Source organism: Bacteroides sp. 51, assembly GCF_010500965.1.
Taxonomy (GTDB): Bacteria; Bacteroidota; Bacteroidia; order Bacteroidales; family Bacteroidaceae; genus Bacteroides.
Genome location: NZ_QVMI01000002.1, coordinates 55,507 through 113,177, shown reverse-complemented (window position 1 = coordinate 113,177; position 57,671 = coordinate 55,507). Strand labels below are relative to the sequence as shown.

49 protein-coding genes and 1 pseudogene (2 of these 50 only partly in view) are annotated in these 57,671 nt (G+C 40.1%); 14 read left to right on the top strand and 36 right to left on the bottom strand.

The window, feature by feature from the left end:
* The 23 genes and pseudogenes from D0T87_RS02465 to D0T87_RS02350 all read right to left on the bottom strand — a co-directional run.
* On the bottom strand, positions 1-39 hold the 5' portion of the coding sequence (locus D0T87_RS02465) for a hypothetical protein (RefSeq protein WP_163172842.1). 1,191 nt of this gene lie to the left of the window's left edge; only the first 39 of its 1,230 coding nucleotides appear in the window; it begins with the start codon at positions 37-39; the stop codon falls past the left edge of the window.
* Between the two features lie 368 nt (positions 40-407).
* Positions 408-671: a hypothetical protein gene (locus D0T87_RS02460; RefSeq protein ID WP_163172511.1), complete on the bottom strand. Its 264-nt coding sequence runs from the start codon at positions 669-671 to the stop codon at positions 408-410.
* A gap of 79 nt (positions 672-750) precedes the next feature.
* Positions 751-993: a hypothetical protein gene (locus D0T87_RS02455; RefSeq protein WP_163172510.1), complete on the bottom strand. Its 243-nt coding sequence runs from the start codon at positions 991-993 to the stop codon at positions 751-753.
* A gap of 11 nt (positions 994-1,004) precedes the next feature.
* Complete coding sequence (locus D0T87_RS02450; RefSeq protein WP_163172508.1) at positions 1,005-3,584, bottom strand: hypothetical protein; 2,580 nt, start codon at positions 3,582-3,584, stop codon at positions 1,005-1,007.
* Positions 3,585-3,592: 8 nt separating this feature from the next.
* Positions 3,593-4,153 carry a hypothetical protein gene (locus D0T87_RS02445; protein ID WP_163172506.1) on the bottom strand — a complete coding sequence of 187 codons (561 nt, stop codon included), beginning with the start codon at positions 4,151-4,153 and terminating at the stop codon, positions 3,593-3,595.
* The gene (locus D0T87_RS02440) at positions 4,123-5,037 is read right to left on the bottom strand and encodes a hypothetical protein (protein WP_163172504.1); all 915 of its coding nucleotides are present in this window, start codon (positions 5,035-5,037) and stop codon (positions 4,123-4,125) included. The genes D0T87_RS02445 and D0T87_RS02440 overlap by 31 nt, the downstream gene beginning before the upstream one ends.
* Positions 5,038-5,083: 46 nt before the next feature.
* Positions 5,084-6,019: a hypothetical protein gene (locus D0T87_RS02435; protein WP_163172502.1), complete on the bottom strand. Its 936-nt coding sequence runs from the start codon at positions 6,017-6,019 to the stop codon at positions 5,084-5,086.
* A complete protein-coding gene (locus tag D0T87_RS02430; RefSeq protein ID WP_163172500.1) occupies positions 6,012-6,701 on the bottom strand; it encodes a hypothetical protein in 690 nt (229 codons plus the stop codon). Before D0T87_RS02430 ends, D0T87_RS02435 begins: the two co-directional genes overlap by 8 nt.
* A gap of 6 nt (positions 6,702-6,707) precedes the next feature.
* Positions 6,708-7,028, bottom strand: a complete 321-nt coding sequence (locus D0T87_RS02425) for an RNA-binding protein (RefSeq protein WP_163172498.1) — start codon at positions 7,026-7,028, stop codon at positions 6,708-6,710.
* Positions 7,029-7,054: 26 nt separating this feature from the next.
* Entirely contained in the window at positions 7,055-7,237 is a 183-nt protein-coding gene (locus D0T87_RS02420) for a hypothetical protein (RefSeq protein WP_163172496.1), read from the bottom strand.
* 37 nt (positions 7,238-7,274) lie between these two features.
* Positions 7,275-7,556: a hypothetical protein gene (locus tag D0T87_RS02415; RefSeq protein ID WP_163172494.1), complete on the bottom strand. Its 282-nt coding sequence runs from the start codon at positions 7,554-7,556 to the stop codon at positions 7,275-7,277.
* A 55-nt stretch (positions 7,557-7,611) separates the two neighbouring features.
* Positions 7,612-15,492 carry a hypothetical protein gene (locus tag D0T87_RS02410; RefSeq protein ID WP_163172492.1) on the bottom strand — a complete coding sequence of 2,627 codons (7,881 nt, stop codon included), beginning with the start codon at positions 15,490-15,492 and terminating at the stop codon, positions 7,612-7,614.
* Between the two features lie 12 nt (positions 15,493-15,504).
* A complete protein-coding gene (locus tag D0T87_RS02405) occupies positions 15,505-17,184 on the bottom strand; it encodes a hypothetical protein (protein WP_163172491.1) in 1,680 nt (559 codons plus the stop codon).
* Positions 17,181-18,083 carry a hypothetical protein gene (locus tag D0T87_RS02400; RefSeq protein ID WP_203558588.1) on the bottom strand — a complete coding sequence of 301 codons (903 nt, stop codon included), beginning with the start codon at positions 18,081-18,083 and terminating at the stop codon, positions 17,181-17,183. Before D0T87_RS02400 ends, D0T87_RS02405 begins: the two co-directional genes overlap by 4 nt.
* Positions 18,067-19,416, bottom strand: a complete 1,350-nt coding sequence (locus D0T87_RS02395) for a hypothetical protein (RefSeq protein WP_163172489.1) — start codon at positions 19,414-19,416, stop codon at positions 18,067-18,069. The genes D0T87_RS02400 and D0T87_RS02395 overlap by 17 nt, the downstream gene beginning before the upstream one ends.
* Positions 19,407-20,396, bottom strand: a complete 990-nt coding sequence (locus D0T87_RS02390) for a DUF6046 domain-containing protein (protein WP_239063428.1) — start codon at positions 20,394-20,396, stop codon at positions 19,407-19,409. Before D0T87_RS02390 ends, D0T87_RS02395 begins: the two co-directional genes overlap by 10 nt.
* A gap of 125 nt (positions 20,397-20,521) precedes the next feature.
* On the bottom strand, positions 20,522-24,343 hold the full coding sequence (locus D0T87_RS02385) for a phage tail tape measure protein (protein WP_163172487.1): 3,822 nt from the start codon (positions 24,341-24,343) through the stop codon (positions 20,522-20,524).
* A 298-nt stretch (positions 24,344-24,641) separates the two neighbouring features.
* Positions 24,642-24,998, bottom strand: a complete 357-nt coding sequence (locus tag D0T87_RS02375; RefSeq protein ID WP_163172485.1) for a hypothetical protein — start codon at positions 24,996-24,998, stop codon at positions 24,642-24,644.
* 130 nt (positions 24,999-25,128) lie between these two features.
* On the bottom strand, positions 25,129-27,054 hold the full coding sequence (locus D0T87_RS02370) for a DUF262 domain-containing protein (RefSeq protein ID WP_163172483.1): 1,926 nt from the start codon (positions 27,052-27,054) through the stop codon (positions 25,129-25,131).
* Between the two features lie 2 nt (positions 27,055-27,056).
* Complete coding sequence (locus D0T87_RS02365; protein ID WP_163172482.1) at positions 27,057-28,451, bottom strand: DUF262 domain-containing protein; 1,395 nt, start codon at positions 28,449-28,451, stop codon at positions 27,057-27,059.
* Between the two features lie 56 nt (positions 28,452-28,507).
* Positions 28,508-29,929, bottom strand: a complete 1,422-nt coding sequence (locus D0T87_RS02360; RefSeq protein WP_203558587.1) for a toll/interleukin-1 receptor domain-containing protein — start codon at positions 29,927-29,929, stop codon at positions 28,508-28,510.
* A 57-nt stretch (positions 29,930-29,986) separates the two neighbouring features.
* Positions 29,987-30,124: pseudogene (locus tag D0T87_RS25020) on the bottom strand (caspase family protein); the annotation flags it as partial.
* A gap of 35 nt (positions 30,125-30,159) precedes the next feature.
* Positions 30,160-30,663, bottom strand: a complete 504-nt coding sequence (locus tag D0T87_RS02350; protein WP_163172480.1) for a hypothetical protein — start codon at positions 30,661-30,663, stop codon at positions 30,160-30,162.
* Positions 30,664-31,262: 599 nt separating this feature from the next.
* Here D0T87_RS02350 and D0T87_RS02345 point away from each other — a divergent pair.
* The 4 genes from D0T87_RS02345 to D0T87_RS02330 all read left to right on the top strand — a co-directional run bounded on the left by D0T87_RS02345 (position 31,263) and on the right by D0T87_RS02330 (position 35,872).
* On the top strand, positions 31,263-32,399 hold the full coding sequence (locus D0T87_RS02345) for an MBL fold metallo-hydrolase (RefSeq protein ID WP_163172478.1): 1,137 nt from the start codon (positions 31,263-31,265) through the stop codon (positions 32,397-32,399).
* 214 nt (positions 32,400-32,613) lie between these two features.
* A complete protein-coding gene (locus D0T87_RS02340) occupies positions 32,614-33,873 on the top strand; it encodes a tyrosine-type recombinase/integrase (RefSeq protein ID WP_163172476.1) in 1,260 nt (419 codons plus the stop codon).
* Positions 33,866-34,852 (top strand): tyrosine-type recombinase/integrase, encoded by a 987-nt coding sequence (locus tag D0T87_RS02335; RefSeq protein ID WP_163172474.1) that lies wholly within the window; start codon positions 33,866-33,868, stop codon positions 34,850-34,852. Before D0T87_RS02340 ends, D0T87_RS02335 begins: the two co-directional genes overlap by 8 nt.
* Positions 34,853-34,855: 3 nt before the next feature.
* Complete coding sequence (locus D0T87_RS02330; RefSeq protein ID WP_163172473.1) at positions 34,856-35,872, top strand: tyrosine-type recombinase/integrase; 1,017 nt, start codon at positions 34,856-34,858, stop codon at positions 35,870-35,872.
* 180 nt (positions 35,873-36,052) lie between these two features.
* Here D0T87_RS02330 and D0T87_RS02325 read toward each other — a convergent pair whose 3' ends face one another.
* The 11 genes from D0T87_RS02325 to D0T87_RS02275 form a co-directional block, all read right to left on the bottom strand.
* Positions 36,053-36,850 (bottom strand): cation transporter, encoded by a 798-nt coding sequence (locus D0T87_RS02325; protein WP_163172471.1) that lies wholly within the window; start codon positions 36,848-36,850, stop codon positions 36,053-36,055.
* Complete coding sequence (locus D0T87_RS02320) at positions 36,851-39,028, bottom strand: TonB-dependent receptor (RefSeq protein ID WP_163172469.1); 2,178 nt, start codon at positions 39,026-39,028, stop codon at positions 36,851-36,853.
* A gap of 747 nt (positions 39,029-39,775) precedes the next feature.
* On the bottom strand, positions 39,776-40,231 hold the full coding sequence (locus tag D0T87_RS02315; protein WP_163172467.1) for a hypothetical protein: 456 nt from the start codon (positions 40,229-40,231) through the stop codon (positions 39,776-39,778).
* A gap of 8 nt (positions 40,232-40,239) precedes the next feature.
* Positions 40,240-41,583 carry a DUF2586 family protein gene (locus D0T87_RS02310; RefSeq protein ID WP_163172466.1) on the bottom strand — a complete coding sequence of 448 codons (1,344 nt, stop codon included), beginning with the start codon at positions 41,581-41,583 and terminating at the stop codon, positions 40,240-40,242.
* A gap of 3 nt (positions 41,584-41,586) precedes the next feature.
* Positions 41,587-41,856 (bottom strand): hypothetical protein, encoded by a 270-nt coding sequence (locus D0T87_RS02305; RefSeq protein ID WP_163172464.1) that lies wholly within the window; start codon positions 41,854-41,856, stop codon positions 41,587-41,589.
* A 70-nt stretch (positions 41,857-41,926) separates the two neighbouring features.
* Positions 41,927-42,976, bottom strand: coding sequence for a hypothetical protein (locus tag D0T87_RS02300; RefSeq protein WP_163172462.1), 1,050 nt, complete (start codon positions 42,974-42,976; stop codon positions 41,927-41,929).
* Between the two features lie 121 nt (positions 42,977-43,097).
* Positions 43,098-44,363 (bottom strand): ATP-dependent Clp protease proteolytic subunit, encoded by a 1,266-nt coding sequence (locus D0T87_RS02295; RefSeq protein ID WP_163172460.1) that lies wholly within the window; start codon positions 44,361-44,363, stop codon positions 43,098-43,100.
* A 44-nt stretch (positions 44,364-44,407) separates the two neighbouring features.
* Positions 44,408-45,160, bottom strand: a complete 753-nt coding sequence (locus D0T87_RS02290; protein WP_163172458.1) for a hypothetical protein — start codon at positions 45,158-45,160, stop codon at positions 44,408-44,410.
* Positions 45,153-45,728 (bottom strand): hypothetical protein, encoded by a 576-nt coding sequence (locus tag D0T87_RS02285; RefSeq protein ID WP_163172456.1) that lies wholly within the window; start codon positions 45,726-45,728, stop codon positions 45,153-45,155. The genes D0T87_RS02290 and D0T87_RS02285 overlap by 8 nt, the downstream gene beginning before the upstream one ends.
* Positions 45,709-46,443 (bottom strand): hypothetical protein, encoded by a 735-nt coding sequence (locus D0T87_RS02280; protein ID WP_239063425.1) that lies wholly within the window; start codon positions 46,441-46,443, stop codon positions 45,709-45,711. The genes D0T87_RS02285 and D0T87_RS02280 overlap by 20 nt, the downstream gene beginning before the upstream one ends.
* A gap of 125 nt (positions 46,444-46,568) precedes the next feature.
* Positions 46,569-47,888: a DUF935 family protein gene (locus D0T87_RS02275; RefSeq protein ID WP_163172454.1), complete on the bottom strand. Its 1,320-nt coding sequence runs from the start codon at positions 47,886-47,888 to the stop codon at positions 46,569-46,571.
* A 283-nt stretch (positions 47,889-48,171) separates the two neighbouring features.
* On the opposite strand from D0T87_RS02275, the gene D0T87_RS02270 reads away from it, so the two are divergent.
* The 6 genes from D0T87_RS02270 (at position 48,172) to D0T87_RS02245 (ending at position 51,548) form a co-directional block, all read left to right on the top strand.
* Positions 48,172-48,633 (top strand): hypothetical protein, encoded by a 462-nt coding sequence (locus tag D0T87_RS02270; protein ID WP_163172452.1) that lies wholly within the window; start codon positions 48,172-48,174, stop codon positions 48,631-48,633.
* Positions 48,614-48,943, top strand: coding sequence for a hypothetical protein (locus tag D0T87_RS02265; RefSeq protein ID WP_163172450.1), 330 nt, complete (start codon positions 48,614-48,616; stop codon positions 48,941-48,943). The genes D0T87_RS02270 and D0T87_RS02265 overlap by 20 nt, the downstream gene beginning before the upstream one ends.
* Complete coding sequence (locus D0T87_RS02260) at positions 48,940-50,118, top strand: KilA-N domain-containing protein (RefSeq protein ID WP_163172448.1); 1,179 nt, start codon at positions 48,940-48,942, stop codon at positions 50,116-50,118. Before D0T87_RS02265 ends, D0T87_RS02260 begins: the two co-directional genes overlap by 4 nt.
* 15 nt (positions 50,119-50,133) lie before the next feature.
* Positions 50,134-50,754 (top strand): hypothetical protein, encoded by a 621-nt coding sequence (locus tag D0T87_RS02255; protein WP_239063424.1) that lies wholly within the window; start codon positions 50,134-50,136, stop codon positions 50,752-50,754.
* Positions 50,755-50,886: 132 nt separating this feature from the next.
* Positions 50,887-51,072 carry a hypothetical protein gene (locus D0T87_RS02250; RefSeq protein WP_163172446.1) on the top strand — a complete coding sequence of 62 codons (186 nt, stop codon included), beginning with the start codon at positions 50,887-50,889 and terminating at the stop codon, positions 51,070-51,072.
* 77 nt (positions 51,073-51,149) lie between these two features.
* Positions 51,150-51,548, top strand: coding sequence for a hypothetical protein (locus D0T87_RS02245; RefSeq protein WP_203558586.1), 399 nt, complete (start codon positions 51,150-51,152; stop codon positions 51,546-51,548).
* Between the two features lie 397 nt (positions 51,549-51,945).
* Here D0T87_RS02245 and D0T87_RS02240 read toward each other — a convergent pair whose 3' ends face one another.
* Positions 51,946-53,238, bottom strand: coding sequence for a hypothetical protein (locus D0T87_RS02240; RefSeq protein WP_163172442.1), 1,293 nt, complete (start codon positions 53,236-53,238; stop codon positions 51,946-51,948).
* Positions 53,239-54,745: 1,507 nt separating this feature from the next.
* Here D0T87_RS02240 and D0T87_RS02235 point away from each other — a divergent pair.
* Together D0T87_RS02235 and D0T87_RS02230 are read left to right on the top strand one after the other, a co-directional pair.
* Entirely contained in the window at positions 54,746-55,288 is a 543-nt protein-coding gene (locus tag D0T87_RS02235; protein WP_163172440.1) for a hypothetical protein, read from the top strand.
* Between the two features lie 352 nt (positions 55,289-55,640).
* A complete protein-coding gene (locus D0T87_RS02230) occupies positions 55,641-56,573 on the top strand; it encodes a Fic family protein (RefSeq protein ID WP_163172438.1) in 933 nt (310 codons plus the stop codon).
* A 19-nt stretch (positions 56,574-56,592) separates the two neighbouring features.
* Here D0T87_RS02230 and D0T87_RS02225 read toward each other — a convergent pair whose 3' ends face one another.
* Positions 56,593-57,237, bottom strand: coding sequence for a DUF3223 domain-containing protein (locus D0T87_RS02225; RefSeq protein WP_163172436.1), 645 nt, complete (start codon positions 57,235-57,237; stop codon positions 56,593-56,595).
* A 103-nt stretch (positions 57,238-57,340) separates the two neighbouring features.
* Between D0T87_RS02225 and D0T87_RS02220 the strand changes: the two genes are divergently transcribed.
* Together D0T87_RS02220 and D0T87_RS02215 are read left to right on the top strand one after the other, a co-directional pair.
* Positions 57,341-57,568, top strand: coding sequence for a DUF3310 domain-containing protein (locus tag D0T87_RS02220; RefSeq protein WP_163172434.1), 228 nt, complete (start codon positions 57,341-57,343; stop codon positions 57,566-57,568).
* Between the two features lie 12 nt (positions 57,569-57,580).
* Positions 57,581-57,671, top strand: partial view of a hypothetical protein gene (locus tag D0T87_RS02215; RefSeq protein ID WP_163172431.1) — the start only. Its footprint extends 638 nt past the window's final position; only the first 91 of its 729 coding nucleotides appear in the window; its start codon is at positions 57,581-57,583; its stop codon lies off the right edge, out of view.

Sequence of the window (57,671 nt, the reverse complement as noted above, 5' to 3'; positions counted from 1 at the left end):
CTGGATTCCCAAAAAGAGAGACTCGACAGACTTATTCATAAAATCTGTAGTGTCAAATTGTTCTTCTTGCATAAATAAAAAAGCGATAATTAGTAATTCCGAAGAATCTGATCGGATAAAATAAGGGTTCGGTTACACCTTAAATTTATTCAACTTCATGGAATCTTTGATGATCAGGTGGGAAGGATAGAAACTATCATCCGGTGAAGACATCAGTACATGTTCCTGCTGAGAGCAAAGAACTCAAGACTTACTTATCGTTCTGATTAAGTACAGCAAAATTAAAATGGGATTCCTGCTTTACCAAACTTTTGAGAATTAGATTGCTATAAAACAATTCAACTCACTAATAATCAATATGAATTGAGATGGTTTTAAAATAATTCTTTAGAAACCGGACAGTCTTATCAGAATCCATATTTCCGCATAGACTCAATCATTTCCCAGTTATCTGATATATATTTCATTAGTTTTTTTTCGCGGATTTCCCGGTAATACATTTCCCTCTCTGGAGTAAGCCTTTTGGGACGTTTACAGTAAAGTCCCAAGCGTTCATACTCATCCAGGTATTTAAAGAATTTCTTCTTCCTGAGAGTAGGATCAGCAGAGCAATGACAAACCTGTCGTATCAAAAGTGGTGAAGGTTCTTTAAAAACAGCATTCCGAGTCATCAGCATAATAATATGATAAACAACTGGAGCCTCGTATTTAAGAAGGAAACCTAACCGGGTCTCTTCAAAAAGGTAACGTTTAAATGTCCCCCGGGGTCTTCCGTCTTCTTTTCTTTGCTTTTTCCGGGTAGAGGGAGGAGCTTTGGTTATCCTCTTGTTCCGGTATCGCTTCGCTTTGGGCATCTTCTACTTGATTATTGATTTCTGTGATTTCTTCTTTTGAAAAAATTTGTTCTTCCCGCATGGCCGGGTAAACAGGACGTATACCCTCAGACATCCTCTTGCGGCTATCCAGGTCTTTTTGAATATTAATTTTCTTCATTGGGTGTATATTTAAGTCATATAGGTAAAATGAATCTCAGTTAGTACATTATACCAGCCGCTTTCGTACAGCAGTATTTTGCGGGAGTTGGCTTGAATGATAAAGGATGAACCACGGTTGTGCTTGTGGTCATCATTATAATCTGTATAGGATTGTCTAAGCCCATACTTGGGCGGACTGATGGAATTGGGTATAATGGCTACAACACCCCCCTTGTTTGAGCCGTCCCGCTTGCCGGTATTAATAATCCCCTGAATGCAAACGATATTCCCAATCTGACGGATAAACAACTGCCGGGCGTCGGTATTGGAGCCACTCTCTGACATCTGAATCCAACCGGTATCTTTAAGTAAGGGTTGATATTCTTCAGCATAAGCCGCTCCAAGAAGCCTGCATAGCTGTTTCTTTTCTTCGTTTTTGGAGATAAGCAGGTCGGTTAATCTGGCATCTTTACGAAGGTAGGTATCTACAACCTCCTCTTTACTGAGTAAGCTGAGTTTCTCTCGCAACATTTGCTGGGCCTGTGCCGTAGTATGTCCTTGCTTTACCAGGTAAGTGATGTAGTCTTGAAAAAGAGAATCGACGGCCGCGAATTTTGCTTTGGTTTCTTCTGTGGAGTAAACATCAATATTCTTGGTAATAGCCTTTTTCTGATCTTGTGTATAGCCATCCAATAAAAGGTTTGCTTTTTTACTGAGTTCTTTTGCTACCGAGCTGACCAGAGCATACCCTTCCACCTGGGATACAGATTTGCCATCAGCATCCATACCGGAAAAAACTCCGGTCTTGATAGCTTCCAGTTTTTGTTTATGGTCTGTGGTAAACACCACGCCAGTATACCCGGAGTCAGTTGAAAGTTTACCGGCCATCAGCTTATCTACTTCTTCAATGGAATAAACGGCTATATTTTTTCTTGCCGCTACTTTATCTGTCAGGTCGGACAGATTCATTTTCTTAGCCAACCGGAGCTCAGCAGATCCTTTTTTCTCAGCATCAATATTCCTGCGGACAATTTCTTGTTTTTCTTCTTTCAGGGCTGCAATCTCTTCGGTACTCATGCTGGAAGCCTGTTCAGCGGTAAGGGCAATTAACTCCTGTAGGTTACCACTGACTTTCAGAAAGGTATTATCTGTTTCAGCACGGGAATAGACGCTCAGATTAATGCGTGCCGTAGCTACGCTTTCCACATCCTTCAGGTTCTGTGCCTTATCCAGTTTCTTGCCAAGCTGTTCAGTGGCGTCTTTTGATGTGACAAAACCATTTCCCTGGCTACCTATATTTTCGGCCACAAATCCATCCAATTTTTCTTTATGAGCTTTCGTGAAATTCTCTTCCGAAAGCTGCCGTCCGCTTACACCGTCGACTTTTTTCTTAAGCTCATCCAGGAAAGTCTTCTGGTCAACATATGTCGTGGCAATGTTAATACCTCCTATATGTAACTCGCCGATGATATTGACATGCCCTTTGGAAGAGATAACTACATTTCCCAAGTGATTTGCCAGTGTGAAGTCAAAGCTGTTTTCTTCATTAAAACCGGCATAAGCAATGGTTTCCTTAGCTACATCTGTCCAACGAATCGTATTGAGTAGTTTTTTCGCAGTCCTCGAATACGAAGTATTACAAAGTTCTACCCCACCTCCCGGATTGTTCACGGTCAGAGTCCCATTTACCCATACGCCAGCAGTCTTTCCAAAAACCTGAAAAATGGGTGTCTGTTTTCCATTATAGACATGGAAGTTACGAAATCTGGAAGAACTGTTGTTATAACCGGTTCTATTGATATTGACAGCTCCCTCATCTGAATCAACTTCCGTATTGTAGATATCTTCAGCAGAAATAGATAAGCTACCTATCCGCGAAGAAGTAGCGGAAGAATAGGTATATTCAAATCCGGATTCACTAACCCGGGCAATCTCTTTGCTCTGTTTGTAGAAGGAGAACGAGCCATCAGTATTTAAAACAATCTCATTCACAAGCAAGCCATTCAGATAAGCACCGACAGAAGCCTTTCCATCAGCTTTTACAATATTCTTCAGGTAGTACCCTTTGGCTTCGTTTACCACGGAAAAGGCTGTTTTGGAGAGAATCTCACTTTCTCCAGTGACCTTTCCGGCAAAGACTAAGTCCTTTTTTATGGTTTGTCTGGCAAAAGGAGTGTCCAGCAATACGGCATATCTACCGATAAACTTATCCAGGAAACGAGGGGTGTAGCTTGCGGTTACTTCAATAAACTGAGGTACTTTACCCGTTATTGCATCGGGTATCTCGGGAACAAACTGGCCACCACTACACAGGTAGTTGCAGCGACCCTTCTTGTTGACTTCATTGGCATAGACAACCGTATCGTTTTTATTGGACTCGTAGATGTAGTAAGGAAAGGTTGCGTCTTTACAACCACCGTAGTGCCTGACCTTACCATTGATCCAGACAAACCCCGAAGTGATCTCTGCCCCGAAAATCTCACAACCGGATATCACAAAGTTACTGCATCCCTCAAAAATAGAGGTCATACTCAGGGAGAGCTCTTGCAGGTTTAGGATATCATCGCTATAGGTATAGCGCCCTCCGGTTTCCGCTATATATTCTTTCATTTTTCTTCTTAAGTTTTCTTTATAGGTTCGACTTCCTGGCTGTTTATCTTAATCAGATAGGTTTTTCCTGCCAGTTTATAGGTATTGACCACATAAGAGAGCATATATACAAATTCCCGTTCATTGATCGTTATTTCGGGTACACAAACCCAGAAACTGACTTTATTGATGGTTTTTTCTTCTGAATGTATATAAAGCTCCCGGGGCTGCTCCAAGGGGTCTACTACCTGTATTAGTTCATTTTCATACCAAAGCGTAAATGGCTTGGAGTACTGAGCACCTTCATGATAGATGTCCACTCCCAGGCTGGCGCTTTCATGGATATAGATATTTTCCCTCTGATCGAGGAAGTATTTCTTAAAACGATGGTTAAGAAACCATTCGAAGTAAATCACCTGGCTGGTCATCCGGGCTTCAACCTGCTTCTCACGGGCAAACTCTACAAACTTTTGGTTCAAGGTAAAGAGCGGATAAACCAGACTCTGCAGATACAGGATGTATTTCCTACCTGAGAGAAAATGAGGAACCAACATATTCACTAATCGGTCTGTAGGCAGTTTGTATCGCATCCGTTGTCAATAATTAATTTAATAGCTTGTTTAAAACCGGGCAGGCTCTGTTCCTGATCTTTGCCGGTGGATTGCTTGATATATCCGGAGTGAGTATGGGTCATGCGGATAATCTTTTGGGGCTGGGATATAATGCCGTCACTGTTGTAATGCGCCAGGAAAACACCCTGCTCAGGTATAGCATCTGTATCAATATAAACATCCGTTACGTGATCTACCGAACGGATAGCCTCAAAGACTTTCGAGATGTATATACCGGAATCAAAATCAATATTCATGATGTAGCTGTTCAGGCTCTCTTCGATAGCATCATAAAGTTGGCTCTCCAGAACTGCACCATCATAAAACACAGAGACTCTGGGGATGAGTACATCTCCTTCCAGACTGGTAACTTCTATCCGGGTACCGGCAAACTTAATCTTATGAATGTAGGCATTGATCATCACCAACTCCTGGGCAGGGATAGCAGAAAGTTTACCTTTACTACCGGTAGCGACTTTCAGGATTAGTTTGTTATCCAGGTTTACTTCGCTGCTACTCTCTGAATAGGATACTTGTGTGATGATCTGTTTGGTCTCATCCACTGACTCGTAACCGAATGCAAGCCCGTCTTCACGAACTTGAAGGATATCGCCTTGCTGGTATTTCAGCAGGGCATTCGCATAGTAGACCGGCGTACCGTTGATCCGCTGGTTGATGGTGGTTGAAATGTCCACGGCGAAGGTATCCAGAATGGCTTCAAAGCCGTGGATAACTGCTGAAACGACCCAGGTCAGGGCATTCATAATGGATAGTTTGGAGTCGCTGGAGAACTCGGTAAGTTCCATGCGTTTATTGCGTTCCCGAACGGCTTCGTTATATATTTCCTGAATGGTTCTACTCATAACAAAGAATAGACCGCTCCGGGGGGATTTGTTTGGAAGAGGAAGATCAAATTAGACCGGTGTATGTCGTATCGCCAATGGAAAACCGCCACTCTCCGGCTTCGTTCCATGTGGGCTCATGGGTAATTACCCAAATGGCCTGCATACCCGATTGGATAATATAATTTCCATGTTCGTCGCGGGTAGGTTCTTCGTAGTTACCGGAAGGCATACCGGATAGAATGACCTGAGCGTTTCTTCTTCCCTGATAGTTTTTTACCAATGCAATCAGATAACTGTCTATGGCATCCTGTTCGAATATGGAACCGGAGAGGTCAAGTTTCATCAGTTCTTTACAATAAAGAAGAGGTAATAGACTGACTGTTTTTGTTTTTTGCAGATTGATCTCATAGGTGCCGGTAAACAGGGAAATAAAATCAAGATTTATACGTCCGGAAGTAAGCGTAAATGTTTCTATATATAAAGGTCTGAATAAACAGAGAGATAAGCAGTATACAGAGGTTACATCCAACTGTTTTATTTGTGGAGTTTCACTGTATACCCAGATCTTTCTTTTTCCTGATATCAGATTATCAAAGCAATGGGAATAGGTGGTCGGTTTATCCACAAGAACAATGCGCTCTATGGGTGAGTTGTCGCCCCAGTCCAGGTCCAACATTCCGCTGCCCGCTATCCGGAGCTCTGCCTGGGTGTTTTTAGGATCGACCTGCATTTCCATCAACACCGGATAAGACGATGTTTTCAGATATACATTCCGTTCGCCATTAGCAGGGGTAATGTTGTGGAGCTTATAATAGGCTACCGTATCACTACTGATTACATAGTCATCGGTGTAAGACAAAATATCTCCGGCTTGAAGACGGGTACCAAAGGATAGATCTTCGTTGTGAATAAGAAGATCGACCACCCCTTCAATAGAGCCATAGAGATGAAGAGCTACATCATAAATATTCTGACCGGTTGTAACTGTATACTTACCCATTTTTCTCTTTTACTTCTAAAAGCAACTCACCGTTTGTTGAATCCATATAGGCGTTCACGATCGTCATTTTATCATTCTCGAATTCACTTTGTAGCTTAGCGGCTAACCCGGCATTTTCAAAGTTGCCGTGCAGAAATTCAATCAGGCCAACACCTGTTGTGGGATGCTGATAGAGATTGCCGGCCATGGCTTTTAACAGGAAGACTTCATTCTGAGCAAGTGAGGCTTTAATGTAAAAATCTGTGGCATCACCGCTGTAGAGCAATAAGGCGCCATCACCAAAAATAAAATTAAAATTTCCGTTTTCATTGAGCATCCCAAATTCGGAAAGCCGGATGGTTTGCCGGACATCATCATGGACTGTATAGACATTAAACCACTGACTGTTGTCTATCGGATTAAGAAGATACTGTGTAGCTCCATTAGGCAGGTCGATACGAAAGCGAACGGATAATTCTTTATAGGCAGGAATATAAGGGATAGTCACGTGGATGCCGCTCGTGGGTGAATAACTTTTCTCAAAACCAGGAGGAACGGTAATTTCACCGTGAGCATATCGTTCATTATTTCTACCCGGGATTTCCGACAGGTAAGTGAACGTATAAATGATCTGGCCGGTCAGATTGTCGGTGGTTTCTATTTCGCCATGAGCGGCATCTACATGAAGATCTTGTCTGGGCATGAATACTTACTGCTGCAGAGCGTCATAGATGCGTTCGACCGTTCCCCACATATCATCCGGAAGTACTTCGTCCGAGATACGTTCACAGGACGCCTTCAAGTATTGCATCTCTTCGTCATTGAAATCTACATGTAAGGGTTCATCTTTGGTTACGTCCCATTCAATCCGGTTGGTATCCGGGTTTTCTTTCAGGTCAATCGCTTCGCGCTCCTTGGTAGTTATCTCTATTTTGCGAAGGATGGATTTCTTCAGGTTAAACTCACTGAATTTTCCCTCCTTGGGTAATATGGCTGGTATATACAGCCTGTCTTTAATTTGAAGTTCCATTTAATCTGTTTTAAAATTTAAGTGAATTAGTAGTTTATTATAGCTCCGTTGGCCGTCGGAGGGGCAAACTTGGCTGGATTCATGATTCCTACCGCCGTCGGAAGGGCAAACCGCGTCCGGTTCATCATTCCTACCACAGTCGAAGGCATGAATTTGACCCGGTTCATGGTTCCGACGACTGTCGGAGGCTTCAAAACTGTTATTCGCATAGTTTTAAGAAGAATAGAATCCTCGTAGTCAAATGGTTTACTCCCCACCGGTAATTCCGAATTTAATCTGCTCAAGGAATCTATCAAAATCCTCAAAATAACCGGCAACTTTTGATTGAACGGGAAGGGAGCAACTCAGCGTTTCATTCTCATAAGAGATACTGCCTACATACATTTCACCACTATCAGCATCGTTTACATAGATAGCTGTATGGACACGTTCCAGAACATCATTCAGAAGGGTGTATTCAATATGATATTTCCCATGAGAGGTTACGGCTTCTGCTGTTGTTACCAAAGTTATACTTTTTATATTCATGATGATATTTGATTTTGTTTCTAAAGAATAGGAATCATCCCGGCACAAAGTTGTTTTATGAGGTATGATTAACTACCTGATAATGAAAAGAAGGGTATTTGGCACATAGAAGTGTTACAGAATCTCCTTTTACCAAAGTATAGTTCTGTAGGTCTCCGTTGTGATTTCGTACATTCAACAATGTAATTTTATTGGCCCAATTGTAGTTGTAGATAAAGGTAAACATATACCCAAAGTCACTGGGTAGATAGCTAAGCCCAAACATTTCAGCGACACTACTCTCGGTGGGTAAATTTACATTGCAAGTGGTGGTTGCATAAACGTAGAATATGTGGTGCTGTGAAAAATCAATAGAGTAGCTACCCGAACCAAATGAAATGGTCTTTATTTTATTGGAGATCAGCGAAGCGCCCATAATGGCGGCATTGCTATGGATACCAAAATTCCTTCTGGCATTCTTCACATCGAGATATAAACCAATGTTGGTGTAATAAGAATCATACCGGGTATTGGTAAGCCTACCGGTAGTTTTGAATGATCCACCGGCAGTAGCCGGAAATGTATCGTCGCCAAACATAGCATAAGAGATGGACGAGCCGACCCGGAAAAAATCATTGTACAGCGCCAACCCTCCTCCACTGCCGGTAGAAGATGCAACAGACCCAATACGGCCGTAGCTAATCTCAAAACCACCAATATTCCCGGCCGTGGCATTGATAGTGCCGGTCATGGTAACACTACCCGCTGTATTCCAGGTAATATTGCCGTTAGCAAACTGACCGGACCCGTCGTAATTGAGTTTCCACTTTGTTCCATTGGTTATGGAACCATCAGCACCCAATATAATGCCGTTTTTCGATATCTGGTTAGAAGCAATCATCCAACCACCAATGGTGCCGCCAACAGCGGTAATACCGGTTCTGTCCAGCGTTACTTTTACTACATTGGAAGCATCCCTGACAGAAACACTGCCGTTATATGTGCTACCCCCAACAACTAAGGCGGAATCAACCAGTATCTGTCCGGCTCTAACAGTGCCGGTGTAGATTCCATTGGCGTCGATGGTTGTCATGTACCGCTCAGTGGACTGAACATCAAACACTGTAGCATAAGCAACCTTCCACTGGATGGGAGCACTAGCCGTACCCACACCACCGGTAAGGGCAAAGAAACAAGTCGATGAAAAAGTACCACTTGTCCCACACACGATTTTACAGATATACTCTGCCCAATCACCGGTTCCGGCTGTAGAGGTCAACCACTTCTGGCTTCCTCCGTTTCCAATCGCGTTGCTATGATAGGATATAGCTCTCCCCACAGGAATATTGGCTACAATTCGTGCAATCAGAACACGACGGGCTGTAGTGCCAGTACTGAAATTAAACCCACCGCAATACGGTGAGGCAGCACCTGTATTTGTTATGACCAAAGAAACCTTATTATCATTAGGAGCGGAAGAGTCCGAAGTGCGAGTGATCGTTACCGTTCCGTTACCTAAATTATTATATATATTGATACTATTGTTCCCATTGATAAACGTTGGGTCGCGATACAGCATTTTTCCAAAAGCCATGGCCAATGCCAGTTCTTTAGCAGCCTCCGCCTTAGTGGTAGCATCAGTTGCAGCCGCGCTAATAGCCTCCGTCTTCTTTGTATCGGCATACGTCTTGGCAGATGACAGCGCACTATTAGCGGCATTCGTCCAGTTTAAAGATACTGAAGAAGCAAAAGTCACAGTACCACTAGCATCCCAACTGATATTTCCTCCGGCAATAGCGCCGGCACCGGTAGAGTCAAACCGCCATTTAAAACCACGGATACCGTTACTGCCAATAGTAATACCTTCCGAGGCACTTGTATAAGCACCGGAAGCATTGTTTTTAGCCCCGCGATAAAGAGAGTCGCTATCAAAAGCCCAGCCGGCTATCCGGTTATAGACCTCTTTACTACCACTTTTAGTATAGTTAGTTGACAAACAGAAATATTCCGTATTGTCCCACGCCATCATCTGTATGCCGATAAAACCGCTCCTTATAGAATTTCCACTGGCAGCCACCTGACCAAAGACAAGATGCCCGGCATTGTTGGATTGATGCCAGGTCAGCGTTATGCCAAAAGGTTTATAGGCACCAGTATAGTAATATCCTGATCCGCTGGCAGAAGAGCGTATCTGCAAAGGAGTTGCCCCACCGGCTCCAACAGAACCGACCGTCATACTACCGGAGTCAATAGTAAACCCTCCAATGGTGCCTCTCACAAAAGCACAGGTAAGACCATTAACAGCCGCAGCTGTCACAATGGAAGCTTGCACGCTGGCGACATTGAGCTTAGCGGCAGTGATGCTTCCGGCAGCAATCCGGTCGGCAGATAAGGTGCCGGCCTTAATACTATCGGCATTGATACTTACAGCATTGACTTGCTCTGCTGTCAAAGTACCGGTATAAATACCGGTTGCACCAATATATGTCAATGGATGGGAGGTCAGGTAAGTATCTCTCTCCTGGCTTAAAGCGATAAATCGTCTCCTCCTAATCTCTTCCTTTACAGCATCCGTCAATGTACGGGCAGCAGGGGCATACAATTCAGAGGCACCCGATTTCCAATACAAATCCTGATTGTAGCAAATCTGCGGAGCAACCTGCGGAATGGGCGAAGGGCTATAAGACAGTGTTTCAAGATTCTGATCGGAATATAAGTGATAAACAGCGCCGGTAGTTCCTCCACCACGTAAAAACACACCAAAATGCATGCTATTTCCCAAAAGCTGGGCACTGGCAAACATATTGCAATAGATTTCCGATAGTTCGTAGATGTCCCAGGAATAATTAGTTCCACCCCAACCGCCAAAATTTGCTTTAATGAGCAGGGAAAGACCTCCCATGTGGGTAGCAGTATTCCAGGAAGATGGCGCTTGTTCTGAGTAAGCCCTTCTAATAAAGATATCCCGCTTTACTGTTTGATCCCCACCTTTTATTATGACCGGATAGTATTTGTTTTCTTCTCCATTAATGACGATCCTTTTATAATAACGATATCCGTAATTAGTGGATTTGGCAGCATCAATGGCATTGGTCCAGTTTAAAGATACGGCTGGTGAAAAAGTTACGGTACCGGCTGCATCCCAGGAAATATTCCCCCCGGCAATAGCGCCTGCTCCCGTAGAATCCAACCTCCACTTAAAGCCCCGGATACCGGCTGAGCCAATGGTAATATGTCCTGATGCAGAAGTATAAGCCCCGGCCGTATTATTCTTGGTACCCGAAAAGATAGAATCTCCATCAATATTCCATCCGGCAATGATCGCACAGTTCTGATCCACCCGGAAGAGATCCTTACCGCCTTTCAAGGCTATGCGGATACCGTAATTTGTTTCACTACTGTAGGTCTGAGTCGTATCCTTGTCGGCCAACGCACCGATCTGGACAATCTTTACCCGACCAGCTGTTACCGCCGCATCATCATTGTACATCGTTAACCCACGATGACCACGGTTTGAGCCCAATGGAGAATCGCCGGCAGTGGACTTTAGAATGAAACACCGACCATCCAGAGAGTGATAGATTGAATTGGCGGAGATCGTTAACCCACCGATGGTACCTTTGGTAAAGGTGCAAGATAATCCATTAATATAACTCGTATTGATAATGTTTGCTTTAATCTCATCGGCATTCAGCTTAGAAGAACTGATACTTCCGGCTGCAATGCGGTCGGCACTGAGTGTACCTACCGTAATCTTTGAAGCATCAATTCCACTCACATTGATCTGGGAGGCGGTCAGGGTACCAGTATAGATTCCATTCAAATTAATATAAGTGCCCAGATAATGCATATCTTCAGGTGCCGGACTCCAGTCTGTAGGCTTATTCCCTCTTTCCAATTTCATGTGCGCCACCCAATACTTGGTGCTTCCATTGGCACCCCGGTAGAAAAACGGAAGGAAGGAGTTGCCATCCCCGGTCAGTTTGAAAACAATATAAATCTGTTTCCACACATTGGCAGTCACAGAAGTATCGTAATGGGTAACTGCTATTTTTCCTTGGCTAACGTTATTTAATCCCGCATGGTAATGTAAGGGTGTATTTCCATTACCTGCGATGGTTTCATTACACAACACCATAGCTGAATAGGTATATTCCACACCAGTATCCAGCTTAATCCAGGGATGAGACAGTCCGGTACCGACCAGAGTAGCTATCGTACTGGCCCCGCGATAAGTTACTGAAGCGTCAATCGTATACCCTCCACCATTATTCGTAACACCATTGTTCCAACCGGCAGTTCTCCACAAACCGGAATTCCTCAGCAGATTTCGTCCACCCAATTTGATAGCACCCACCTGATTGCTTGTTTCCGTTTTGGCCTGATTGACAGCTTCGGTTTTGAGTGTATCCGCATAGGTTTTAGCAGAAGTCAAGGCACTATTAGCTGCATTGGTCCATAGTAAGGAAACGGATGAAGAGAAAGTAACATTGCCGGATACATCCCAGGAAATATTACCTCCGGCAATAGCACCTGAACCTGTAGAGTCCAATCGCCACTTAAAACCCCGGATACCATTAGAGCCTATAGTAATGGACCCCGAAGCAGAGGTATAAGCTCCGGCCGTGTTATTCTTACTGCCCCTGTATATAGAGTCCGAATCAACAGTCCACCCACCAATCTTTCCACGTACCACATTCAGGGTTAAAGCGTCGATATTGGCAGCCGTGATCAGGCTGGCTTTCAAGGCATCTACATTTAATCGGGAAACATCAATAGTGCCAGCGGTAATTTGAGATGCATTTATTCGAATAGCATTGACAGTGCCGGCTGAAAGCGTGCCGGTAAAGATTCCATTGGCATCAATATATGTAAGCTTGGTTGCCCATTTTTCATCATTGGCTGTTTTAGTGAGGGCATCGGCAACAGCACGCGCATCCACACCTGCCTTCTTCGCATCGGCAATATCTGCTTTTACTGCATCAATAGCAGCAGCCTTCGCATTATTGGCTTTGGTAGTGGCATCTGCTGCGGCAGTGGCTATGGCATCAGCCTTAGCACTATTAGCTTTCGTCTGCGCATCTTTACTTGCTGTGGAGATCGCTTCAGCTCGGGCACAATCAGCCTTAGCCGTGGCATTACTGGCAGCCGCTGTTATCGCTGCGTTTTTTGCACCAGTAGCCTTGGTGGAAGCATCGGTAGCAGCAGTAGAAATGGCATCCACTTTTGCCTGATTGGCTTTTACCTGAGCATCTGTAGCAGCAGTAGTGAGAGTCTCGGATTTAGCAGTTGCTATGGCAGAGGTCCAATTCAGAGAAACGTCCGAACCAAATTCAATTTTACCAGTGGCTGAATTATACTTGATGAACTGACTTCCCCGTCCTAATTGAGCACTTCCTGTACTGTCAACAAAAAAGGTTTTATAGCCGTCCTTAAAACCGTAAACGCCATTGATAAGTTCAGAGATCACCCCTCCGGAGGCATTCATTGTACTTAGCTGGAATTTTCCCAATGCAATACCGGTTAGCGTTCCATTGCTATTCTTCGTCCCGGCAAATATCTTAGGTGTAATGAGAGAGCCGGAATCAATAACCGTTTTATTTGTATTCCAGTCGCTGACCCAATCCAACAGGTTGGCATCAACACCGGATACACCCGCTTTAGCTTTGGCATAGGAAAAAGACAAATGAAAACTCTTGCCTTCTACCGTTACGGGAATATCAATAATACCATTATCGGCAAGAGTTGTCCCTGCCCGGAAGATAATCGTAATAACCGCCCCGGACTTAGACAAACTACAACCAGACAGTGAAGGTAACGTACCAATGACAGGAGTGAGAGCAAGATCGCCTTTTAAAGCGGAGACTGTTGTTGAGACACTGGTATCCGCATGTACCTTTCCATCTTTATCGGTTGATAGAAGATAGCTACTGCGTGATAAACGGACGGAATAGGAACTCTTACCGTCGCGCTGTTTATAAACCGTAAAGATGTCTGTATATTCAAGTTCTTTATATACAGCAGTATATCTGACCTGCAGTACGTTTCTCCCTTCCCAGTATATGCCGTTTGGCCTGACATTCAGATAACTGGTCGTATCTGATAGTTCTTCCCAGACCTGGCCGGATGAGAGGTAATGCCATTTCCTTGTGGTAGATACAAAATTGTATTCACAAGCTTGTATCTGAATTTCAACCGGTTCAACAACTGTGTCATTATCCGAATAGTGAAAAACGTTTGCTCCGCTCAGACTGACGTACCTGGCCATCAATGACTCACGGCTCTCTTCATCAAGAGCCTCCCACCGGATGGTAACATCCTGAAGAATAATCTTATCTTTTTCCCATCTGAAACGGCCGGATGCAAAATGACCGGTACCATCTGGGTAAATCACAAATGAACTGTCACGAGAAGAAATGGAACCGTCTTCATTTAACCTGAGCAGTGGGTTTTGTATGGTTCCTCCAATTCCTCCTTTATTAAACCAGGCACCATAATCTTCTACATAAGAGAGTGTACCATCGGTGGGCTGATACTGTGAAGGGGTTGTGCCGGATTCAAGTTGGGCGGAGGTAATCATAAATATATCAGAGATACAGCTTAATCCAATAATCATATATTGGGATTGAGCATCCTGAATACGGAAAGAGATGGAATAGCGTTTCCAATCTTCCGAATCAATCCGGATATCTGCTACATGGTAATTATCTTGTCGGATCGTCACAATGGTATCCGGTTCTCCTTTCATCCAAAGTGAAAAGCAATACAAGGAATCAACATGTTCTTTACGCCATATTCCGTCCTGCACAATCAGGCCGGCGGACTGATCGACACGCCAGCAACAACCAATACCTGCCGGGCTCTTCTCGGTTACAGGTATTATGGCATCATCAACAAACTTGCAATCGATACTATTGAGGAGCACATTCTTGTGAATCCGACCTACGTAAAAAGTGCTGGCAAAACCATTCTCATCTCCCGCCGTTAACGTACCGGCTATATTTACATTTCGGGTGGCGTACAGGTTTTGAAAGTATGCGCCATAACCTTCCAATACGCCAAACACGGGGTCGACAATTCCTGAGACCTTGCCTATACGCGCTTTTGTGGCATCTGCAAAGGTGGAAATGTCAGATTGCAGGACGATATTAAAATCTGCTATTTCACACCAACGGCTGATTACTGCCAGCATAGCATTCAGATTGATACTAAAACAACGCGGATAAGACTTCGGATAATCAATGTTGATCAGATGAAGTTTGTACGTCCAGTCTGTAGTGACATTGATCACATCCGCCCCGTCTATTTGGGAGTTATCAACATAGCCCAATGAGATAGGGATGTTATCAATAGCATGAGAAGCCCTGATTTTATAAGATATGACAATGCGCTGGGGATGTCCAACCAACCCATCGAGCGGCTGTTTGAGAATGATCGAATCAGAACCGGAGACACCTCTTTTCTTTCGGCTAATCCGTATGATCCGGCTGGCATCCTCATAAGAGGGAGTATACGTGATCGTTGCATAATCACTACTCGTTACTGCATATTTATTTCTATCCGGAACTTCGGGGGAGCCGCCTGTCATACAAGGAAAAGAGAGGGAGTTTTCGAAAGCCAATCCATCAATCACATCCATGTACGGTGCTTCGCTGTCGGAGGCGGTCAGGTATAGGGCTCCACTACGATCGGAATCAAATAGATTGGTTATACGGACAAAGTCAAGGATCTGTCCGCTTTGAGGTTCATCCCCTTCAATCAAGGCGCCAACGAAGTAAGACGAATCTTTACCCGCAACCTGCTCAACCCCGGTATCTGTAACGATCATCAGTGAATAATAGAGGTTGGGGTAATCAAAATATTGCCGGCGGACAACATCGCCCACTTTCAACCCTTGAGTTTTTTTAGCTTCAGGGTCAATTAATATTTTGTATAGAGGATACTTATATACTGACATATCGGTTGGTTCTTAATTCACTTTTTGTACGCTATCTCCGGAACAATGGTCAGACACCCATAATGCGCCATTGGTTGCTGAGAGTTTCTGCACTTCTAACTCATAGATACGCATCTTCTTACGGATGGTCAGTTCATCAAAAGTAGCAGCAACATTGCCGGTGGTCTTGTTATTAAAAATGGCCCAGCCTGAACCGGCAAAGCCTGAGGAGAACTTTTCGGAACTCAGATTGGCTGTAAAAAGAGCGTCTCCAACATGTTTGATACCTCCATTTATAGCCAGCAGGCAACTCTCACTATCAAAGAATAGTTGCCTATCCATTAAACGGGTGTAAGAACCATCAATTCCAATGTATTCTTTTCCTTCAACGGGTTTATTTAGTGTAATAAAATCGGCATCAGTCTCTATATACAGGGAGTTGGATAATCGGTTTAATGGTTGAAGCTTGCTACTGGAAGCACCGTATACAAAGCGTGTTTCGTGGTTATAGGTTACCGGAGCTTCTCCAATTATGTTCCGGATAACACAGGAAGCAAAGACAAGCCCATACTCTTTTCCATAAAGAAAACTCTCATGGCCACTGCCGAAACGCATGCGTTTATGAATGATCATTCCTTCATCAAAACTGTCTCTTCGATAACTGGATAACAGTTCATCTCCATAGTTATGACGAACAACCAAACCATCAGGCAGGTAAGCAGCACCGTACTTGCTCAGTAGGGCATAATCGCCATCTACATCGAAAAGATCAGTCAATAAACGAAGTTTATGGGTATATCCACTTCCAAGCAATACATCGCCATTGATGGCTCCTAATTGTATGTCTGTAGCATTGGCTCTGACCAAAACAGGGGCTTCACCGACTTTGATACCACATCCGGTAGTAAATGACAGATTCGTATCCAAGTGAACAATACAGTTTTTATCAATCCGAAGAGCGGTTTTTCCTCCGCTTCCCAGCTCAAAGCCATACAGGGAGCTTAGGTTACCGGAAAGAACAGTTTCTCCCTGAACGGACAAACGGCCGTGGATTATAGCGTCTTTCATCGTCCAGTCTATTTGCTGGGAATTGGCATTGCCACCATGATAAACTGTTTGCCCATGGATGCTTAATTGGTCAGCCGACAGGTAAACTCCTTTTTCTTTATTTTCTCCTATAAGAAAATTACCGGTGGACTCAAGAGAAGAGGTACCAAAGTGAATATACTTACCAGACAGGGTTGTGGTTTGAGATGCTTTTGCATAGGATAACACATTCTCTCCGGAAAGCAATAAACCGTTGCCACCAATCTCCAGATTGCCATAAACCCGTAGACCATAACTGGTAACTCCTTCACGGCTGTCTTGATAGGTTTCCAGGATGCGATGATTTGCAGTTCCGGCTTCCAACCCATAATTAGCCCTGAGCATACCGGACATATCTCCACCACTCTTTTTCAGGTAGTCCAACAGAATACCTCCATCCCCACTGTCTGCCTCTCCGGTTATACCACCGGAAATAGCTTCCGCAAAGTTATAAGCGGTATTATGAAGACGAATGGAAACCTCATCGCCCTCGACAACGCCCCAGGGGTGGGAATCACTTTTCCGGTCCTGAGCATTAAAGAAACTGTTATAGAGATGGATGTATATCTTATAACAGAGGCTATGTGTGTCCAGATGGCTGATAGCGGGATTCAATTCTACACTCATTGGGTAAAAGTCGTTTTAGAAAGAAACTTCTCTATCTTGGAAATCAGTGATGAGAAACTGGCGGCGTTCACAGCAGGCATGGTACCCATCATGGTGGGAGTCATGATCTTACTGCATTCCGTCAGGAAGTCTAGCATCAACTTGGCTAATTCATTTCCCAGCACCAATGGCTCGGTTGCATCCTCTGCCCCCAGCGTTATCTTTTTCTCGGTAGTAGTGATGGCACAGTCTCCAACGCTTTGTTCAATCTTATCTGCCGATTGCCGGATGACAGACTGGTCGGTAACAAATTCGATTTGCTCCGGTGTAATCTTCTGAGTAGCTTGTTTGTCGTTTTCATCCTTTACAATCGTTTCTACAGAGGATGCGGAGTACTTGGTAGAAGATTCTTTTCCGGTGGGTTCCAACTCATCATAATCGGGAGTATTCTCATCCTGTGAATCCAATTCTTCGGTTTCCGTCACGCCGATAGTAATTTCCTTATGCACAGATAACTGAATTATATCTGCATGGGAGTAATTTACGATATACATATACTGGGTAGCAGAATCCGAGACGACCGTTACATCTGAGAACAGAGTCGGAATAACCAGAAAGCCTCCCTGGTTGTCTTTAGTTCCCGAGAGCAATACCCCCTTATGGATGAGAGGCTCTGAACTGGCTGTCTCATCGGGATATTCGCCCACATCAATCGTACCGGCATATACATCAAATTCATCATCATCCGGATTGTTGTGGATTTTGGCCACATAACCGTGAATCATCCTTGCAGTACCAATCCCGGACATTCCGGTGGGAGACATATCAATCCGTTCAATGCTTCTACCCAGTGCGATTTTGCGTATGGCCTCTTTGATCATACGCTGGCTGTTCATTTGTTTGTTATTTACCTTCTCCATAAGTTGATTTTGAACCGCGAATTTTATAGGGCAGGGAGAGTTTTTGTCTATACCCATTTGTACCAAATGTTGTGGTTACTTCATCCACCAGGTAGATTCCATTCTTGGAAGGATTACGGTCATCGACCAGTTCAATCTGTACCGCTGTTGGTAGGCCGAAGTCACCGAAAATGGTAACCGAACCGGTAATACCATTCAGGTTATAGCTGCGGAAATATTCTATCGTTTCCTCTGCCAATTCATCGGAGCTAATTCCCATGCGGGTGGACATATAAGGAACGACTGTATAAGTGCTCAGGTCTACTTTGGTTTTCGTTTTTGCACCTTCTGCAGTCGTATTGCCTGTTATCTTATGCGTCTTTTTGGAAATCTGGGTTGCATTGATCGTCTGAAATTCTTTGGAGGAAGGGCTTGACGGGTCATATTCAGGGTTAAGCCTTATCGTTACCTCAAAGAATTTCTCATCAACACCCAATGCTTTGCCGGTAACTGCAAGGAACTTGGGATCGACTTTAAGCACTTTCAGGTCATTGCTTGCTACATGGTAGTCAAAACGTATCTGGTACGGGCCGGTAGCCTCATCGGGAAATACCGGCTGGTTCTTGGAAGATGAATAGGGTCTACCTACGGCAATGGAGGGCATTTCATCTTCTGAATTGCTATCGTATTTGAGAAAGCAATAGACTTTGTACTTACTCCATTCATTCAGGATATCGGCAACCGTAAAATTGTCCGTTACCTTGACCTTGCCAATCTCAATATCAAACTTTTTAGTGTCACCATGCAGTTTAAAACCGGTATCTTTCAGTAGACTGTACTTTTCTCCCAACAGGTCATTGATTTTTGTTCCCCGGATGGGTGTTTCAAGTTTCGGGGCCTGCTTGAGTTTGAGTTTATAGGCCATATTCTCGCAATCAATCTGGAAATTGCTGTCGGAATTATAAGCCGTGATATAACCATCGAACATATTCTTCAGTACACCATTGTAGCCTAACTTAATGTTAATTCGCTGACCAACTTTAAAGGTATTCTCATTGACAGCTGTCTGGGCAGCCCGTTTTTCGATGATAACCCCGTCCTGCATGATTTCTGTAGTTACCAGACTGGCATCAACACCTTCCAGTGTAATGGCTCCGATCACCGTGCTTTTATAGATGCTTCCTTTGGGCAATGTGATCTTTGCCGTACCGATCAACTTCTTATACGACTCATGAATTTCAATCTCTGATACTTCAGTGATCTCAATGGGATTTTTGATTTTGATAGGGTTATCCGCATCCGCATCTCCAATCCGGATATGGCAAGAGAGGACATCGACTGAACTTATATCCATTTCTGTGTAATCTTTAGTAATGCAGTGGGTTCGATAATATCGGTGCCGAACCGGATGGCTTTAAGCCATTTATTTGTATCGGCTATGGAGTCATCTACCTTTTCCTGTTCGCCCAGTTTTAACTGAATGGATTCGGAGGGTTCGACAGCTACACAGGAGATGCTGTAATTTTGAATATTCCGGAATTCGGAAGGGGCAAGGTTGTAACTCAGAAGAATAAGTCGGTTAATATTCAACTGGCGAAGGATGATATTATCGCAGTCAATTACCCCTTTGTATTGCATCAGACGAAGGAATTTACTTACTTCAGCCTCCGGGTAGACATCCGGATATTTAGAGGTAATTTTTCCGTTGATGGTTATCTCCAAATCACCACCCGAGATAAACTCTTTGCGGGTGTAATCCCGGCCTTGTACGGTGGTAAGCACCACATTGTTTTTGCTGGAGACTTGTACCATCGGCTGTAAATCAACAAAGGTGGTTATTCCGTAAGTTTTGTTGGATTCTATTTTCCCGGCCTTACTGTCGTAATAACTTCCTTCTTCGCTAATGGTCAATTCAAGGTAATCGCTGACTACATTTCCAACGATGGTATCCGAATAACTTTTTAGAGCGGCAACGGCCTGTTGCTCTTTGATTAGCTGGTAGTATTGCCCGCTCTTATTGGCCAGGCTTGTCTGAGACAAGGTCTGAAGGTATTTATCCCGGTTCTTCTGTTCCCAGTATTTCAGGTAGCGGGGGTAAGAACGTAGCATGCCATAAGCCAGCTGAGAGGCGGTTTGCCGGATAGCTCGCTTAAGAATCTTTGTATCCTTGGCGAAATAATGAACGGCACCATCCTCGAAATGAGATAGACCAATGCCAAGTGCCCTACGAGCGGCATCACTGAGATAGCCACTCACACTTCCATGCGAGAGCACACCACCCGAGGTCAGGGTGCTACTTGCAATTCCCCACAATCCTTTTTTATAATTCATCATTCTATCTTTTATTAATTTACACGATTCAGGGACTTGCCTGAGGCGCCGGAGTGCTCGCGAGAGGCAAACTGCTCGAAGTTCATGGTTCGCGAGGGCTCGCGAGGTGTATTCAGCTCTTGATTCCCTTAACTATTCCAACTGGCGTCAAAGTCATGAACCACATCAATCAGAACTTGAGCCAGTTGTTCTTTCAGGTTCTGAACCTCTGCCATCTGCCCCTCTTCGGACTTAAGCAGATCAATAGTCTCCACACTTAAAAGATTAGTGATATTGACTATAACCTGTTTGGGAGCAGCCGAAGAAAGTTTACCGGTTCCACTATAATTTCCTCCGGCATAACCGTCATCCCCATCCGAAAGATGGTTGTTGGTAATACCATTCGCATTGAAAGGTGATGTGTCATTAAACAGGGGCTCATTCGAAAAGAGCTGCGGAGTAAAGCCTGCCGTACGCATGATATTTTCAGCAGCCTCGGAAGAGCCGCCAAAAGTGTTTCGGAGTGTAGAGGTCAGGGCTACCAGCTGCTCACGAAGCTTCATTGTATTAGAAAGTGCAGTTTGACGTTCGGTATCCGTAGCATTCTTTCCCGGACTCTTCTGTACCCATAAGCCTTTATCATTCTGGTAGTAACCAAGGTCGGGCATCTGGGAAAAGTTAAACCCTGCCTTTTCTATCAATGCTCGCGCTCCGGTACCATCTGCGATGGCTTTCTGATAAGCATGAGCCGCCACTTCGATTTCCTTAACCGTAACCGTATTGTGATAATTGGCATAATGCCAGGTTTTATGGGCGTCAGCAGATTTCAGGTCTTCAATACCTTTTTTATACTTGATCCTTCCTTCATGATCTGTTGTCCAGAGAGATGGGTCTAACTTATTTTCATCTTGCCCGTATTTAAGATGGATATTCTCAATAAAAGCACCAACCTCCAGAGCACTACGAAATTTACCAAACTCAGCAAAAGCGGAGTTGACACGCGCCTGACTATCTTTCTTAGCCAATGTTACCAGTGCGGCTACCGCATCGTCCTGATAAGCGTCCTGAGTGGTATACTCGGTCATGGTGGTGCCCATCCCATATCTGGAAGAATTTGCTACTGCCCAGGAAGAGAAAAGACTTCCCCACCAATTGCTTGTGAAAGCACCGATCTTTTGGCCAGACTCTTCCTGGACCGTTTTACCGGAGGTTAGGTCATCAACAGCCTTTTTGGCATTAACAGCCATGGTATAGGTGTGGCTTAAGGAATCATGGAGTGCCTCAATAGAAGGGTAACGGTATTTACGATTGGCCTCGATCTCTTCCAGTACCGCGTCTTTAGCCTTCTTCACTTTCCAGGTTTTATAGGCCAACCAACCCAGAGCGGCAACCAGAGCAGCAATACCGGCTGTGGCAGCTACGGCACCGGTGCCCAATGCAGAGATAGAAGCACCCGCACCAATCAGGCCATTTCCTGTAGCGACTTGTTGGGCAAACAAACTGGAAGCAGCACCACGGGCAAAGATTGCATTAGGACCTCCCATAAGACCGGCATTCATCAGCGCGGTAGACATAGCTCCCTTACCTGTGATGCCAGCGGCAGCCATCGCACTGACAATGGCACGCTTATTTGCAAAAGTTAAGGCTTTCACATTACGGGTACCCATACCGCCGAGAAGGGCACTAATGGCATTCATCGAGGAACCTGCCAGATTTTGCTTACCCAAAAAACCAAGGGCAACGCCCAGATTGGTAATAGCACCGGCCAGTTTAAATATTCGGGTGGCTACAATACTGGTAAATAACATCGGTTCCAACCAGTAGAAGTTACGAGTGAACCAGGTAGCAATATTACTTAACACCGAAAAGATGTCTAACAAGACATTTCCGATAGCATTAATACCCTGCGCAAATTCAGGAGCCTTGAATTTAGCTAGGAAGCTTTTGAGAACACCTTTGATACGGGGCTCCAACAGTTCGAAGGATTGCATAAAGCTTTCAGAGAACTGAGAGGTAACCTGATACCAAAGTCCTTTGGTGGTATCCTGCTTGACTTTGGCCAACTCACCGGAGATACCTTGGGATGCCCGGTTATGAGACGAGAGCTCGCGAAGTTTATCGTAGTTCTTTAGGAACATCATGGCAGCGTTACCTCCGATCTTACCAAAGATCGCCTGCATGTCGGCCATTGTTGCACCCTTTTTCTTCAGTTCTTCAAAAATATCAGCCAGCGGACGAAGTCTCTCAACTTGCTTGCCATAGATATCCTGATATTCGGTAAACTGAATGCCCAACCTCTCAAGCGTTTTGCTGGCCTCCTTAGTCGGCTTGGCAAAACGGGTGGCCATAGCACGAAGAGAGGTTCCCGCCATTGTGCCTTTGACACCCATATTACCCAAGATACCGATAGCAGCAGAACTCTCGGTAAAATCGACACCGGCCATTTTCATGTATCCGGCAGACATCTTGAAGGACTCGGCCATCTCAATGATATTTACATTGGAACGGGAAACAGTGGAAGCCAGGATGTCTGCCACACTGGGCATACTGCTACTTTTAATATCGTACCCCGCCATTATATTTGTAGCCAGGTCGGCAATCTGCGAGATGTCGTTATCACCAATCAGGGCCAGGTTGGTAATCGGGCGGATGGAGGCATTGATCGTTTCAATACCCATACCAGCCATAGAGAGGTATTTAACAGCGCCGGCAACCTCAATGGCTGTGAACTTGGTTTCAACACCGATCTGCCGAACGTATCTGGCCATTTTGTCAAAACGAGTTTCAAAAGTAGCCAGATCAGTGTCCGCCACTTTTAATATGCTGTGCGCCGACTCCATGATATTGGCATACTCCACCGCTTTGGTCAGTTCGGATTTGACCAGACTATAAGCCATATAAGCGTTGAACATATAGGCAAAGGGCAAGTTCCTGAAGTTAGGAGCACGAGAGTACTGCAGGCGATTGATAGCAGCACGCCTGGTGCCTCCATACATAGACTGGCTCAATATAGACTGACGTTGAGCATTACGGATGGCACCGGCTGCATTCTGCTGTTGTCGTCGTTGTGCTTCACGTTCCCGCCTGCGCTGTTCAGCCAGTGCTTTTTTCTGTAAGGCCTCTTGTTGACGGAGCAAGCGAGCTTGTTCGCGCTCCATGCGGCGAGTTGCAGCTAACGCATTCTGACGCTGAATTTTGGCAGCTTCCTCTTGTTGTTGAAAGAGTCGTTTTTGCTGGGCGAGCCGCTGATTGGCATAAAGCCTTTCGTTTAGTCGCTGTTGCGCCTTATCCGTCATAGTGAAGGATGCAGGATTGATTGGAGCATATTTTAAGTTCCCGGCAAGTAAAGAGGATGAGTTCAGGCGTAAAGTGGAACCTTTAGCGCTTAATGTGCGCACCTGAGTAAGCAAGGTTATGATTTCCTGCAAACGGCTTTTAGCCTGAGTGGTATTCACTTTGATCTCCCGGGTCTCAATGCTCTTTAACCCGGCATTTATCTTACCAATGCTTTTTGTTATTTGTTGCTGGGCATTCAGGAAACTCTTGGCTGCACCATTAGCCAGGCTCTGCCCTTGCTGATTAATGTTATTATTGAGTAAAGCATTGGCCTGGTTTTTTAGTCCTTTGGTATTTAAGGCTTTTCCTGTGGTAAGAACCAGATTGATACCTTTGGTCTTTGCGGCAATATCAACCAATAGTGCCTGTACGCGTTCGAGCTTCTTTTCGGTGCCACTAGTATCAATATTGAATTTATAGGAGTAGTCACGTTTCCTTCCGGCCTTGGTGCGAAATACCCGGTCAATCTCATCCATCATCTTTTTGATATTGTTTACCGCTCCGTCCAGATTCGTTCTGGCAGCAGTGAGTCGGGCTACGCTATCGGCAAAGGCGGTAACGTTCTGGACACCTTTAGTGGCATCCACATTGATGGTGTAATTGACGGTATAGTTCTGAAATTGACCTTGGCTCATGGAAAAGAATTCTTTCTAAAAGAATAGGCTAAAAAGAGACGCTGTGATTAAAAGTCCGGAAAGAAAAACCCCTGTGACCTATGGAAGGGTTACAGGGGCAAAACAGGAATGGAACCTTTTTAGGGAAGAATAGCACTGGTTTTAGTAGCTAGCATTTGCTGGTGTAACCATAAGGCATCTTCCGATAACATGGCAAATTCGTCATCTGTTATTTCATTTAGATTCACGCCGGGAAAGTAATGGCGAACGTATATCAAGCGCTGCCGGATACGTTGCGTTTCAGTTACCTCCCAGCGAGTTATAAATTTACGATTGTACTCTGACGGGTAGTGATGATTTCAGAGAGCTGTCCCATCAAACCAAAAAGGAAAAGAGATTCATTGTCGATGAGTTCTTTATCACCGTCAATAAAACAATCTTTAGCTAGCTGGCGCATAGCATTTACCTCGTCTTTTTTGGAAGCGGCCATGAATTTAGAAAATTTAGGGAAGTCCGGCTCGCTCATGTAGGCGACGTAGAACTCTTTTTCGTCGGCTTCAGTTTCGCCGAAGACAACCATAGGGTATACTTTACGAAGTTTCTTTTCTTCTTTAAGTTGGAACGCTTTTTCTTTGATTTGGGACTCTTGGGTAAGAGTTAGATTTCTTTCTGTCATATTGATTTCTTTCTATTTTACCTAAGAATAGAAACTAAACAGAAAGAATGTTTTAATTAAAGTAGAATCTGTTTCTTGTTTATAGAATATGCTTTTCAATCTGGAATTTATATCAACTCAGTATATATTATTACTCTTCACTTTTGTCTATATCATTAATACCAGCATCGTCATTTATACAAGAGAGTATTTCCTCTCTCCGACTCAACAACTTTCTTAAGTCTTCATAATGAAATTCAATCTCCTCTTCATCCCATTTCTGCTTTTTATTAGTGATATCATAAACTATTTTTCGATTAGGAGCAAGGATTCTATTGTAATATTTACCCGTCTTTGAGGCTTTACCGATTGGTACTTCATTATTCATTTTAGAATTATTTCTCCTACTTACCAAGAATAAATTACCAAGACAATCAAGTTTTTTAAAATCCGCATTCTTTGTTGACTGTGGCAGATGATGCTCCACTGAATTATAGTACTTAAATTCAAAATCAACCACATACTTCAATTGATTGATCTCTACTGTCTTGTTTTTACTAGCTACCCAATACAGATAATCTATTAAATTAAAGAGCATATGTGGCGTACTAATTCCCTCCGCATATACTTCACCTGTGTTTATCTGGGCTTGAATTTCAGTTCTGTCATAATAATCAAGAACGATCCTATCGAGTTGTCTCAAATAATCACTTGGGCTCCATTCTTTTTCCTCTTTAAATAAAGACAATACATCTTGTAGCCAGTTTTTATAAATGCGAGTACGGTAAGTCACTTGCAACATGGATAGACATTTAATTATGCGAGTCTGAATATGTGTGTCACCAAATGTATTGCGATATCTCAACGCACTTTTTTCAGTGTCTCGATATGGCATCCGCAGTGTCCATTTGTAATCATCCGCCGCCGTATCAATAGCTTGTGTTTTTATCACATAAGTGTCAAAAACACTACGATAGTAGAGCAAATTGTAAATAAAATCCATAGAGTCATTCTCCTGCCACTTATTATTATCAATCACGTTTAGCAATTCTCGTTCATGCAATATAACCTCTTTTATATCCGATTTGACAGTCTCACGTTTATAGACCAGTTTTAAAACATGCATAAGAAAATTAGGGAAGTCAATTATAGAATTAGCTTTACCATCAGAGTCTTCATAGTCTTCCGCTTCTGTTGAAGAGGTGTTGCTTTCAATAATATTCTTATTATCAACAAGTATGTCAGTTAGACTTAATCCATTTGCAACGGATTTTACGGGATTTTGTTCGTTACTTGCTTTTGGCTGAAGAACAAAATCATCCGAAACTACGGGGATGGGTATTGGGCTATAATTTTCTCCAAACAATCTTTCACGATGATCTTTTATGAAAGAACGCTGAATATAAGTGTCCATTTGAGAACAAGCATCCCAGATAATCGCAAATGTATGTCGTTTCTCTGGGCATGTTATCTTCCCCATCATTTGTGCTTTTAAAATATCATGTTTTTGCAATTGTTCACCACGGTTATTCATTATCTCAAAGTAGGCAGCAACATCAGTATCACTTGGCATTTCGACACAAACCAGATAGACATGATCAAAAAAGTAATTAATAAAATCGACATCCACTACAAATTTATACTTTTCATTCTGTATTGGATGCCAAGTTCTTATACTATCAACAGCATCAAAAAATGTCGTAACACCAGATATTTCAACTTCTTGCAAACTGGAATCTTTATAAAATGCTTGCAAAAAACTCGCAACTTTCGGTCGAGCATCATATTTTAATATAACTTCATTACACTGGGGTTGAAGTATCTTGGCAATAAGTGATATTACAGTCAAACGTTGCTGGCCATCAATTACTTCGAAGTTCCCATTGTCACGCGGCAAGACAAAAAGGCTTCCAATATAATAATTTTCAGGAGTATCTTTGTTTCTACAGTATGAGTCATAAATATCCTGAAGTAGTTGATGTATTTCATCTCTTCCCCAAGCAAATCCTCTCTGATACAAGGGTATTACATATTTTTCGGTGAGAATGCTTCTCAATGTTTTGGTTAATTCTTCCACTTCTATTCCTCTGCTATTATGTTATTATAGACAACACTTACACCTTTAGGAGACTCAGGAACGCCTTGAGAGACCAATTTATTCTTTACCTCCATAGCTTTTGTTCTAAGATAATTCAAATCTGAAATTGATGTAGAATTAGCTATTATCCTAAAGATATCTTTAGGACATTGAGCAACCCTTGAATATTTTACTATTTTAAAGCTAAGACGAACATCATAAACCAACGTGTATAAGATACTTTTGTATTTCAACAAGCCATTTATGCCATACATATCAAACACAAGAATTGCTAATGATTTATATAGTTCTCGTAAATAAGTGTCCCCAGTCCGCCACCAGTATGTTTCATCATTCTTGCATGTTCCATAATAATAATCTCGAAATTCTTTCAATTCTAAACATTGTTCGTTATTTGTTTTCAAATTAAGAAATAAGAGTTTATATATTTCAATATAGTTATCAATGTAGTCAAAGAATAACTTTCCGTTTACAATTATCTGATTGACTGAACAAAAAGGATATTTATCTTCTTTTCCCGGAAGTCTACTTTTCAACCCCTTGATTTGTAACCCCTTTTCTGAGAAAAGCTCGTAAAACACTTGCAGCCATAAAGTATTGTGCATCGGTGAAAGTTCAGGATTCCTGTCTTCAAGATTTATACCTTTAAATTCATTTATATGCTTTTTAGTGAATGACCACGCATCGCAACCCTTACTCCAGATACGGGAACGATAAAGATGCTCGTTAATAACCTGTCTTAACAAATTGCGAACTTTGTCGTTTGATTCAAAGTTTGTAGATGATTCCCAGCGTTGATCACATGCTACCTTAACATATTCACAGTCCTTCATTGCTCGTATGTGATAGGCTTTCAAAAGATTATAAGCCTCCAATTCCTTACCTTTACCATTCTGAGAATCAAACATTTGAAAAGCCTCTGATAGGTATTGATCAAGAACTACAATTTGTACAACTTCGCAACAGTTAATCAGATATTTCAAAAAAACGTCACGGTCTCCATCAATCTTATTGGTTATCCACTTTTTTATTGCTTTATTATTTGTATTTATATTCTCAACTGATGACTGATGGTAAAATCGAAGGTTGTTATCATTTATGGAATTTCCTATATTTAGGTTTTTTATAATTAAGAGTAAAGTTGTAAGGCGCTGTTGCCCATCAACGATTTCAAAATTACCATCAGACATTTCATGAAGGATTATGCTTCCGATTCGATATTTGCTCCTTTGATTCGTCCAATTATTATAAATATCTTCCAATAACTGTTCAACATTACATGTGGTCCAAACATATGGGCGCTGATATTTAGGAATGGATAATTTGCTAAAAAGAATATCTTGGACATTTACTATATTTGCAGAGATGTGTTTCATACTTACCTCAAAATGTTCGTTTTGCAATCAATTATCTGTCTATTACTTCCATCATATTACTTCTTTGTACACAATTTCTCGTAATTTGAGAAGATTTTTGGATGTATAGAGTTAAATTGCCACCTAGGTATTTCTCTTTTACCTTCATAGTATTCATCAATAAACAATTTAAAGCTACTAAGGTTATCAAAGCTAAGGAGATCCTTCAATGAATCAAAATATGCTTGAGACTGAGCTCTAAAGAAAACCTCAAAAGGACGCCTTTGGTATTCAGCATAGATAAGCGTTTGTGGCCACCATCTTGTATAACTTGTATCGTAGAGATGTTCTGCTCGTAAGAAAAGAATATAGTCCGCTTGCATTATAGAATTGAAATCTATTTCAAGATGCTTACACCTTTCTTTTAACAATGTAGCATGTAGTGAAAGTTTATTAAGCCCCAACCTGCTATTCCGATTGCCTAAAGATTTCAAATAATTGCAAAATATAAGAAATGCAGGCAATTCCGTTCCATAACTATCTTCATTTTCCATGTATTCTTTTGCTAAGAATTCATCTAGTTCCTGAAACTTTTCGTATTTGAGCAGTACAGCAACGTAATACAAAAACAACTCATTGGCTATAAATTTAAAGATATCATTATCATGTTCATAACCTCTGTGTAATCTAAAATAAGGAATTAATCTCTCGAAAAAAGCATGGAACCTTCTGATTCTCAAATCATCAGAATACTGACACAAAGTAATACAAATAAAAATAAACTCATCTCGTGCCACTGTAAAAGAGTTAATTCTGTCAATTAGAATATCATCATATTCCTCTGGCTTTGCATCTATTCGAAACCTCTCTATATTCAAAGAAAAAGAAGATAGATATTCATCTAATGCACCAAATCTATAGGGTTTAGCCTCTTTGATACCAGCAATTATTCTTTTGGCCATTAAGGAGGTGCCTAAAGATATTCCACTCTGCTCCTCTAAAAAAGCTGGTCTCTTCCCTAGTGGTGGGCGCTTGTAAAGGGGTTTATCATAGACCCATCGTAACAACAATTCAAAGCTATCAGCGTAATTTTCAACATTACAAAAATCAATATACTTTCTAGTGTTGTAGTAAATAGGTAAATATGGTGCTCCCAGTTCATCTCTCTCAACGACTAGAGCTACAAACTTCTCCTGCTTCTGATTTTTGTAAATTTCAGGAGATATTATTTGAGTTTCGGTACCAACACCTCCATCTCTTTGATTTGCCTTTTCTGCATATTTTTTATCAGAGATTATAAGCACTTTCTTAATATCTGGATCACTTACCATCTTTTCCATAAAAGCATAAGAGTCGTGACCTTCTTTTAAGTCCCATTTATCTAATACCACATGAATCCCATTTTCCACTAATTCCTCAGCAAGGGTTAAAACCCAATTCTCATGATCTTGATCAGTCCAACAATAAGAAATAAACAATTTTATCGTATCGTCTCCCATAAGTATACACTAAATGATAACAACTCAGAATCTTTCTCAAAAAATAGTATGTGCGTTTTATGTTTTCTCCTGTCCATGATGATAAATATAACAGTCACTATCGATGGTATCAATTACAGTATAGCCAAGATTTTGGAGAACTTCTTTCATAGATTGTGCATCATTTACACAATTACTTAATTCATCTCTTGTGAAATAATCATTATTTCACAAGACAACTGCAATCGTTTTCATAAGTTTTTTATTCTTGAAATTCTGTCATAGGTGATTGGCTTATTATACGTTTCAGGGAAATTTATAATTCCATAATCCAGCATTTCAAGCAATTGATCTTTAAAATGATGAGAAATAACAAAATCATCAGCATAAAATTCATCAGTCATCCAGTTAGCATTTGGATTCATAGTGTGCCCTATTTCATGTAATAGAACAGCGACTGTATGTAAACACCCTATTTTGATAATAAAATGTATATCAAAACTAATAACAATGGATGATTCAGGTATTTGAACAGCAGAAATTGAAGCTGGAGAATACATTGGTAGAAAGAATATATTTTTTCTTACCATTTCTTCTAATGTAGGGATATCTAATGCTTGTGCCAATATTTGATAGGCGTTAAAAGTACGACCTTCTTCATGATGCTTTATTCTCATCAAAATGCCAATACCATGGTCATTTAAGAATCTACTATGTAATAGCTCACCCTTCATATTATTCTTCTCTATATTCATATCTTTTTCAAATATATGTATAATTATAATATGACGAAAGACAAATGTCATTTTTTCTAAGGTTCAAAGACAGGAAAACTCTGGTATCAAACTCAATATCTATAAACAGATTATATAGTGTCTCCATCTCCTATGTAACCTTTTAGAAAATATAACTCTTTTAGAATAACTATCTGGAATTCAAAATCACATTTCATAAAAGGATTACATAATATTTTTGCTTTCCGAGATTTTCGGGTATTTCAAGTGGACTTACTAAACTATGGGAAAGTTAGTTCAGTTAGACATGCCACATAGTAATCTTTCTCACGGGTTGTTTCGGTACCGAAAACTACCATTGGGAAAATCGTTCTCAGTTTCTTGGCCTCTTAGATATTTTGGGCACTCTTCTTAATTTCAGTTGCTCGTTCTTGGTTTTGGTTTATTTCGCTCATATCGAATTTTTATAATCTATGTGCCAAAGGATAGAGTAATCAAAGAGATTTGGTTTTTACATCATCTTAATTATCAGATAAAAATCATACCTTTGAAGAATGTTAAATTATACATATTCTAATTTAACGAGATAATACTTCAGTATAAACAGACAATTATCAATAATGAGAACATTTTATGATGTAGGAGATGCATTATTTGCTGTAGAAGAAGTTTCAAATTTATTTTTTGTATATGATTGTGGTTCAAATAGTAACAATCAAGCAAAAGCGGCTATAGAGAGGGCATTCCCTGTCCAAGGCCAGACTGTTGAAGCCGTGTTTATTTCTCATTTTGATCGGGATCACATTAATGGAGTACATTTTTTATTAAGTCACTGCAAGGTAAAGGTGTTAATTCTTCCATTGTTGCCACCATTTGCAGCTTTCTATTTACTTCATGAGAATGAACTTAGTGATGAAGATCGTGATTTTATATTAAATACTGTAAATTATGTTGGCGAGAAATCTCGTGATACAAGAATAATACACATTTTGGATTCTGATGAAACAACTAATTCTGATCAAATAAGTGCAAGCATAAGTGATTTGGCTAGTAAAAATAGTACGGTTGAAAACTATCCTTCTGGATTAAGAATAAACCTCTACAGTGAAAATTGGATGTTCATACCTTGGAATATTCAAATAATGTCTGAAGACCAAAAGAGACATTTCATAGACAAGTTTAAATCATTATGCATAGAGAATGATATTGAGCCAGAAGACATACAGGGTTTGTGGAAAAAGATTGAGCTCTGTGAAGATTCAGGACCTCACAGAGATAACATGCTTAAAAAGGCTGTAGCTGATTTTATTGAAAGACTAAAAGGGCACGATATAAACTCTTTAAGTCTTACTCTATATTCTGGTCCAATTGAACCCGAGTTTGCTGGTAAAATAGGCTGTTTATATCTTGGAGATTATAATGCTAAAAAGTTTTTCAGCAAACTTAAAGATGCCTACAATAGTGTATGGAGTTCAATCGGTTTAATTTTAGTACCTCATCATGGGTCTCCTGAAAATTATAATCCAGACTTAATAGATGAAAACACCCTTTCAGTGGTATCCTTAAAATTACCAGCCACGAACAAAAAAAGATATAATACTCTAAACGAAATCCTGCAAAAAAAAGGTATTATACTTGCCACAGGATATCGTGGTGACGTAAAAATAACTCATATGGTGTTGACATCTAAAACTGGGACTTTTCACAAACTACTCTTATGTGATGATAAGGGCGAATGTTATTATGGAGTGATGTAAAAATAAAGAGGACGATTTTCAATGTCGTCCTCTTTTCAATATGAAAATCTCATTAAATAGTATCCCCATCTCTTATGTAAATAAATAGAATATGTGAACTTTTAGAACTAATCCTTTAATATATAGAGGTATTCTGTTCTAAAAGTTTACATAATATTTAGCTATTTTGTATTTGAGGACAGCAACTTCGCTGTCTTTTTAAATCAAATAGCTTATGAATACAGATTTCAACACTTTTGATGAATTAGTTACAGTAGCTTCTCAATACCTTCAGAATTTGGGAAGATCCAAGGAGTCAATTAGAATATACCTCTGGGCATGGAACCGTTTCCGGAGATATATGGATGAAAATAAAATCCATGATTACACGGAAGAAGTCGCTATGAAATATATAAAAGCGACCTATGGACAATCTGAGATATCTAATCTAACCCACTATCAAAAAGATCATCTTCGACACTGTCTTTGCCTGATTCAGTTCAACGAAACAGGCGAAATCCCTATTTATATCAATCGAAAACCTCAATATCAAATTGGATGTGCTTTTCGTCCAATTATAGATGAGTATCTTGATTATAAAAAATCAATGCGGGTTTCAGAAATTACATTGAAAGCGCATAGATGGCATCTTTATCAATTTTCTGATTATTTAGAATCAAGGGACGTATATTCGATTTCTCTCTTATCTCCATTGGAATTGATGTATTATGCTTCTGATATTTTCCCAAATGAACCGGCATCCAAAAATCAATCGCTCATAGTTGTCAGACGTTTTTTGAACTATCTTTTTGAAAAAGGATATATTAAACGTAATTTATCCCAAGTAGTTCCTAAAGACAATTATCGCCAGCAAGCAAAGCTACCATCTGTCTATACAAAGAAAGAGATCAAAACTATCCTCTATTCGATAGATCGCTCAACTTCAATAGGAAAAAGAAATTATGCAATACTTCTGCTTGCAGTCCGCCTTGGAATGAGGGCTTCAGATATTAGTGGCCTTGAATTCAATCACCTGAACTGGTCAGGCAATCAGGTTACTTTTACTCAAAAGAAAACTGGCAGAGCGATTTTGTTGCCATTACCATCTGATGTTGGTGAAGGCATTATTAATTACATTAAAAATGGACGTCCTATATCGGAAGAAAAACGTGTTTTTTTGAGTCCTCGATTCCCTCATAATCCGCTACCTTCAGAAGCTATATCTCACATGACCCGAAAGATTATTGCCACATCAGGGGTAAAAATTGGAAACAGAAAAAGTGGTCCACATGCTTTACGTCATACAATGGCAAATTTTATGATAAACGAAGGAACCACTATACCTATTATTGCAGAAGTTCTTGGCCATGCCAGCGTTCAAACATCAATGAACTATCTGAGAATCGATATTGAATCCATGAGACAATGCGCTATGGAAGTCCCTCTGGTTCCAGTATCGTTTTATGAACAGAAAGGAGGCAAGTTTTATGGCTAATTATAATATTAAAAACTATCGCAACAGTATTCTATCACCATTTATCCGTGATTTTATCAGATTAAAGAAAGGGCTTGGTTTTAAAGCTGAACGTATTGAAACTGGTTTGTGGGCATTCGATACTTTTGCCCACAATAAAGGCAACCAGGAAATAGCCTTATCTAAAGAGCTTGTCGAAGAATGGTGTGCAAAACGTCCAAACGAAACAGTGACCACATGGAGCCACCGGATAAACTATATACGTCAACTCGCAACTTATCTTTACAATCTTGGATATGACGCCTACATACCAGTGTATCATCATGCCCGACGAGAAACTGTAGTACCATATATTTATACTGATGCTCAACTGGAAGAAATATATAACGCTACTAATATTCTTGTACAACAACGTCATCATCCCGGTTATTGTCTATTCTCTGTTCCTGCATTGATTCGTATGCTTGCAGGAACAGGTATAAGGCTTGGTGAAGCTGTTAATTTACTGGATAAAGACGTTGATCTCGGGAATAACTGTCTCATATTGAGGGATACCAAAAACGGCAGAGAACGTTTAGTTCCAATATCTGAATCATTATCTGAAGTATGTAGGCAATACAGACAATATAAATCCCTTCTTCCATATATCCATAGCAATACATTTTTTGTTAAACTAAATGGCACTAAATGCACAAACGAATCTTTTGGACATTGGTGGAATCAGATTTTAAAAATGGCTGGTATTCCGCATCTTGGTAAACAACGAGGGCCCAGGATACACGATCTCAGACATTCATTTTGTGTAAAGACAATGGCCCGGCTTGCAAAGCAGGGTAAGGATCTTTACCATATTATGCCTATTCTTTCTATGTACATCGGTCATTTATCTCTAAAAGCAACAGATAAATATGTTCGATTAACATCTGAAATATTTCCCGAACTGCTGAGTCAGACTGATAGTATCTGTACATATATTTATCCAGACTTTAAACGATTATAAGTTATGAAACCGACTAAATTTGCAAAATACTTAACGGATTATCTTACCGTATATCTTCCAAAAGAAAGAGGATATTCCATTAATACCATAAAATCCTACCGGGATAACATGATGCTTTTATTGAACTTCATGCGAAACAAACATCATGTAGGAGCTGATAAAATAGATTTCAAAGATATAACACAGGGACGGATTATAGAATATCTTAATTGGCTTGAGTGCGAACGTAATAATTGCGTGTCTACCAGAAATTCAAGGCTTTCATCATTACATGCTTTTTTCCGTTTTATGTTATATCGCTCACCCGAACATCTTCACGAATGGCATAGGATATTAGCAATTAAAGTGAAAAGAACCCCAAATGCCAAAGTCGTCTATTTAACCTCAGAAGGTATAAAACTTCTTCTTGAACAACCAGATACAACTAAACCGAAGGGGCGTCGGGATCTGGCGCTCTTGTCCTTGATGTATGAGAGCGCAGCTCGTGTACAAGAGATTGCCGACTTAACTCCTTCAAAAGTACATTTTGGAAAACCGACAACACTTAAAATTACGGGAAAAGGAAACAAAACCCGTATAGTTCCTATATCAGAAAAGGGAGCTAAACTTCTCAAGAAGTATATGGAAGAGAAAGGATTACTGAATAACTGGGCTAATGAACAGCCTTTGTTTGATAATGGCCAAGAGGATAAACTATCCAGAATGTCTATATCTAATATCGTAAAAAAGTATGCTGATATTGCCCGCAATCTTAATCGATCTGCTATACCGGAAGGTGTTAGTCCGCATTCTTTGCGACATTCCAAAGCTATGATGCTTCAGGAATCAGGTATTAATTTGATTTATATAAGAGACTTTCTTGGCCATTCATCTGTAACAACAACAGAAATATATGCTCGTATTAGTCAAAGGCAGAAGATCGAAGCTATAGAAAAGACCAGTCTTGCTCCAGATGTGGATTCTCTTCCTATTTGGCAAAAAAATAAAGGACTTCTACAATGGCTTGAAAGCTTGGGATAAATAGAAACACTCGTAACTAAAGAACAAAACTCAATAGATCATAATTTAATTGACCTATTGAGTTTTCATTATTATTTTACGTGTCTAATTAGACTTTCTTTTTCCATTCAATTACGGCAAAATTGCCGTTTGATTAAAGTAGTTGTTATAACTTTCGTTTCTATTCTTATGATATATTATTCAATTCTTAGCCAATTTCAATATCCTGATTGCCCCTCTAATAACAATAAGGAATACAATACTACCAATTATAAGGTCAGGTATCTGATTGTTTAACTGCCACACCAAGAATCCCGCAAGAATAACCCCCGCATTGATAATCACATCATTAGATGAAAAGATAATACTTGCCTGAATATGGGCATCGTTGCTTTTTGTCCTTTGAAGCAAAAGCAAGCATATAACATTAGCTATCAATGCAAGTACGGATATACCTATCATTGTTTGAAAAACAGGCATTTCTTCTGCACCTGTAAACCGCCTGATTACCTCAATAAAACCGATTGCAGCCAGAAGTATCTGAAAATATCCGCAAATCATGGCTACACGTTTCTTACGGCTTGCGGCAGCACCCACAGCAAGCAGGCTTAACCCATATACAAAAGCGTCGGCAAGCATATCGAGGCTGTCGGCAACCAATCCCATAGATTTAGATATGATGCCCGTTGACATTTCGATGAGGAAGAAACCGAAATTTATAGCCAGTACAATCCAAAGGACTTTACGCTGTTTATTGTCTTCATCTGCCTGAATTTCTCCTGTTACTTCTGTACTTTCAACAAAACGTGAACCGAGATTCAAAGTAGCAAGCTGCTGTTCTATTGTCTGATAATCGCCAGTATGGTAAACGGTCAGTATTCTGTCTTTCAGGTCAAATTCCAGTTTGGCGATATCCTCTATGTCTTGGAGTTTCATTCGAATGAGGTTTTCCTCACTCGGACAATCCATTTGTTCAATTTTAAAAATTGATTTTTTCATTTACAATTTAATTATAATCCCGGCATTCAGGACAAAACCGTCCAACGGTGCGTAAATATCCCGAAATTCAGGGTTAGTCATCGAACCTGTATGAATGGAGTCGAATCTTGTTTGCCGTCTGTCGGTAAAGTTCTCAAAGTTAGCATATATGGAGAACTTTTCCCAAATCCGTTGCATCATTAATCCGCAAATAAGGTAATCTTTTCCTTTCTTACCGTCATTCAGATTTTGTTTTCCGGTATAATAGGCTTCCAATCCGATTTTCCATTTATCTTCCACCTCATACATTAAAACAGAATTGATTTTGTGTTTCGGGGTTAAGGTTTTTTGGTAGCTTCTGCCATCTTCCTTTACTTTAGCGTCGGTATAGGTATATCCGAGAAATAGACCGAAGTCCTTATACTTTATTTTCATATTGGTTTCAGCCCCTTTACTATCCACATGACCGTCTATGTTGTTAAACTGCCAACGGTTATTATCCACAGCTTGCAGTTCAAGCGGATTTCTCAGGTAAGTATAAAAGAATAACTGGTTTACACTCAAATAAACTTGGTCGCCAAACAAACCTGTTTTATAAGTGAAATCCACATTTGCCCCGTAGCTTCTTTCCAGTTTGTTATTATCATCATTTATCGGCAAGACATTCTGAAATTGCATACGTTCGCTATCTTCTGAAAAAATGGTAGGTGCTTTATATCCGAAGCCACCGCCAACACGGGACGAAAATTTCTCTGTAATCTTGAAATGTGAGGATATACGGGGTAAAACCGCAAAACCATAATCGGTTATATAATCGGTACGCAATCCGCTTTCAAGGTTCATCCAGTCCGTTACTTTCGTATTGTTCTGTACAAATATGCCTAAAGTAGTCATGTTGTAGTCACGCAAAGGGAAATCTGTCCGTTTTTCTTCGGTAAACTTATCCGTCCATACATTCGCACCAGCTACCCATTCCGTCTTTTCTTTTGTGTGTATAAAAGATACTTCCGAGAAAGACGATAACTGGTCGCCGTCAAATTTAAAATCAGGTATTTCAATCTTACGAGTGAAATAAGTAACGCTATTCTTCACATTCAATTTGTTTTGTTTGTCAAAACGATGTTCGAACGTAAGTTGACTTGAGTGTCTTTGCGTCTTGTTTCTTTCAAAATAAGAATGTTCATCATCCCCTTTACCCTTTACATATTCCATATCACCGCCCAAACGGTTTTCTATCATGGAATTTATACCGAAATTAAAGTCTGTGTTTTCAGATAAGTATAAGAATAACTTAGGATTAAATACAAACCTGTCGAACTTTGGTATTGCCGTAAAGCCCACATCAGATGGGTCATAAGCCCAGTTGCGGTTATACGAGGCAAATACGGTAGTACCTACCTTATTGAATTTCTGACCGAAAAAGCTGTTTACATCAAGTCCTTTGCCTGTTGTCCCATTCAGGTGTATTGAAAAATCCCTTTCCTTTTCGGGTGTTTTAGAAATAAGGTTTACCAGTCCGGCAATCGCACCCCCACCATATAAGGTAGAAGAAGAACCTTTTATTATTTCCACTTGCTTTAAATCGAGCGGGGGTGTCTGTAATAAGCCTAATCCGCTTGCTGCACCCGAAAATACGGGGAAGCCGTCTTTTAATATCTGTGTATATCTACCGTCCAAGCCCTGAATACGGATAGACGAATTACCCGATATGGCAGATGTTTGTTGCGTCATAATACCTGTACTTTCATTCAGAAGCATACGTATATCTCCGGGCTTCATTACTCCTTTTTCGCCTAATTCTTCGGCATTGATAAATTCAATGCGGGTAGGAATATCTTTAAAGGTACGAGTTCCCCTTGTGGAAGAAACAACTATTTCCTGTAATGTTTCTTCGTCCGCTTCAACCCTAATAACGATAATCTCATCCGAAGCCAACGGAAAAGTAAAATCTTTTATGGTCTTTTCATAACCCACATAAGTGATTACAAACCTTTGTTTACCGTCAGGAATATTGGAGAGAACCGCTAATCCTTCTGTATCGGAAGTTGTACCATTCGTTGTGTTTTGAAGTACAATATTAGCACCTATTAGTATTTCTTTGCTGTCACAATCTATTAGTTTAACCCTAAGTGTGTTTTGTGCGAATATATTGGAAAGGCTGAATGCTAAGAATAGCATCAGTATAATTTTTGATTTCATTATGTTTATTGTATTAAATCTTCAATTAGAAATAAATGAATTGAGTATTACAATAATACAAAGAATGTATTATCGTAAAAAATGTAGGTCATATTCACAGTGACCTGTATAATAAAAATAAGTTTATGCTTTTGGCGGTTGCCAGATTGAAGATTTATAATCAGGTAGATTGTTGCTTTCTATATAATCTGATTTGTAATCAGAAACTAAGTTGCTCTTTATACTTATAAAATTATAGGAGCGTGCTTCGGGAAATCCGGAACAGGTGTTGCAATGTAGAAATGGTGAACAACAACTGTCATCAGAACAGTCTTCACAACTATTACCCATGTCATCGCCTGTTTCAGCAGTTTCGGCATATACAGATAAACACTTATCCTCCAAACAGCAAGGCATTACTGATAACAGCAACACACTTATGGATAGTATGAGAGATAAATATTTCATGCTGCAAAGATAGTTAATTCATATTGAAATACATTAAAAGTCTGATTTTTTTTTAAAATTGATCTACATCATCATTAATTTAAAATATAAGAGATTGATGAGAATGGAAGATTTTTATGATATCTGCAAATTATTCGGAAGAAAATATATGAATACGTTTTTAATTCGCATGTTTGTGAATGATAATATTTTGCATTCATTAGATATTATGCAAACTTTTAGAACAGAATACCTCTATATATTAAAGGATTAGTCCTAAAAGTTTACATATACTATTTGTTTACATAAGGGATGATATGACTATATAGACATACCATCCCCAATTTGAATATCAAATGGATTCAAATCAAACTCATGTGTAATATCCGTGTCATCTTGCTTGGATTCCATTCCATCTTCAGAGAATATACACCCCTTCAATGTTACAGTGGTGGTTGTCCAATCATCTGAAGCCATTGGATTAGCAAAGCTAATTATCAGATCAAATTCCCCAATATCCATTAATGAACCATAAGTACTACGTAGCATTTGCTGGGTAGCATAGTCCATCGTAATGGATGCTGAATAGGTAATATTACCAAAACCTCTCGACACAGGCTTACCACCCATCCCGTAGTTACTTTCAATCTTACGTTTCTTATTCCACTTAATACCACTAACCCCTTCAAGTGTGGTACTTCCTTCATCAATCCCAAGAGCTGTTGAAGACAGGGTAATCATGCTCCAACTGTAGGCTACATTGTTTATTATAGGCATAATCTATTTTATTTATCAGTTAGAGAAAGTCCTTCTTCCACATATATCTTCACGGCTACCCCAACCGGTACGATTACATACCCGATCTTCAGCGTATCATTCACAAGTACATTTTGACTGGGATCGATATTGACCGCATAACCAGAAATTTCCTGGTCGGTTTTCATCTTATTCAGGATATCACCAATCAACGTCTTAAATGCTGTAATTTTAGAAGCTGCCAGAAAACCGGTAGCCGGATTAACCATCAAAGGTGAGTTCACATAAGGGAGTAAGGCTTCACGTACTTGCCTGCGAGATTTGTTAATCGTTCTGTTACGAGCTATTGTTCTGAAGTCTGCTGATGAACAAGTCTGGTCCTTAGATATGTATATCCCATTTTCTCGTCCTGAATACTTAATCGGAAAAATGTAACCCTTGTCATCAAGATCGTCCAGTAACACTGGAGATAGAGATTCATACTGGTTCAAGCTGATAAACTCATCACTGACATCCAGATTAATATCTCCAAAACCTAATTCTATACTTTGGAAGTCATCATTGAACAAATTGAATTGTTTTACCCAAGCGATCGACTCATGAACGTTCGCTTTAGCGATTGACCCCATTACAGCACCCAAAAATCCCGGAGGTGTATGGTTTACATTTCGCTTCTGCATGAGCGAAACTATTTCATTCTGCGCCTGACCAAAAATTACAGATACACGACTGGCTTCGCAGATACAACTCGGAATTTTATTCAGGTCTATTTTATTGCCCTCTTCCGAACGCGCTCCCGTATTAGATGGATTGGCATACAAAACAATCGATAAGGGCTGATTCTGTTCAGCCAGTGCAACTGCTTTATCATTCAACCCTTTTACCAGATTCAAATTATATTTCTCTGCTGCTCCATTGATTTTCCATAACGGTTGTTCGGTCCAGATACCCATTTGATTGACAGTCCCTCCGGACGCCCTCTGCATTATCTCCACTGCATCCCAGTTTTCACTGCAGTCGGCGAACATAATGTAAAGTTTACCATTGCCATCAATATTACCGGATGTGCGAAAGAACTCCCGGATATGATAAGCGGGAATACCGTGTAAGAAATTCTCATTCTTTTCGTTCTCCTCATTGACCGTTATCCGTTCAATAATTCCGTAATCTTTGATTGACTGTTTACGATTGGTGATATAGATAACGTCGTTGAGTGCCACCTTGCCTTCGTTATTTTTACCATAACCGGTCGTAAAGAGATCCGGCTGCAGTGAGACGTCAAATAGTAATCCGGTAACCTTTTCATTTCCTGCATAAGAGTTACCAGGCAGATTACCATCGACATCTTTTATGAATACATTTCCTAAAGCCATGGGTTAGTTCTTTTCAGGGTTGTAAAATGGATTTTCATATAGGGTTGCATCCCCACGAATGACTAAAGCTGTATCTGGAGTAAATACTCCACCGTGTTTGTCAACAAACAAAGTCTTATAGCCTGTAAAGCCTTTCAATATGTCCTTTACATGAGCAGGAGCTTCTATTGAAGTGTCTGCTACTTGTGTGGTTTTCTCTTTGGTTTCCGAATTGGGATTGTTTTGAACTGGAGTTTCGCTTACCTGTTCTTCGGTATTTATCTTTTTTGCCATTTGGTTAAAGGGAAAAAAGGGGAAGGGACACTGGTTCCGCTCCCCCTTTAAAGGTTAATACTAATGATGATTAAGGTGCTTTCTTATATGCAGTGTGAACAACTATTTCGCCAGGACGGACAATATTGACATCCATTTTCATACGCATCTGAAAGAAGAAAAGCTCTGAATTGGACTGCAAGCGATCCACTTTCAATATCTCTGTATCATTTGCGTAATCTACACCCATCCACAGGTTGCTATCCATTGAATTTGAAAACTGTCCTAATACGATAGTGTGTTCTGGAATACCCACAATAGGGATAATCTTCTTACCTTTGAAACGGTAGCGGTTTACCTCGCTATTCTCGCTATACTTTACCTGTTTATCGGAAATATATTGGTCATAAGCATCCCATGCATCCCAACCGATCACAAAAACCAAGTCTGATTTCTTACGAATAGCCTTTGGACATTTTTTCCACATCGTGTAGAGTGCGTTCTCTACAGCTTGTCCGTTGCTAAGTTCTGTATTGCCGGAAATGATTACCTGACCACCAGCAATGGTTTCGGCGTCAGTAGCATAAGCATTGTCAATTGCACGTTTAATAAAGCCGTCAAAATACTTCTCCTTATTCTTACCGATAATAGCACTATCGGCAGGAGAAATGATATTTGAAGCTGCTGAACCTCCAATACATGAAGTCCAGATCGCATTACCGATATACTCATTCTTCTTTTCAATAAGCAAGCGAAGCATGACTGCCTGGATTCTCGGGTCAAGTTCACGAAAAACCAAATTTCCATCCGGTTGTGCGAACTTCCAATATTTTTCATAATCACGAGGATTAAACTCCAGATAAACCATGAAATCCTGTGGAATCAAGTGTCGGGCAGTGAGTTGGTACTCATTCTCTCCACTAGGACCTTTAGAACCATGTACGCTGGTGGGGACAGGATTGTTATCCTGAATAACATCTCCTAATTTGATGGATGGGAGTGTATACTTGTATTGTATTCCGCTTTTGATGTAAATCAACCCTTCTTTATAGGTGTCGTTACCTTGAGCGGTATAGGTAAGCAGATCTTCTAATACTTCTCCACCATACCCGTTTTGCAAAATGCTTACTGTATTACTCATTTAATAGTTCTGATTAAAATTCTGTTAGAGCCTTAATCTGTACTACCGTATTGGCTTTTATTACGGGTATGTGTCTTTGACGGACACTTCAATTTATATTAGGATGGATTTCCTTAGAAAGTTATTTGAGTTTTTTAAACTCAAACTTTTCACCGACCACTGTAGATACTTTATCAGCCATTAATTGTTCAGCAGTTTTGGCTGCTTCGGCAGCTGCCTTTACATTTTCCGGATCAGTAGCAATCTGTTGAGTGATTTTCTCTGGCGCCGGAATGGAAGACAGCGTCTTTTCAGCCAATTCGTAATTAGCCTCGGCCATAGCAACCCATTGTTCTTTAGAAGCCTGATCAATCTTACCTTCCGTAATAGCGCCATCCACCAATGTTTCTATTCTGGCCTTCTTCTCTTGCGTTTCCTTAGCTTTATAAGCATTGACCACAACAGTAAGGTCTCCATTATCTTTTTGCAGATTCTGGATAGTGGCATCTTTGCCGGCAATTACAGTCTGAGCATCTGTCAACTTCGTATTAGCTTCCGTTAGCTTGGCTTCTACAGAGAGTAATTCTGAAATGCGAGACATTACATCTTTTACCTCGAAATTATCTTTAAAACCAAGACTGGCTGCAACAGCTGAATATTCATGGTTATTTGTTACTTCGGTCATATTTTTATTTGTTTTTAGGCTTTGATTAAGACTAGGGGTAAACTGAGAAAAGTGTTTATTTTTAAGTTCAAGCATATCAGCCTGAGCACATATACGGGTCATCATAGATTGGATGTCTGATGCTTCTGTGAGATTTAGTAATTCATTTTTGACCTTCTCGCAGAGTTGCTTATTGGTGTGTAGAATGTTCTCAGCAGGAATTATTCCGGCTTTAACAGCAGACTTCGCATCGAAAAAGGTACCATCATTTCCGGCCTCTCCATCCATAATCCTTTCTACTTCCTCTTTCTTTAACCCGAACCGTTTGCGATAAATGGTTTTGATCTGATTTATAAATGCTTTGACTAGTTCGAACTCTTTGGAATCTTCCACACCGGGAAGAAAAGGATTGTGGATATTCAATATAGAATAATCCCACATCAGAGACCGTTTTCCTGCTGCCCAGATAACTGACCCCATAGAAGCAGCCATGCCTTCGACAATACATTCTGTATCTACAGTTGAATTTTGAATAGTGGAGTATATAGACATTCCATACAGGACAGAGCCACCTTCTGAGTTAATCAACACACGAATCAGTTTGGGACGCACGTAGTTTTCCAGATAATCAAACTCTGCACAAAATTGGTTGGCTCGCTCTTCATTGATTTTTCCAAAGAAGCGAATTGTTGCTACTTCACCGTTCTTGACCTCGCCAATGATATTTTTAAATTCTTGAGTCATTATTGCTTTTTATCAAGAATAGAGACTTATCGCTAAAGATGTTTTTATTCAATCTCGGATAGGGCTTCTTCGTCATTGTCTTCTGAGTCGGTGCCAACTGATGTCGTATAGTTGCTGGCTTGATCGTAAGTCGGAATCTTATGCCCCATGTGTCCATCTTTATCATGCTTTGGTGCATCATCGTGATCAGTAAAGGGAGGCATAACTAAATATCGCTCCACCCAGTTCTTATAACGCCAGGCAGACATCTCACGGAACCAGACTTCATAATCAACCCAGTAAGCCTGCAGCATATTGGTAGTGGTGGGCATATCAAAATAGGTCAGGTTGCATCGCTCGTTAAGTGCAGGTTCCGTATTCTTGGCATCCTGGATGGCAACATTAATTCGTTGAAAGATCAGGAATGGATCACACTCCCGTTCCACATCCTGATTATTGAGGGTATTGAGTATAAACCGGATGCGTACGGTTGCACGACCTTCACCGATACGTTGCTGTTGAACCAAGTACCTGACATTGATAAAATGAACAAAAATGGCAGGAAACTCCGTCTCGAATTCTGTATTCTCACTGCGGGCAATACGAGCAAACTGTCCGGTATCAATTGCTATAGTTTTAAAAAACGGTGGGCTCTGTGGGTCATCCGGATTTTCCCGGATAGTTAACAGAGCACGCTTTACAGCATTATATATTTCTACAAACGGGTTGCTGGTCACCACCTCGGGTAGCACTATTTCTTGCTCGGGATGAGAAACATCTTCCTGTTGTATGTTTGTTGGGGTCTTATCTTTAAGCATTTCCTGGGAATCCTTTAAATAATATGGGAATGAATTTCTCTATATCTCGATCCAATACTTTACTGAAACCGATAAATTGACGCTGAACGGGTTTGCGACTGGAATATTGGTTCACTGTGAAATTAGAATAGCGAGGGTCAGTATTGTGAATAGCCGCATAACGCTTATATCCTTTTGACTTTCCACGTTTCCCACGAATAGGCAAGCTGCGTTCATCTGTGTATATATTATACACACCTCCCCGTTTAAATAGACGTTTTCTTGCATCAGTCCATCCGGTCAGCCGAACTTGTCGACCTTCCCCTTTGATGGCTTTTCGGAGTGTTCCCGTATCAGTCATAACAGGATGGGTAAATTTTTTCCCCCACTTGGACTTACGTGCCTCCCACTTCCGGCCCGATTTATAAAAACCTCCTGTAATGAATGAGGTAGCAAAAAAACGTTTGGAGTAATTCCCTGCCAGTGTGGTGAATTCAAATACATTGTACTCAAAACGACTCACGATCTGTCTGGAAGAAGCATTCTTTGTCCATTGGGCGACAAATTGGTCAAGAGTTAGTTTGCTCATGATAATAATAGGCTGATTTAATTTTGTTTATACACTCTCGAATCTTACGAGGCAACTTTACACTGAAGTATGGATGAGCTAAAGAGAATATTCTACCACCTGTTGCCAAACTCTCGGAGAAAACCGGATTGACATGACCGTTATAGCTTTCAGCCTTTATTGAACCATAAATTCGCTGTATTTGATCGCTGAGTAAATAGCACCTGCAGCCATGTTCAATAGGTGGAATCAGTCCGGGTGGAAAATCTTTTTTGGGGAAGCTTATGCCTTCTAAAGAGAGATGCCAGGCACGAACACGCTCATCACCTTGGGTCATATACGTCAGGATAGAACTATCCGGCATTCCCAACCAAAAACAGGCAATGGTAGCTGCATGAAGAACATCGGCATTTTCCGTTCGAGCATAATCCAAATTGTATTTCCGGAACGTTGTTTCGTATAGGTCTTTACCTTGCAGATACCTTTCCTCCGGTAATTCTTGCATCATCTTTACCTGCCCATAAGCGGCAAAATCAACCAGATTGTCTATAGCGGCAATGAGGATTTCAAGTTCAGCTTTCTCTCTTTCTGTAATATGATTATTGTGTTTCTTTAGCAAAGAAAGAGCCGTATCGAAATCAATTCGTAATCCCTCCAATACCCGGTTGATAAGAAAAGATGCACGAAGCGAGATTATATCCTCCAGACATTCATAACTCTCAATGCCATCCTCCAAAGCATTTAGCAATTTCCGAAAGCCTGCAAATAAGAGATTATACTCCGTTACATCTCTGTCATTGCCCGATTCTGTTATTTTCCGGTTAACTACATCCGCATGTTTGGGGAATGGAAGCAGGATGTCTATTCCATTCCCCGAATAAAATTTGAGACATTACTTCCCCGGGTATGCCCATAACGCTTATAATACTCTTCATCTGACATTACATGCTGGTCGTTAGAGCCTATTCCCGTTAATCCGGTAGTACCACTGAAACTCATCACATTCAACTGCTTCCCTACATGAATACCAAACTCTTTTTCAATCTCATCGGCAGTGACCTCGTACTTATCTGTGATAAGGCCATACAGTTTAATACGATCTTCATTGTTCATCTCAATCCGATTGGAATACTTAAATTCCAACCCGGACTCAATGTATCCCATATTGATTAATCGGGGAACAATTTCTTCGTTCATGATATTTTCAATAAAACGGCGATAAACCTCAATTCGCTCCCGGAAAATATCCTGATGGGCTTTAGTGGAACCCACATAAGATTGCATACCACCAGCCATGGACTCAGAACCCAAAATCATATTGGAGACTTCATTATTCACAAATTCAATCAAACTGGTATAAATCTTCTCCGAGTTGGACATGGTGAATGTCTTAATGTCGATCTCATCATCCAGTCCGGTAACTATAACCTTGTTCTGGGCAGCATTAGCGATATCATTGGCCAAACGTTTACGATCATTGTTACTTTCCGATACAGTCTTTCCATGGATAATGGGCTGGGCGTACGTGTGAGAGAAATTCACATAATTTGCTACGGTAAACTTCTTAGCTAGAATTAACGGTGTTGTTGCAGAAAATAAACCGATATCCCCAGTGTTGACAAGCACATAATTGCGTTGATAGGTTTGACTTCCAAGGTTCCAATGGGGATGCCAAATACCCTGACGCTTAACAACTACCTTCTGATCGGGAAGTACATTTCTACGCTCAACTATGTTCACTTCAGCCAGTTTTCCTGTACGGGGACAAATTGCCGGCAGGATTTCAAGCAAGGTGTAACCAAACAACTTCGCCTCTACAATTCCACGGATAATCTTATCAAACTGGGAACCTTGTATCTTTTGAGTAGCCTTAACGTCTTTAATATATTTCCCTTTGTCATTGATGCGGGCAAGCATATACCGATCTCCTAAAATCTGACTGAGCAAAGTTTCTATCACAGCCCGAATATGAGCATCTTGCTGAAGACAGGCGTCATAAAGGTCGATTAATCTTGAACGATCATCCAATACTGTGCCTAACGACAGATCCTGCCGGACAGACTTATAACGGTTGTTTCTTTCGACCTCTCTTACATATTCCTGAATAGTCTTTTTACTGGTCCGAAAAATACTTTCAAGCAACTCATGATTAAACCTTCCTTGGGTATGCACTTCCTTCATCAACTTTTTTGAAGAATAGCTTTTTTCGTAAAGTTTTGTTTTATTTCACAGGCAAGGTATATACAGAGAATATTCGATGTTTATAGCTGCATTTTCAAGGAAAAACAAGACACTACAATATACAGACTTTTCAAACACAAGTCAATACATAATTAATATATAACTACCTATTAATCAATATGAATTAAGCAAAATACAGTGTTAATATTATCTTTATTATATATAATTATAACATTATTTATTCTATATTTGTCGCCAAAACTAAGGTTAATCAAATACTATAATGAAAAGAAAAAAAATAGCTCCTTGTAATCATCTTGAATATCAAGAATTTAAAAATTTAAAGTTTGGAAAATCGTTGGAAGATGACTTGTTTTATTTTGATGCTACCACGTATTTGGAAGAAACGGGAAAAGTAAACAAAGATGCAATTGACGGTTTTATAAATTCAGCATCTACCTTGTTGGGGTCATTATGTGATTATTATTCGATCCCCGAGCAGGAGATAGTCGTGCAGGAAAGCAAAACAGGACATGTTTTGATGGAGGAATCCTTAGCCTTACCTTTTCTGGCCTATTTGGATCCATACTTTATGATTTACCTGATTGAAAAAATATCTGAGTTACTAAAAACCGGATTTTCAGTATCGGACTCCATGATTGCATATCTGGCAGTAAACAGACTCAGCAAAGATGACTTGAATAAACTATATCAATTTGATCACGATGGGCAAGTCGATATATAAAAAAGCAAAACATGTATTGGTATTTAATGGCGCACAAGTATTAATAGCCATTGTGCGTTCACTTCGCAGTGCATCCGAACTGACCGGTGGCAACACACAAGCCATCTCTTTTGTATGCACTGGAAAATATATATCAACTGGTGGCTTCTATTTTCGGCATCTCCATCCGGATATCCTGATAGAAATCAGTGATTTAAACACACTGAAAATACAGGAGTATGACAAGATGTGTGGAGAAGAGCGAAAATACCATACGATCAGAGAAATGGCCAAATTAAGAAATGAACAAATTAAACGTATAAGAAGATGAAACCATTTAATAAGACGATCTTATTTCAAAAGGTACCCATACATGTCAGATATGACAAAGAGGGTTACGTACAATGGCTGTCTTTATCCGATTTATGTCGCATACTACAGAGGAACGACAAACAGGATATAGAAAATACAGCGAGATACTTAAAAAGCAGTGCTAAATTCCCAATATACACTAATGGGCGCTTGTACTGGTTTATAGAAGTTTACGACGTCCAATCTTTAGCAAAAAGAGTCGGAAAGGAAAACAAGAAGATTGCTAAAGTTTGCGAAGAGCTACTGGAATGGGCAGGAGCACTACCTGTAAAAGCTCAGTCCCAACACATCAGGATTATTAATAAACTGGAAAAAAGAAAGGAGGAAGAAATATCAAAGAAAGAAGAATCGAATGACTTAATTCTACTCCACTATCAAGATCGACAAATATCGGTCAAGTCGGATAATGGCGCCACTTATTTCAATGCTACAGAAATGGCTAGATCATTCGGGAAGACACCTCGGGATTGGCTCAACTTAGCGGAGACAAACCGGTTCAGGAATTCGCTTATTGAACAGGGAAAATCTGAGAACCTTGAAAATCAGGTAAAAACAAGCAGGGGGGCCATGGGGGTAACCTGGATAGAGCAACACCTGGTCATGGATTTCGCACGGTGGTTGTCGCCGGAATTTTCTATTTGGTGTAATTCCAAGATGGAAGAGTTGCTGACTACCGGTATGACAGTACTCAATCAACCCGAAGAACAGGTGTTTAGCACATCGTATGGAATACAAAAACAGGTTCCGGCAACCTATAAAGAAGCGTTATTGCAGATTATAGAACAAGAAGAATATATTGAAAAACAAAATCAAAAAATCGAAGAAGACAGGCCCAAAGTAGAATTTTATGATGATTTTATAGAGAACAGGGATAGTTTTAAAACTTCTATCATTGCAGAGGAGCTTCGAATTTCAACGGTTCACCTTTACTCATTCCTTCGTGAAGAGAAAATAGTCCGGTGGAATGGAAAATATTATGAAGCGTATCCTAATTATAAATCTCTCCAAGTGGATCACCCATATTACTGGACTTACCCCAAAACCGGAAAGCTGTACCAGGTTGGAAAGACTAAACGATGGTCCAAAATCGGTAGAGAATTTGTGTTAGACCTGTATCGTAATAAACATAACTAAAATAAATTACAAACTATGAAAGCAAGAATAGTAGCAATCAAAGTAACAAGAGAAGGTATTGAAATTACCAAATTACCTAATGAAGAAACTGAAGGGATAATAGAAAAAATAATCGGAGAGGAAGTTGAACTGCTCAGGAGTAAAATGGCTAGTAATGAGTTGCTAAAGGAGGAATTTTACAATGAAGATGAACTATTAGAAAAAATCTCTAAGAAATCCGGCAGAGAAAAAACAGAATGTAGTTGTGATGATTGTAAAGAGCAATGTAAGACTCCCTGCCTGGGAACACCAAAAGATATACTTAGGCTGATTGATGCCGGATTCATAAATGAGCTTAAGAAAACTGTTTGGATGGTCGGGGCTACACTAGGAGAATGTCCGCCAATCCCCATGATACAAATAAAAACAGAAAACGGAAGATGTGTTTTTCAGCGAGAAGATGGGCTTTGCAAACTTCACCCTCTGGGACTTAAACCGATGGAAGGGAAATTATCATACCATACAATAACAATGGAAACCTTTGAGTTCGGAAAGTCAATTAGTTGGAATGTAGCACGACAATGGGCTGATCCAAGAAACATACCGGTTGTTATACTCATTCTGCACAAACTCAGTGAGATGGGGAGAAGAGATTAAGATTCATAGCTAAAGAATCACTCTTACGCCTAAAGTTGAATTGGTTCATTTTTCTAGCCATAGACAAACTTTCCTATCTACACTGATCTATTCTTAATCGATTATGAATTGTATTCACTAAACATTAATTCGATGAAAAGACAGCTAAAGAAAAGAATGACATTTGAAGAAATGGAAGCGCACATGGTGGAAAACTCTATCAAAGTTCCCAATAAAGTTTCAGTTGGCAAATACGCACGTGAACTGGGATTTAGCGTTTATAAGCCCATGGTAAAAGGGAAAATAAAGTTTTTCTACATTAATGAATCTATGTTATAGGCAGACAGAGAGAACTGTATGAAAGGAATTGATAAATGACAGAATCAGATACAGTAAAACGCCAAAGGGTCTATTACGTGAAAATTCCTATTGGATTTTCATATTTACTTTCGCCAACCCAGGAAAGGTTCCTTATACACATGGTAGATTTTGACTATCTGAAACGATATGGGAATGACATAAACTGGAGTAAAGCAGAGTACATGAAACGTATGGGACTTACCGAATATGCATTTGACCGGGCTGCAAAAAAGCTGGTACAGATGGGATTGATAGATAAATCTGTAAATGAAGCCGGGAATAGAGTCTACTATTCACTAAACAAACCTGTTTATGATAGGTTGGGGGTAATACTGTCCTCTACCAGAAATGTAAACAGGCTGATATCCTTTTGTGAAACCAAGTTTATGAAAGAAAACAGGGATATTATGAGTATTACTGATGAAGAACTGGAAGAATTAGAACTACATCATTAGCTGAGTCCTTTTAGGGACGTAAAATTGTAACCCAACCTGCAATCAAGGGCTGCTTTCTGGAAAAAGAGAGTAGCCTTTTTTTATTTGTATTTTACCACCTTATATTTAGGTTATATCATCTGGCATGAAAACACACCGGATACCCCCTTGAAATATATGTAGTATATATAATAATAAAGAATAAAGAATTTATAATCTTCTTTTTCTTTATAAATAAGAAAAAGAAGCAAAAAGAAATAATAAGAGAATCGCCTACGGCGTTTCTCATTTTTTGGGAATTTTAGGAATAAAGGAAATCCAGTATAACACAACATTCTCATTGGATTATTATATCTATCCCTTTAGATTCCATTTTTATGATTTGAAACAAAGGAGAGAGGAACCCTTCCCAAAAGAATCAACGTCTCTTTTTTATAGATGGGATTTTAGTTTCTACGAGTTGCTTCTTTCGTAACTCAATCATTTCATAGGTAGCCTTCAATGCGTCAGCCTCTGTTCTAAAATAATTGCGACCGCAATAACGGCTTAAATCTTTTGGCTTACCATTATCGGGTTTAGAAACAACATTCAGGTTTTCATTGATGTAGAAGTATGTCTTACCAATCATTTTTATATCAGAAGAGGAACCATACATATCCAGCCAGATTTTTTTCATTAAATCTAAAACAACTCTGGCATTATCCATTTTACGATAGTAGTTATACCCACGTAACCGTTTCAGGTCTTTTTGTCTATCAGATTCTACATCACGGATAATTTCACTTGTTTCGTTAATGTAGTAATAATAATCGCCAGAATCAGCTTTCCAATTTATTGGTTCTACACGCTCAAAATGTCCATTCCAAACTTTATGGCAGGCCGCCAGTTCTTCAATCAGATCATATCGTTCTTCCGGAGAGATCATTTCAATTTGGTAATCCTCCTCTTTACCAATATTTATAGAGAGAGAATAGTCCATCTCCCGGCCAGTCTTGGTTTGAAGATACACAAATAAAATAATATCACCCTTCAGGTTCTCTTTGAAAATGCCAAGTCCCAACTTCTGCCCCAATCGTGTTATTCTCACAAAATCATTCCGGGAAATTTTCTTTGAAGGGACAACCTTGTTGTGAAACCGGCTCCAAGACAGTTTTTTCTGAAACATTAAGTTCTGCATAAGCAGTATCTTTTGGGCACAAGCCTGATATATTTCAGAGACAGCTAATTTTTTGATGGTCTGATTCAAGCTGCCATTGACAACTGATATTCCCAAATATACCACATCCGATTGGATATCCTGAATTATCCCCCAAACGCCACCAGATTCTATGCAATCTCCCTTTTGAGGTGTATATCCATAAAACCAGGACTCAAACTCCTCAAACGTGATAGTTTTCTTCTTCTTTCTGGGAAAACTATCACCCAACCCCTTCTCCTTCAAGAAGAGCATTATTTTTCGTCTGTCCTCCTTTGCTGTTACAAATTTACTGAGATAGGACGTGATCTCTTTGCTGGATTTCATTTTAAAGTTAGAAATTACTGTTGGGAACAAATATAGCGTAATTTGAAGAAAAACAATGAAATCAAAGACAAACTTTTCAATCATTCGTTTCAAAAGAAGAACTGAACAAATAAGTAACAGCAGGCTAATCATAAACAAGATATAACAAACAGAATCATATTTTCCACTGCAGTTTTCCAGTGATAACATATACAGTGTTTTAAACCATATTAAAATAGCAATATGGAAATTCTAATTATTACATTTTCAACGAGTAACATAAAATCTATCTAAGGAGAATATATAAAGAAAAGGATATACAGAAGGTAGATAGAAAAAGCCAAGAACAAGACAAGCCACCTTTATGTAATCCAGGCTTACAAAAAGGTGCTTTTTTTCGAGGATTTCACATTTTTCAAACTGATTTCCATTTTTAGACTCCTCAAAAAATGAAACTTGACAAATCACCCCGAGGACAAATATCGAATCCGCACCCAGGTGGATACCCACCCCTTTCTTTTTAAAATTATTATAGCCCTGATTTTCAACGCGTTAAACAGTTCACTTTTATATAAAGTGAAGCTAAAACAAGAATATCAAACATTAATAGTAACAAATTGAAAGCATGATTAAATATTTAAAGCAAATAAGTAAAGATAGTAATAAACGTAATTAACTGATATTCAAATAGAATCAAATACGAATATCAAAATAAATAACTATAACACATATAAATAACCGGTTCTTTTGTGTTTTATGCAAAAACACTTTTTTTCATCAAAATTCAAATAAAACGTTAGTTGTTGATATTCAACAAGTTAGACTCATGTACGCGCGCGATTATATCCACTAAAAAACACGCTCAAAAATCATTTAGTCTAAAAATATTTTTTTGAATTTTCTTTCATGTTTTAAAATCATTCGTTATAATAGTCATGTAACCAAACGGCAAAAAACAAGCCGAACGGAAACAGAAAAAACAGAATGTGAAACTAAAACAGAATTAAGAAAAGAAAAGCAAAACGCCAAAAGGCAGAAACAAAAGAGTTTTTTTATTGGAAACATTTTTTTGAACTCTGGAAAATCAAAAAACGTCCGTTCGCTATGGAGCGATTAAAGAATGTGTTAAATAACCACACTACGCGGAACTACAAACCAATGTAGCAAGCCGGAACGGTGAAAGTACGTGTACTTTGTAACCGTGTACATGAAACGTTAAATTTTGGGAGTTTCAGTACAAAATAAGGACGTGTAAGAATAATGCCATAAGTGTGCCCAGTTGCACCCGGAGATAAAATACACTATACAGGAAAAACAGCCTGTACGGAGCTTGGGAAAAGAGTATTGCCAATGTTATACCCAAAATCACCAGCCGCCTCCCGCCTGAATGTTAGCTGCCCTATTGGAAAAGATAGGGGACGTGCCGGAGAAACACTTTGTTGAAATCGGAGTAGAACAAAGGTTTGCATATTTGTAGAAAGTAACATGAATGCAAATGTAGCAAAATATTTTGCCGGGCAAACTATCCGACACGTTTTAGTTGAGGCGCAATATTGATTACAAAATTAATTGCACGTTATCCGCTTATGTTAGGGTAACGTGCAATTATTGTATTTGGCTCAATGGCAAGGGTTGCCATCGTAGAGATATGTGGGGTTCGATTCCCTATTTGCCAACAATATGCGCTATTGCATAATATTCTAATAATAAAACGATTATGAAAACTGTAAAATTTAACGCTACACAGTATGCAGAACTTGCGAGAACTTTAACTGGTACTATCCTTGTTTACACCACACAAGACGGTAAAGAATCTGCCCAGCAATTCTTCGGTCCGGAATTTGAACCTGCTGATAAATCTGAGAATGAAATCTTCCGGGTATGGAAAAATGTTATGGCTACGTTCTGGTCAGTGAAAGCTGAGGAAAACAAGCTGCGTGAAGACAATGACGGTATCCGTTCCAAATTGCGTGCCTCAACTCCATCCAGCGTAATCTTCCGTACTGCCAAAGGCGAAACGGTAAAAAGCTACCAACTTGACGAAAGTGTGTGGGCACGTATCGGATTGGTACCAACGAAAAAAGACTTTGAACGCACTGCACGGGATTATGCCAAAGCCATCCATAGAGCGGCAAAGGCGTCGTTTGATGCACTTGGCTTCCGTATTATGCTGGCAAAAGAAGAAACTACGGAAGTATCAAAAACGGAAAAGAAAGTGAAACCAACAGAAAAACCGTTACCACTTGCGGCTGCATCATAACGGTATCAGGTAAATTCTATATGATGGGTAGTTTGCTCGGATTGCGGGTAAACTACCTTTTCACACCTTAGGCTTTAATATACACTTCGCTGGGATTGCACCCCAGATTGCCTACACTTCATTAATTCACTTCAAATTTACTGCACGTGTCGGGATGACACTACCCTTCCCTCCAATAACAAGCGGGACATAGTGCCAAAGGTATGCCAAAAAGTGTACCCCGAAGCACTATGTTTCGTTACCTGCCGGATTGGGAATCTGTAGGTAGGGAGATAATGCAGTAGATTTATTGGGTAGTTTTACCCTAAAACATTTACCCAAATGAAAAAATAAGCCTTATATTTGCAAAATTATGCCATATATCCCGCCATATAAAATAACACCGAAAATTGTCGACCTTGTTTCTAAAATAAGTGAGGCAATAGGTATGTACCATTCTCAGGAAGAATTACGCCTACATCGAATCAATAGGATAAAAACCATTCAGGGTTCCCTTGCTATTGAGGGTAACACCTTGACCACTGACCAGATTACGGCAATTCTTGATGGTAAGCCGGTAGTGGCACCAATCAACGAAGTGCAAGAAATACGTAATGCCATTAAAGCATACGAATTACTGGATAAATTAAATCCGAATAACATGAAAGACTTGCTAAAAGCGCATCTCACTATGGAAGCGGGGTTAATAGATGATGCCGGTCAATTTCGTATGAAAGGTGTTGGAGTGGCATCAGGTGAAGATATTATTCATTATGCTCCACCTGCCGAAAGAGTACCATATCTAATACAAGATTTATTCGACTGGTTAAATACGTCTGAAGAGCATCCACTAATAAAGAGTTGTGTGTTTCACTATGAGTTCGAGTTCATACATCCGTTCTCAGACGGTAATGGACGTACTGGAAGACTTTGGCAAACACTTATTCTCAGTAAGTGGCGCCCTGTATTCCAGCACCTGCCAATTGAAAATATTGTCTATAAATATCGTAAGGAATATTACAATGCTATTGCCGTGAGCGGTGGAGAAAATGGTTGTACACCATTTATTGAGTTTATTTTAGGCGTAATTGAAGAGACACTACAGACGGAAAAGAAAGCACCTACAACTCGCGACAAAATACTGGAACAAATGCGTAATAATCCTAAGATTACCCGGAATGGGCTTGCTGCCATTCTTGATTTGACTCCCGATGCAATCAAATATCATCTTCAGAGGATGACAAAAGAGGGTATTATTACCCGCAATGGCTCAGCCCGGAATGGTTCTTGGATTCTTCTAAATTAATTAACCTACTACCACCCATTCACTTACGGAAAACTTTGCCTTTTGTTTTCTTCAGTGTGGACAAATTGGCCTTTTTAGAAACAGGTCTCAGATGAGAGTGGGTATTATGGTATTCAATGAAACTCTGTTTTATCGATTCCGATGTAAAACAGGTAACCGTACTATTATCTAATGATTCATTGATAAACTGGAATAAGTATTCTTCACCTCCATTTTCTGCTATCCATACTTTTATCAGATTATCAAAAGTAGGATTATGATGGTCAATATGAACCTCCTCAAAAGAATACAGCACATCGTTTGTTATTGGACAAGTCATAGGAAATGACAAGTTCCTTCTATATTTAAAAATTATTGGGTCAATCGCATTTCGACAAGCCTTAGAAATTTCCTGCTTAGGAGTGGGCTTACCATTAATACAAGTAATAAATGATACATCTGTTTTAGTATCATCTTCTCTAATAATATAGAAACACGGTGTCCTGAATTCTTCTGATACACCAACTTCTATCCGCTTAACATTTAAGCCTTTGGTTTTTTGCGCCCACTCGGGATGGTATTTGAAAATGCTCATTAGAAATTGAAAATCATCTACCGATGTTACTACCCGGTCGTAAGAATCTCGAATTTTCTTACATTTTTCTTTCAATGCAGCTTTATTCATATAAGTTCAATTAATCACCAAAAATACTCTTTTTTTCAGAATATCCACCCATCATATTAAGTTCATCACTATTCTGGTTAAAGTAACATAGCTCTGAATATATATGAACGACAATGTAAACTACCCCAGCCATTACACTTCACATCCCAGCGGTATAGAATGTATCGAAATTACCCAACATCATGGATTCTGTATAGGGAACGCTATAAAGTATTTGTGGCGTGCCGGACTTAAAACTGATGCCGACAAATCCGACAAAGAGAAGCAAATAGAGGATTTGGAGAAAGCAGTGTGGTATATCCAGCGTGAAATAGAAAGACTTAATCAATAAATACATAAAGAGATGAAAGAAAACAAACTAATGATGAAAAATCATCTGACTGCGTTCTGTCAATTGCGCAAAGAAGCCCTTGACGACATCCGACAATATCTTC

Coding starts and splice junctions, on each gene's coding strand:
- D0T87_RS02460 (WP_163172511.1), bottom strand. CDS start 671: ATGACTCGGAATGCTGTTTTTAAAGAACCTTCACCACTTTTGATACGA.
- D0T87_RS02455 (WP_163172510.1), bottom strand. CDS start 993: ATGAAGAAAATTAATATTCAAAAAGACCTGGATAGCCGCAAGAGGATG.
- D0T87_RS02450 (WP_163172508.1), bottom strand. CDS start 3,584: ATGAAAGAATATATAGCGGAAACCGGAGGGCGCTATACCTATAGCGAT.
- D0T87_RS02445 (WP_163172506.1), bottom strand. CDS start 4,153: ATGCGATACAAACTGCCTACAGACCGATTAGTGAATATGTTGGTTCCT.
- D0T87_RS02440 (WP_163172504.1), bottom strand. CDS start 5,037: ATGAGTAGAACCATTCAGGAAATATATAACGAAGCCGTTCGGGAACGC.
- D0T87_RS02435 (WP_163172502.1), bottom strand. CDS start 6,019: ATGGGTAAGTATACAGTTACAACCGGTCAGAATATTTATGATGTAGCT.
- D0T87_RS02430 (WP_163172500.1), bottom strand. CDS start 6,701: ATGCCCAGACAAGATCTTCATGTAGATGCCGCTCATGGCGAAATAGAA.
- D0T87_RS02425 (WP_163172498.1), bottom strand. CDS start 7,028: ATGGAACTTCAAATTAAAGACAGGCTGTATATACCAGCCATATTACCC.
- D0T87_RS02420 (WP_163172496.1), bottom strand. CDS start 7,237: ATGCGAATAACAGTTTTGAAGCCTCCGACAGTCGTCGGAACCATGAAC.
- D0T87_RS02415 (WP_163172494.1), bottom strand. CDS start 7,556: ATGAATATAAAAAGTATAACTTTGGTAACAACAGCAGAAGCCGTAACC.
- D0T87_RS02410 (WP_163172492.1), bottom strand. CDS start 15,492: ATGTCAGTATATAAGTATCCTCTATACAAAATATTAATTGACCCTGAA.
- D0T87_RS02405 (WP_163172491.1), bottom strand. CDS start 17,184: ATGAGTGTAGAATTGAATCCCGCTATCAGCCATCTGGACACACATAGC.
- D0T87_RS02400 (WP_203558588.1), bottom strand. CDS start 18,083: ATGGAGAAGGTAAATAACAAACAAATGAACAGCCAGCGTATGATCAAA.
- D0T87_RS02395 (WP_163172489.1), bottom strand. CDS start 19,416: ATGGATATAAGTTCAGTCGATGTCCTCTCTTGCCATATCCGGATTGGA.
- D0T87_RS02390 (WP_239063428.1), bottom strand. CDS start 20,396: ATGATGAATTATAAAAAAGGATTGTGGGGAATTGCAAGTAGCACCCTG.
- D0T87_RS02385 (WP_163172487.1), bottom strand. CDS start 24,343: ATGAGCCAAGGTCAATTTCAGAACTATACCGTCAATTACACCATCAAT.
- D0T87_RS02375 (WP_163172485.1), bottom strand. CDS start 24,998: ATGACAGAAAGAAATCTAACTCTTACCCAAGAGTCCCAAATCAAAGAA.
- D0T87_RS02365 (WP_163172482.1), bottom strand. CDS start 28,451: ATGAAACACATCTCTGCAAATATAGTAAATGTCCAAGATATTCTTTTT.
- D0T87_RS02360 (WP_203558587.1), bottom strand. CDS start 29,929: ATGGGAGACGATACGATAAAATTGTTTATTTCTTATTGTTGGACTGAT.
- D0T87_RS02350 (WP_163172480.1), bottom strand. CDS start 30,663: ATGAATATAGAGAAGAATAATATGAAGGGTGAGCTATTACATAGTAGA.
- D0T87_RS02345 (WP_163172478.1), top strand. CDS start 31,263: ATGAGAACATTTTATGATGTAGGAGATGCATTATTTGCTGTAGAAGAA.
- D0T87_RS02340 (WP_163172476.1), top strand. CDS start 32,614: ATGAATACAGATTTCAACACTTTTGATGAATTAGTTACAGTAGCTTCT.
- D0T87_RS02335 (WP_163172474.1), top strand. CDS start 33,866: ATGGCTAATTATAATATTAAAAACTATCGCAACAGTATTCTATCACCA.
- D0T87_RS02330 (WP_163172473.1), top strand. CDS start 34,856: ATGAAACCGACTAAATTTGCAAAATACTTAACGGATTATCTTACCGTA.
- D0T87_RS02325 (WP_163172471.1), bottom strand. CDS start 36,850: ATGAAAAAATCAATTTTTAAAATTGAACAAATGGATTGTCCGAGTGAG.
- D0T87_RS02320 (WP_163172469.1), bottom strand. CDS start 39,028: ATGAAATCAAAAATTATACTGATGCTATTCTTAGCATTCAGCCTTTCC.
- D0T87_RS02315 (WP_163172467.1), bottom strand. CDS start 40,231: ATGCCTATAATAAACAATGTAGCCTACAGTTGGAGCATGATTACCCTG.
- D0T87_RS02310 (WP_163172466.1), bottom strand. CDS start 41,583: ATGGCTTTAGGAAATGTATTCATAAAAGATGTCGATGGTAATCTGCCT.
- D0T87_RS02305 (WP_163172464.1), bottom strand. CDS start 41,856: ATGGCAAAAAAGATAAATACCGAAGAACAGGTAAGCGAAACTCCAGTT.
- D0T87_RS02300 (WP_163172462.1), bottom strand. CDS start 42,976: ATGAGTAATACAGTAAGCATTTTGCAAAACGGGTATGGTGGAGAAGTA.
- D0T87_RS02295 (WP_163172460.1), bottom strand. CDS start 44,363: ATGACTCAAGAATTTAAAAATATCATTGGCGAGGTCAAGAACGGTGAA.
- D0T87_RS02290 (WP_163172458.1), bottom strand. CDS start 45,160: ATGCTTAAAGATAAGACCCCAACAAACATACAACAGGAAGATGTTTCT.
- D0T87_RS02285 (WP_163172456.1), bottom strand. CDS start 45,728: ATGAGCAAACTAACTCTTGACCAATTTGTCGCCCAATGGACAAAGAAT.
- D0T87_RS02275 (WP_163172454.1), bottom strand. CDS start 47,888: ATGAAGGAAGTGCATACCCAAGGAAGGTTTAATCATGAGTTGCTTGAA.
- D0T87_RS02270 (WP_163172452.1), top strand. CDS start 48,172: ATGAAAAGAAAAAAAATAGCTCCTTGTAATCATCTTGAATATCAAGAA.
- D0T87_RS02265 (WP_163172450.1), top strand. CDS start 48,614: ATGGGCAAGTCGATATATAAAAAAGCAAAACATGTATTGGTATTTAAT.
- D0T87_RS02260 (WP_163172448.1), top strand. CDS start 48,940: ATGAAACCATTTAATAAGACGATCTTATTTCAAAAGGTACCCATACAT.
- D0T87_RS02255 (WP_239063424.1), top strand. CDS start 50,134: ATGAAAGCAAGAATAGTAGCAATCAAAGTAACAAGAGAAGGTATTGAA.
- D0T87_RS02250 (WP_163172446.1), top strand. CDS start 50,887: ATGAAAAGACAGCTAAAGAAAAGAATGACATTTGAAGAAATGGAAGCG.
- D0T87_RS02240 (WP_163172442.1), bottom strand. CDS start 53,238: ATGTTATCACTGGAAAACTGCAGTGGAAAATATGATTCTGTTTGTTAT.
- D0T87_RS02235 (WP_163172440.1), top strand. CDS start 54,746: ATGAAAACTGTAAAATTTAACGCTACACAGTATGCAGAACTTGCGAGA.
- D0T87_RS02230 (WP_163172438.1), top strand. CDS start 55,641: ATGCCATATATCCCGCCATATAAAATAACACCGAAAATTGTCGACCTT.
- D0T87_RS02225 (WP_163172436.1), bottom strand. CDS start 57,237: ATGAATAAAGCTGCATTGAAAGAAAAATGTAAGAAAATTCGAGATTCT.
- D0T87_RS02220 (WP_163172434.1), top strand. CDS start 57,341: ATGAACGACAATGTAAACTACCCCAGCCATTACACTTCACATCCCAGC.